The organism is Streptomyces sp. CG 926 (genome assembly GCF_003148825.1).
In the GTDB taxonomy this organism is placed as follows: Bacteria; Actinomycetota; Actinomycetes; order Streptomycetales; family Streptomycetaceae; genus Streptomyces.
In genome coordinates this window covers 287,640-344,329 of record NZ_QGGZ01000006.1, presented here as the reverse complement: position 1 = coordinate 344,329, position 56,690 = coordinate 287,640, and the positions used below count along the sequence as shown (strand labels likewise).

At 72.6% G+C, this 56,690-nt stretch carries 51 protein-coding genes and 1 pseudogene (2 of these 52 cut by a window edge); 36 read left to right on the top strand and 16 right to left on the bottom strand.

From position 1 onward, the window contains the following. Window positions 1–539, top strand: partial view of an FAD-dependent oxidoreductase gene (locus BCL76_RS18495; protein ID WP_375137938.1) — the end only. It extends 1,195 nt beyond the left edge of the window; the window shows 539 of its 1,734 coding nt (coding positions 1,196–1,734); the start codon falls outside the window, past its left edge; the stop codon is at window positions 537–539. A 106-nt stretch (window positions 540–645) separates the two neighbouring features. Here the strand turns inward: BCL76_RS18495 and BCL76_RS18490 are convergent, their stop codons facing one another. The 5 genes from BCL76_RS18490 to BCL76_RS18470 all read right to left on the bottom strand — a co-directional run bounded on the left by BCL76_RS18490 (window position 646) and on the right by BCL76_RS18470 (window position 6,243). After that, window positions 646–1,188, bottom strand: coding sequence for a hypothetical protein (locus BCL76_RS18490; RefSeq protein ID WP_109780585.1), 543 nt, complete (start codon window positions 1,186–1,188; stop codon window positions 646–648). After that, window positions 1,185–1,715, bottom strand: a complete 531-nt coding sequence (locus BCL76_RS18485; RefSeq protein ID WP_109780584.1) for a hypothetical protein — start codon at window positions 1,713–1,715, stop codon at window positions 1,185–1,187. Before BCL76_RS18485 ends, BCL76_RS18490 begins: the two co-directional genes overlap by 4 nt. Before the next feature lie 253 nt (window positions 1,716–1,968). Next, window positions 1,969–2,580, bottom strand: a complete 612-nt coding sequence (locus tag BCL76_RS18480; RefSeq protein ID WP_109780583.1) for a TetR/AcrR family transcriptional regulator — start codon at window positions 2,578–2,580, stop codon at window positions 1,969–1,971. A 141-nt stretch (window positions 2,581–2,721) separates the two neighbouring features. Beyond that, entirely contained in the window at window positions 2,722–4,788 is a 2,067-nt protein-coding gene (locus tag BCL76_RS18475; protein WP_109780582.1) for a galactose-binding domain-containing protein, read from the bottom strand. Between the two features lie 255 nt (window positions 4,789–5,043). Continuing rightward, the gene (locus BCL76_RS18470; RefSeq protein WP_109780581.1) at window positions 5,044–6,243 is read right to left on the bottom strand and encodes a serine hydrolase domain-containing protein; all 1,200 of its coding nucleotides are present in this window, start codon (window positions 6,241–6,243) and stop codon (window positions 5,044–5,046) included. A gap of 251 nt (window positions 6,244–6,494) precedes the next feature. Here BCL76_RS18470 and BCL76_RS18465 point away from each other — a divergent pair, with 251 nt between their 5' ends. After that, entirely contained in the window at window positions 6,495–7,331 is an 837-nt protein-coding gene (locus tag BCL76_RS18465; protein ID WP_109780580.1) for a helix-turn-helix transcriptional regulator, read from the top strand. A gap of 59 nt (window positions 7,332–7,390) precedes the next feature. On the opposite strand, the gene BCL76_RS18460 is transcribed toward BCL76_RS18465, so the two are convergent. Further along, on the bottom strand, window positions 7,391–8,932 hold the full coding sequence (locus BCL76_RS18460) for a monooxygenase (protein ID WP_109780579.1): 1,542 nt from the start codon (window positions 8,930–8,932) through the stop codon (window positions 7,391–7,393). Between the two features lie 62 nt (window positions 8,933–8,994). Here BCL76_RS18460 and BCL76_RS18455 point away from each other — a divergent pair, with 62 nt between their 5' ends. The 3 genes from BCL76_RS18455 (at window position 8,995) to BCL76_RS18445 (ending at window position 10,876) form a co-directional block, all read left to right on the top strand. Further along, a complete protein-coding gene (locus tag BCL76_RS18455) occupies window positions 8,995–9,660 on the top strand; it encodes a TetR/AcrR family transcriptional regulator (protein ID WP_109780578.1) in 666 nt (221 codons plus the stop codon). 75 nt (window positions 9,661–9,735) lie between these two features. Next, window positions 9,736–10,485 (top strand): alpha/beta fold hydrolase, encoded by a 750-nt coding sequence (locus tag BCL76_RS18450; protein ID WP_109780577.1) that lies wholly within the window; start codon window positions 9,736–9,738, stop codon window positions 10,483–10,485. 34 nt (window positions 10,486–10,519) lie between these two features. Next, a complete protein-coding gene (locus BCL76_RS18445) occupies window positions 10,520–10,876 on the top strand; it encodes a zinc ribbon domain-containing protein YjdM (RefSeq protein WP_109780576.1) in 357 nt (118 codons plus the stop codon). 172 nt (window positions 10,877–11,048) lie between these two features. Here the strand turns inward: BCL76_RS18445 and BCL76_RS18440 are convergent, their stop codons facing one another. Beyond that, a complete protein-coding gene (locus BCL76_RS18440) occupies window positions 11,049–12,023 on the bottom strand; it encodes a ScbA/BarX family gamma-butyrolactone biosynthesis protein (protein ID WP_181382605.1) in 975 nt (324 codons plus the stop codon). Between the two features lie 101 nt (window positions 12,024–12,124). Between BCL76_RS18440 and BCL76_RS18435 the strand changes: the two genes are divergently transcribed. From BCL76_RS18435 to BCL76_RS18425, 3 genes are all read left to right on the top strand, one after another. Next, window positions 12,125–12,862, top strand: coding sequence for a ScbR family autoregulator-binding transcription factor (locus tag BCL76_RS18435; RefSeq protein ID WP_109780574.1), 738 nt, complete (start codon window positions 12,125–12,127; stop codon window positions 12,860–12,862). Beyond that, on the top strand, window positions 12,859–13,824 hold the full coding sequence (locus tag BCL76_RS18430; protein ID WP_181382604.1) for an NAD-dependent epimerase/dehydratase family protein: 966 nt from the start codon (window positions 12,859–12,861) through the stop codon (window positions 13,822–13,824). The genes BCL76_RS18435 and BCL76_RS18430 overlap by 4 nt, the downstream gene beginning before the upstream one ends. Before the next feature lie 106 nt (window positions 13,825–13,930). Further along, window positions 13,931–15,298, top strand: coding sequence for a phosphomannomutase/phosphoglucomutase (locus BCL76_RS18425; protein ID WP_109780572.1), 1,368 nt, complete (start codon window positions 13,931–13,933; stop codon window positions 15,296–15,298). Between the two features lie 182 nt (window positions 15,299–15,480). Here BCL76_RS18425 and BCL76_RS18420 read toward each other — a convergent pair whose 3' ends face one another. Further along, window positions 15,481–16,725 (bottom strand): IS701 family transposase, encoded by a 1,245-nt coding sequence (locus BCL76_RS18420; RefSeq protein WP_109780571.1) that lies wholly within the window; start codon window positions 16,723–16,725, stop codon window positions 15,481–15,483. A 305-nt stretch (window positions 16,726–17,030) separates the two neighbouring features. Here BCL76_RS18420 and BCL76_RS18415 point away from each other — a divergent pair, with 305 nt between their 5' ends. The 7 genes from BCL76_RS18415 to BCL76_RS18385 all read left to right on the top strand — a co-directional run bounded on the left by BCL76_RS18415 (window position 17,031) and on the right by BCL76_RS18385 (window position 23,873). Continuing rightward, a complete protein-coding gene (locus BCL76_RS18415) occupies window positions 17,031–17,633 on the top strand; it encodes a TetR/AcrR family transcriptional regulator (protein ID WP_258309783.1) in 603 nt (200 codons plus the stop codon). Between the two features lie 57 nt (window positions 17,634–17,690). After that, window positions 17,691–18,596: a UTP--glucose-1-phosphate uridylyltransferase GalU gene (gene galU / locus BCL76_RS18410; protein ID WP_109780569.1), complete on the top strand. Its 906-nt coding sequence runs from the start codon at window positions 17,691–17,693 to the stop codon at window positions 18,594–18,596. Window positions 18,597–18,796: 200 nt separating this feature from the next. After that, complete coding sequence (locus BCL76_RS18405) at window positions 18,797–19,768, top strand: ParB/RepB/Spo0J family partition protein (protein WP_109780568.1); 972 nt, start codon at window positions 18,797–18,799, stop codon at window positions 19,766–19,768. A 70-nt stretch (window positions 19,769–19,838) separates the two neighbouring features. Then, window positions 19,839–21,266, top strand: coding sequence for an MFS transporter (locus BCL76_RS18400; protein WP_109780567.1), 1,428 nt, complete (start codon window positions 19,839–19,841; stop codon window positions 21,264–21,266). A 145-nt stretch (window positions 21,267–21,411) separates the two neighbouring features. Next, on the top strand, window positions 21,412–22,314 hold the full coding sequence (locus BCL76_RS18395) for an alpha/beta hydrolase (protein ID WP_109780566.1): 903 nt from the start codon (window positions 21,412–21,414) through the stop codon (window positions 22,312–22,314). Between the two features lies 1 nt (window position 22,315). Continuing rightward, the gene (locus tag BCL76_RS18390) at window positions 22,316–22,837 is read left to right on the top strand and encodes a hypothetical protein (protein WP_109780565.1); all 522 of its coding nucleotides are present in this window, start codon (window positions 22,316–22,318) and stop codon (window positions 22,835–22,837) included. A gap of 13 nt (window positions 22,838–22,850) precedes the next feature. Continuing rightward, a complete protein-coding gene (locus BCL76_RS18385) occupies window positions 22,851–23,873 on the top strand; it encodes an LLM class flavin-dependent oxidoreductase (protein WP_109780564.1) in 1,023 nt (340 codons plus the stop codon). Here the strand turns inward: BCL76_RS18385 and BCL76_RS18380 are convergent. The 3 genes from BCL76_RS18380 to BCL76_RS18370 all read right to left on the bottom strand — a co-directional run bounded on the left by BCL76_RS18380 (window position 23,837) and on the right by BCL76_RS18370 (window position 26,692). After that, on the bottom strand, window positions 23,837–24,379 hold the full coding sequence (locus BCL76_RS18380) for a GNAT family N-acetyltransferase (protein WP_109780563.1): 543 nt from the start codon (window positions 24,377–24,379) through the stop codon (window positions 23,837–23,839). The two genes, BCL76_RS18385 and BCL76_RS18380, sit on opposite strands and share 37 nt — an antisense overlap. Before the next feature lie 130 nt (window positions 24,380–24,509). Continuing rightward, window positions 24,510–25,505 (bottom strand): SDR family NAD(P)-dependent oxidoreductase, encoded by a 996-nt coding sequence (locus tag BCL76_RS18375; RefSeq protein WP_109780562.1) that lies wholly within the window; start codon window positions 25,503–25,505, stop codon window positions 24,510–24,512. After that, a complete protein-coding gene (locus BCL76_RS18370) occupies window positions 25,502–26,692 on the bottom strand; it encodes a UDP-N-acetylglucosamine--N-acetylmuramyl-(pentapeptide) pyrophosphoryl-undecaprenol N-acetylglucosamine transferase (protein WP_109780561.1) in 1,191 nt (396 codons plus the stop codon). The genes BCL76_RS18375 and BCL76_RS18370 overlap by 4 nt, the downstream gene beginning before the upstream one ends. Before the next feature lie 232 nt (window positions 26,693–26,924). Between BCL76_RS18370 and BCL76_RS18365 the strand changes: the two genes are divergently transcribed. From BCL76_RS18365 to BCL76_RS18325, 9 genes are all read left to right on the top strand, one after another. Further along, the gene (locus BCL76_RS18365) at window positions 26,925–28,463 is read left to right on the top strand and encodes an MFS transporter (protein WP_109780560.1); all 1,539 of its coding nucleotides are present in this window, start codon (window positions 26,925–26,927) and stop codon (window positions 28,461–28,463) included. Beyond that, complete coding sequence (locus BCL76_RS18360; protein ID WP_181382626.1) at window positions 28,408–29,016, top strand: TetR/AcrR family transcriptional regulator; 609 nt, start codon at window positions 28,408–28,410, stop codon at window positions 29,014–29,016. The genes BCL76_RS18365 and BCL76_RS18360 overlap by 56 nt, the downstream gene beginning before the upstream one ends. Window positions 29,017–29,118: 102 nt before the next feature. Beyond that, complete coding sequence (locus BCL76_RS18355) at window positions 29,119–29,409, top strand: DUF1330 domain-containing protein (protein WP_109780558.1); 291 nt, start codon at window positions 29,119–29,121, stop codon at window positions 29,407–29,409. 128 nt (window positions 29,410–29,537) lie between these two features. Beyond that, window positions 29,538–30,290, top strand: a complete 753-nt coding sequence (locus tag BCL76_RS18350) for a response regulator transcription factor (protein ID WP_258309782.1) — start codon at window positions 29,538–29,540, stop codon at window positions 30,288–30,290. Further along, window positions 30,287–31,675 carry a sensor histidine kinase gene (locus BCL76_RS18345; protein WP_109780557.1) on the top strand — a complete coding sequence of 463 codons (1,389 nt, stop codon included), beginning with the start codon at window positions 30,287–30,289 and terminating at the stop codon, window positions 31,673–31,675. Before BCL76_RS18350 ends, BCL76_RS18345 begins: the two co-directional genes overlap by 4 nt. 202 nt (window positions 31,676–31,877) lie before the next feature. Then, window positions 31,878–32,609, top strand: coding sequence for a tyrosine-protein phosphatase (locus BCL76_RS18340; protein ID WP_109780556.1), 732 nt, complete (start codon window positions 31,878–31,880; stop codon window positions 32,607–32,609). Window positions 32,610–32,696: 87 nt separating this feature from the next. Further along, window positions 32,697–33,641: a hypothetical protein gene (locus BCL76_RS18335; RefSeq protein ID WP_030767479.1), complete on the top strand. Its 945-nt coding sequence runs from the start codon at window positions 32,697–32,699 to the stop codon at window positions 33,639–33,641. A gap of 19 nt (window positions 33,642–33,660) precedes the next feature. Next, the gene (locus tag BCL76_RS18330; protein WP_109780555.1) at window positions 33,661–34,284 is read left to right on the top strand and encodes a hypothetical protein; all 624 of its coding nucleotides are present in this window, start codon (window positions 33,661–33,663) and stop codon (window positions 34,282–34,284) included. Then, window positions 34,265–35,098, top strand: coding sequence for an inositol monophosphatase family protein (locus tag BCL76_RS18325; RefSeq protein WP_109780554.1), 834 nt, complete (start codon window positions 34,265–34,267; stop codon window positions 35,096–35,098). Before BCL76_RS18330 ends, BCL76_RS18325 begins: the two co-directional genes overlap by 20 nt. Window positions 35,099–35,216: 118 nt before the next feature. Here the strand turns inward: BCL76_RS18325 and BCL76_RS18320 are convergent, their stop codons facing one another. Then, window positions 35,217–36,407 carry an SLC13 family permease gene (locus BCL76_RS18320; protein WP_258309781.1) on the bottom strand — a complete coding sequence of 397 codons (1,191 nt, stop codon included), beginning with the start codon at window positions 36,405–36,407 and terminating at the stop codon, window positions 35,217–35,219. Between the two features lie 159 nt (window positions 36,408–36,566). Between BCL76_RS18320 and BCL76_RS18315 the strand changes: the two genes are divergently transcribed. Both BCL76_RS18315 and BCL76_RS18310 read left to right on the top strand, forming a co-directional pair. After that, complete coding sequence (locus tag BCL76_RS18315) at window positions 36,567–42,404, top strand: TIR domain-containing protein (protein WP_375137940.1); 5,838 nt, start codon at window positions 36,567–36,569, stop codon at window positions 42,402–42,404. Between the two features lie 45 nt (window positions 42,405–42,449). Then, complete coding sequence (locus BCL76_RS18310) at window positions 42,450–43,367, top strand: aminoglycoside phosphotransferase family protein (protein WP_109780552.1); 918 nt, start codon at window positions 42,450–42,452, stop codon at window positions 43,365–43,367. A 16-nt stretch (window positions 43,368–43,383) separates the two neighbouring features. Here BCL76_RS18310 and BCL76_RS18305 read toward each other — a convergent pair whose 3' ends face one another. Next, window positions 43,384–43,974, bottom strand: a complete 591-nt coding sequence (locus BCL76_RS18305) for an isochorismatase family protein (RefSeq protein WP_109780551.1) — start codon at window positions 43,972–43,974, stop codon at window positions 43,384–43,386. A 166-nt stretch (window positions 43,975–44,140) separates the two neighbouring features. On the opposite strand from BCL76_RS18305, the gene BCL76_RS18300 reads away from it, so the two are divergent. Beyond that, a complete protein-coding gene (locus BCL76_RS18300) occupies window positions 44,141–45,136 on the top strand; it encodes a GlxA family transcriptional regulator (protein ID WP_109780550.1) in 996 nt (331 codons plus the stop codon). Window positions 45,137–45,161: 25 nt separating this feature from the next. On the opposite strand, the gene BCL76_RS18295 is transcribed toward BCL76_RS18300, so the two are convergent. Continuing rightward, window positions 45,162–45,920 carry an anti-sigma factor gene (locus tag BCL76_RS18295; RefSeq protein ID WP_109780549.1) on the bottom strand — a complete coding sequence of 253 codons (759 nt, stop codon included), beginning with the start codon at window positions 45,918–45,920 and terminating at the stop codon, window positions 45,162–45,164. Continuing rightward, window positions 45,917–46,441 carry an ECF RNA polymerase sigma factor SigK gene (sigK, locus tag BCL76_RS18290; RefSeq protein WP_375137939.1) on the bottom strand — a complete coding sequence of 175 codons (525 nt, stop codon included), beginning with the start codon at window positions 46,439–46,441 and terminating at the stop codon, window positions 45,917–45,919. Before sigK ends, BCL76_RS18295 begins: the two co-directional genes overlap by 4 nt. A 295-nt stretch (window positions 46,442–46,736) precedes the next feature. Here sigK and BCL76_RS18285 point away from each other — a divergent pair, with 295 nt between their 5' ends. The 3 genes from BCL76_RS18285 to BCL76_RS18275 all read left to right on the top strand — a co-directional run bounded on the left by BCL76_RS18285 (window position 46,737) and on the right by BCL76_RS18275 (window position 50,535). Next, window positions 46,737–47,375: a fasciclin domain-containing protein gene (locus tag BCL76_RS18285; RefSeq protein ID WP_109780547.1), complete on the top strand. Its 639-nt coding sequence runs from the start codon at window positions 46,737–46,739 to the stop codon at window positions 47,373–47,375. A gap of 114 nt (window positions 47,376–47,489) precedes the next feature. Then, complete coding sequence (locus BCL76_RS18280) at window positions 47,490–49,079, top strand: SDR family oxidoreductase (protein WP_109780546.1); 1,590 nt, start codon at window positions 47,490–47,492, stop codon at window positions 49,077–49,079. Window positions 49,080–49,155: 76 nt separating this feature from the next. Further along, complete coding sequence (locus BCL76_RS18275; RefSeq protein WP_109780545.1) at window positions 49,156–50,535, top strand: cryptochrome/photolyase family protein; 1,380 nt, start codon at window positions 49,156–49,158, stop codon at window positions 50,533–50,535. 80 nt (window positions 50,536–50,615) lie between these two features. Here the strand turns inward: BCL76_RS18275 and BCL76_RS18270 are convergent, their stop codons facing one another. Beyond that, complete coding sequence (locus tag BCL76_RS18270) at window positions 50,616–51,635, bottom strand: MerR family transcriptional regulator (protein WP_109780544.1); 1,020 nt, start codon at window positions 51,633–51,635, stop codon at window positions 50,616–50,618. A gap of 99 nt (window positions 51,636–51,734) precedes the next feature. Here BCL76_RS18270 and BCL76_RS18265 point away from each other — a divergent pair. The 6 genes and pseudogenes from BCL76_RS18265 to BCL76_RS18240 form a co-directional block, all read left to right on the top strand. Continuing rightward, window positions 51,735–52,313: pseudogene (locus BCL76_RS18265) on the top strand (sigma-70 family RNA polymerase sigma factor); the annotation flags it as partial. A gap of 209 nt (window positions 52,314–52,522) precedes the next feature. Next, the gene (locus tag BCL76_RS18260; protein ID WP_109780708.1) at window positions 52,523–53,785 is read left to right on the top strand and encodes an NAD(P)/FAD-dependent oxidoreductase; all 1,263 of its coding nucleotides are present in this window, start codon (window positions 52,523–52,525) and stop codon (window positions 53,783–53,785) included. Further along, on the top strand, window positions 53,782–54,555 hold the full coding sequence (locus BCL76_RS39860) for a DUF1365 domain-containing protein (RefSeq protein ID WP_258309780.1): 774 nt from the start codon (window positions 53,782–53,784) through the stop codon (window positions 54,553–54,555). Before BCL76_RS18260 ends, BCL76_RS39860 begins: the two co-directional genes overlap by 4 nt. Continuing rightward, window positions 54,552–55,850 carry an SAM-dependent methyltransferase gene (locus BCL76_RS18250; protein WP_109780543.1) on the top strand — a complete coding sequence of 433 codons (1,299 nt, stop codon included), beginning with the start codon at window positions 54,552–54,554 and terminating at the stop codon, window positions 55,848–55,850. The genes BCL76_RS39860 and BCL76_RS18250 overlap by 4 nt, the downstream gene beginning before the upstream one ends. After that, window positions 55,847–56,662 (top strand): DUF1295 domain-containing protein, encoded by an 816-nt coding sequence (locus tag BCL76_RS18245; RefSeq protein ID WP_109780542.1) that lies wholly within the window; start codon window positions 55,847–55,849, stop codon window positions 56,660–56,662. The genes BCL76_RS18250 and BCL76_RS18245 overlap by 4 nt, the downstream gene beginning before the upstream one ends. Continuing rightward, window positions 56,659–56,690, top strand: the 5' end (the start) of a protein-coding gene (locus tag BCL76_RS18240; RefSeq protein ID WP_109780541.1) for an alpha/beta fold hydrolase. The gene runs 628 nt beyond the window's last position; the window shows 32 of its 660 coding nt (coding positions 1–32); the start codon lies at window positions 56,659–56,661; the stop codon falls past the right edge of the window. The genes BCL76_RS18245 and BCL76_RS18240 overlap by 4 nt, the downstream gene beginning before the upstream one ends.

Sequence of the window (56,690 nt, the reverse complement as noted above, 5' to 3'; positions counted from 1 at the left end):
CGTCCCCCGCCGGGTCCGCGCCCGCGGCCCTGCCGGACGCGGTGCCGGGCGCGGGCGGACGGCAGGGCGGGGTCCTCTCCGTGGCCATGGGTTACCGCTACAACCGGGGTGCGGTGCTCGGAGCCGACCCGGACCGGCCGGTCGTGCCCGAACGGATGCGGCTCTGCGGCGATCCGGGCAGCCGCGCACCGCACATGTGGCTCTGCGGTCCGGGGGATCCGGAGCCCAAGTCCACGGTGGACCTCTACGAGCGTTCCTTCGTCCTGCTGTGCTCGCAGGACGCGCCCTGGCGGGCCGCGGGGCGCTCGGTCTCCGAGGAGCTCGGGCTGCCCCTGGACGTGTACGCGATCGGCACCGGGCCGGAGGCCGACCTGATCCCGGCGAACGGCGGCGACTGGGCCGAGGTGCACGGCACGACCCCGGAGGGTGCGATCCTCGTCCGCCCGGACGGGTTCGTGGCCTGGCGCTCGGCGCAGGCGGTGGCCGATCCGGCGGCCGTCCTGCACGAGGTGCTGACCACGCTGCTGGACCGGTCCTGATCGACCGCTCCCGCTCGCGTTCCGGCGGGCACCGAGGGCGCCGTCCGGTGGAGTGATCCACCGGACGGCGCCTTTCACATGGCGATGGCGATGACGCCGGATCCGCTCATCGCGGCGTCTTCGAACCGAGGGCCCCGGGCGCACGCGGAACCCAGTCGGGCGTCGCCGAGGCCTGCTTGGGATCCGGCTCGCGCATGGTCACGCGCCAGCCGTCCTCTCCGGCCCTGCCGGTGAGGCGCACCGTGAACGACTTGGTCTGGCCCGTGTCGTGGAAGTACACGACGACGAGCTGCCGCACGGACCCCTCGTCGTAGAACTCCGCGGTCACCTTCCCCTTGGCCCCCTCATGGAAGGACCGGATCCAGTTCCGGGCGGTCCGCTCGACGTCCCCGCGCGCGTCGTCGGGGTCGGCGGCGAGCGCCTCCACCTCCTCGGCCTTGCCGTCGGCGAGCCGCCAGACCAACCGCTGGGTGATCCGGAGGGACTCGGAGGTGGGATACCCGACCACGCCCAGCGGTTCGTGGCGCGCGTAGTCGGTCGCGTCCCGCAGCCCCTCCTCGTCGGCGGCGCACCCGGTGAGAGCGCCCCAGGCCAGCACGGACACCAGGCCGGCGCGCACGAGGAGGGCGGCCCTCGGGCGGGCGCTCATCGCACGACCTTCGAACCGAGCTCGCCCGGCGTCCTCGGGATCCAGGGCGCCACGGTGGTGGCCTCGGCGGGACCCGGCTCGGCCATCCCGACCCGCCAGACCTCCTTGCCGTCCAGCAGCACGGCCCGGACGTAGATCTCCTTGATCTGGCCGGTGTCGCGCAGGTAGAGCACGACGGTCTGCCGGTACGAGCCCTCGTCGTAGAACTCCGCGGTGACCTGCCCGCCGGCGCCCTTACGGAACGCGGTGACCCAGTTCTCGGCGGTCTTCTCGGGGATGTCCTCGCCCTGCTTGTCGGACACGAGCGACGCCAGGCCGTCGACGTCGCCGTCGGCGATCCGCCACACCACTTGTTGGGTGATCCCCAGCGATCCCGTGGAGGGATATCCGAGGACGGCGAGCGGCTGATGTCGGCCGTAGTCCCGGACGTAGTCGTTGTGCTCGGTGTCGGTCTCCGCCGAGCAGGCGGTCAGCACGCCGAGTGCCAGGGCGCAGACGAGTGCGGCGCGCGGGACCGGTCCAGCCATTCTTCCTCGGTCTTCAGGTGGTCATCGAGCCATCTCGATGGAGTGAGCTGCAACGTACTGCGCTGACCGGGCAGTTCGATCCGGTAAACGGACAAGAGGGACACAACGCGCGCCTCAGTGATGCAATTCACTCAATGGCCGGATTTCGACCCTCGTGGGTCTCGCCTGGTCGTCCGGATACCGGACACCTCCGCGCACCTTCGGGGACCGAGGGAACCCGGTGGGAGGCGGCCCGCCGGGTCCGCGCCGAGCTCTAGTTCCCGGGTTCCCGGTCGTCGCCGACGAGGCCCGCGACGTGGTCGGTGATCATGTCGAGGATGTCCGCCGCGATCCTGTCGTCGCCGAGGACCAGGTGGTGCAGGGTCAGTCCGTCGGTCATGGCGGCCAGATAGCGGGCCAGCACGCTCACGGGCACACGGAGTTCGAAGGCCATGTGGTGCCGCAGCTGCTCGATCAGTTCGGTGTAGGTGTCGCAGTACCGCTCGTACTGCCGCCGTGCCAGGTGCTCGAAGTCCGGTCGGCGCAAGGCGTACTGGGTGAGTTCGTAGGTGAGCATGTGTTCGCCCGGGTGGGCGGACACATGCTCCCAGTACGCCTGGAAGCCCGCCCGGACCGTCTCCCGGAGGGTCGCCTTCGGCTGGATCGCCTGCTTCACCAGGGTGACGCTGTGGTCGGTGATCGCCGCGATGACGGATTCGAGCAGGGCCTGCTTGGAGTCGAAGCAGTAGTGGAAGACGCTCAGGGACACGCCCGCCTCGGCGGCGATCGACCTGGTCGTCGTCGCGGCGACGCCGTCGCGGGTCATCGCGCGGATGGCGGCCTCGGTCAGCTGCCGGCGCCGCTCGGCCGAGGGCATCCGTGCCATGGGCGTTCCTTTCGGTTCGTGCCGCGGTGCGTGGTGCGTGGTGCGTGGTCGTGCGTGGTGCGTCGTGGTGCGAGGGAGGCCGGGGCCGGCCGGATCGGCTGATCCGGCCGGCCCCGGCCCCTGGAGTCCCGCTCGGCGGGATCAGCTGCTGTAGACGCCGACCTCGTGGAGCGAGTACCCCCACTTCGTCGCGCGTTGGAGTCCCTGGACGCGGATGTAGCGGGCCGGCACCCCGGAGAAGCGGGCCGTGTCCAGGCCGCCGTCACTCGCGTTCGTGGACCAGACGGTCTGCCAGTTGGTGTCGTCCGTGGAGACCTCGATGCGGTACGCCTTCCCGTAGGCGGCCTCCCAGTCGAGGGTGACGCGTCCTACCCGGTTCGCGGACCCGAGGTCGATGCGCAGCCACTGGTTGTCGTTCCACTCGCTCGCCCAGCGGGTGCCCGAGTCACCGTCCACGGCCCGGCCGGGGGAGAAGTTCACGAAGGGGTTCCACCACTCCGCGCTCGACGCCGAGGCCGGCGAGCCCGTGGCCAGGTTCACCCCGGACTTGTGCTTCTCGGAGTTCCCCCAGGTGGTCAGGTAGGACTCGGCGCCCTTGAACAGGTCGTCCACCACACCCTGGCCGCCGACGAGGCGGATGTCCTCGATCCAGTCGGGGACCAGACCGTAGTGCGCGGCGCCGTCGGTGTTGAGGTCCCACGTGCGCGAACCGGTGGTCTGCTTGTCGATGACGGAGCCGCCGTCGGTGCTGCGGAAGGGGTAGCGCACCGGGTTCGGGGTGTCGGCCCCGCGCGGGCCGGGCCAGCCGCCGACACCGTTCATGTCGGTGCCGTACCCGTAGCCGACGTTGTACTTCTCGCGCAGCGCGTCCGTCCGCTTCGCCTCGGAGCTGAACCCCTCGGCGCCGCTCATGTACGAGGCGATGAAGCCACCGAGCTTGTAGACCCGCTCGGTCCAGTCCATGTCCATCCAGCTGTGCGAGGAGATCACACCCGGGTACGACTCGGACTCCAGGATGTCGAAGGACCGGCCCGCGGCCTTCACGCTCATGTGGTCGACTTCGAGCATCATCTTGCGCTTCATCATGCCGCGCACCGCGTACTCGCCGAGTTCGGTGAGTCCGCGGGTGTTGCACTGGGCGTCGGCGGCGTACGAGGGAACCGACACGCCCGCGGGCAGTTCCTTCTGGGCCGAGGGCGCGGCCGCCAGTCCGATGGGGTTGTCGTGCTGCGGGCCGGTGCACTTCTCCGTCTTCCAGAAGGTCCCGGTCGACAGGAACTGGCCCACGTTGATGGCCGTACCGAGGGCGCCTTCGTCGAAGCGGACCCCGCACAGGGCGTTGTCGAACTTGTGGCACAGGAACATGCTGCGCACCCCGAGGCGGTACAGCTCGTCCAGGCCGCGGTCGATGTCCGCCTTGCTGCACTGCGCGACGTCCAGGATCTGCTTGCAGCCGAAGGGCTCGGAGGTCTCCACCCCGAGGACCACGGCCAGCTTGCCCTGCTGGACGACGTCGCGGGCCTGCGCGGAGTCGGTGACGATCCGGAACCAGCCCTTGCCCGGGCCGCCGTACATCTTGTCGATGTAGGCCTGCATGTCGTAGGTCTTCTGCGCTTCGAGCCGGATGGCCGTCATCTCGTCGCAGCCGCGGTCCTTGAAGAAGTAGACCGAGCAGATGACACCGTTGGTGACGAGGTCGTTCACGAGCACGCGCTGACCGCCGCGCCAGGCCCGTTCGACCCAGGCGTAGTAGTTCTGCTGGTGGGTCAGCGAGTCGTGGGCGGGCCAGTCCTTGAAGGTCGGCCAGCCGTTCGGGTCGTGCTTGCCGTCACCGCCCTTGGTGATGAAGTCGAAGATCGCGAGCGTGCCGTCGGGGTAGTGCTCGGGGCAGTCCTTGAGCGCGTCGGCCACCCCCGCCTCGGAGAACGGCTTGCCGCAGATGAGCCGGCCGCCGAAGCCCTCGTTGGACATCAGGTGGTCGTGCGCGTCCACGAAGCCCCGGACCCGCCCCTGGGAGTCGGTGCCCTTGAAGGGCTCGCCCGTGACGTTGATGTCGGAGTCGGGTGCGGGCCGGGCGACCGGGTTCCACCAGCCGGGATCGGCGGCGGAGGCGGGCACGGGGCCGAGCACCATGGCCACCACGGCGAGGAGCAACGACAGGACCGCCAGGGGCCTACGCCTGTGGTGCGTGTGTCGAGGAAGGGTCATCACTCACGTCTCAAGGTCAGCCGGATGGCGCGGTCGAGGAGCCGGATCCGTTCGGAGGTACGACGCGTCGCGAGCACGGGCCTGACTTGTCATGGACCTCGCAAATGGTGGGACGAGAATCGCCACTGCCGTCGACGGAGTCAATAGTCCGGGACAGGTGACCTGATGATTCATCAGATGCGCTCATTCTTCACAAGATCCACGCACCGCCCGCGGGGCCCGCGGATACGGCGACGGGACGAAGACGCCGCGGCGTCAGCGCGCGTTGTGCTCCGGCAGGTCCACCTCCGCCGGGGCGAACCCGAATCCACGCGCGGTGGTCTTCGGGGCGGGCTTACCGCAGAACGCCGCTTCGAGGGTTCCGCCGAGGGCCGTGTTCGCGTCCCCCTTGTTCGAGGTGTTCGCCATCGCGGAGAGGGAGCGGCGCCCGTCGCGGGTGGAGAAGGCGTAGGTGTAGAAGCCCTGCACGGTACCCGTGTGCCCGTAGACCGAGGTGCCGCACGACAGGTCGTAGCGGCGCAGCCCGAGCCCGTAGAACCGGGTGTTCGTCGCGTCGGTCGGCGTCACGGTGAGCATGGCGTCCAGCATCCGTGCGGGCAGCAGACGACCGCCGAGGAGCGCGGAGGTGAAGGTGTTCAGGTCGGCGGGGTCGGAGATCACCGCGCCGGCCGACTGGGCCCACGACACCGTCTGCTCGGTGGAGTCGACCAGCGGCGCGCCGGCCTCGTCGGGGTGGAGGTAGCCGCGGGTGTGCAGCCCCTTGATCTGCGTGCCGGGGTGGACGTAGGAGGTGTTGCGCAGCTTCAGCGGCTTGATGATGCGCCGCTCGTACTCCTTGGCCACGCCGTTGCCGGTGACCTTCTCGATGAGCATGCCGACGACCACGAAGTTGGTGTTCGAGTACTTGTACGCGACGCCGGGCTCGGTCGTCCGCGGTTCGCGGAGCGAGAGGTCCACCAGCTCTTGGTAGCCGAACACCTTGTTGCGCACGGCCTCGAAGCCCGGCACGGTGTGCTCGAACATCGCGTCCGTGTAGTCCGCCAGCCCGCTGCGGTGGGTCAGCAGATGGCGCACCGTGATCCGGTCGTCGGGCAGCAGCCCGGGTAGGTACCGGTTGACGGCGGTGTCCGGATCGATCCGACCCTCGTCCACCAGTTGCAGCAGGACGACGGAGGTGAAGGTCTTGCTGACGCTCCCGATCCGGAAGCGGGCCCGCGGGTCCATCGCCGAGCCCGTGGCCCGGTCGCGTACCCCCACCGTCCGGACCCTGACCCCGCCGGGGCCGCTGAAACGGGCCAACGCACCCGGCGCGCCTGCGGCGGTCGTGTTCCGCAACGCCTGGGTCAGCGCTTCGAGATCGGGGGAGGCGGTCGGGGCGGCCTGGACGGTGGTCGCCGGAGCGAGGGCGGCCGTCACCGCAAGCAGGGCCGTACCGAGGGCCAGACGTCGGTTCATGGGCAGGGGCACGATGCTCCTCCGGTGGGGATGTACAGGTCGGGCGAAATGAGCCTATGCAAGATCATCGGTTCGATCGGCCGCCGCCATGAGGAGGAACGCGCCATTGACGCAAGGCAGTTCCGCCGCACGGGGGAGCCATCTCGTGGCGCGGGCGCGGGCGCGGGCGCGACGCGACGCGGTGCGGTGCGGTGCGTGCCTGGGTGCGCCGCACCCAGGCACGCACACGGGGCACGTCCTACCCTGAAGCCGTGACCAGCAGCGAACTCGGAGATTTCCTGCGCGCCCGGCGCGCGCGTCTGCGGCCGGACGACGTCGGACTCGTCTCCTACGGACGACGCCGCGTGGCAGGGCTGCGCCGCGAGGAGGTCGCGGTGCTGGCCGGGATGAACAGCGACTACTACGCCCGACTGGAACAGGGGCGCGAACGCGGCCCGTCCGCGCAGATCCTTGACGCGATCGGCGACGCCCTGCGCCTGGACGAAACGGCACGGGAGCACCTCTTCCGGCTGGCGGGTACCGTGCCGGACGGTGACCGGCGCGGTACCCGCGGGCCGAAGGAGTCGATCGGCGCCCCGCTGCGCCAACTGCTGGACGGGTACACCGGTACCCCGGCCTTCGTGCTGAATCCCGCCACCGACGTACTGACGACCAACGCCTTGGCCGACGCGTTGTTCTCCCCGTTCGCGCAGCGGGACAACCTCGCGCGCATGACCTTCCTCGACCCCGCGGCCCGGTCCTTCTTCGTCCGCTGGGACCGCGCGGCCGAGGCGGTGGTGGCCGGCCTGCGCCACGCGACCGGCCTGGACCCCGACTACCCGCGCCTCAGCGGCCTGGTACGTGAACTCGGGCGTTCCAGCCCGGAGTTCGCGGAGCTCTGGGCCGCGCACTCCGTTCGCGGCAAGACCCACGACACCAAGGAACTAGACCACCCCGACATCGGGCGGCTCTCGCTCGCCTTCCAGTCGTTCGCCGTGCTGGGGGCGCCGGGCCAGCAGCTGGTGATCTACCACGCCGAACCGGGAAGCCCGAGCGCCCGCGGCCTCGCCCTGCTCGGCAGCCTGCACGCGACCCGCCGGACGACCTGACCGTCCGGCGTCCGGCGTCCGGGCCTGGCCGGGCAGGGCAGGGCCGCCCGCACCCGCGCTCACGCGGTGGTGGCCGGCGCCGTCCATGCCGTGAGCGCGCTCTCGCGCCCGGTGCGGCGCAGGTCGGCGTCGGCGCTCCGGGTGGCCCAGGCGACGTGCCCGTCGGGGCGGATCAGGACCTCGCGGACCCCGTCGAGCTCCGGGTGTTCCTCGGCCGCGCGGGCGGTGACGGCGCTGATGCGTGGCCCCCGTCCGGCGGCCGGGGCCTCGTACGCCGGCGGGTGCGGGTCCCGCGCGTGCGTGAGGTGGAGCAGGACGAAGCCGCCCTGGTGCAGGAGCTCGTACACCCGTGTCGCGGCCGAACCGGCCGGATCGCTCACGCTCAGGCCGATGTCGGGCATCCGGCGGCCGACCAGTGGATCGGCGTCGGGGCAGGCTGCCGGGTAGGCGGTGCCGAGCGCCGAGACCTGGTCGGCGAGGCGACGGTTGACCTCCGGCATTCCCAACAGCTCCTCGAAGAGCCCGCGCAGCGCGGCGGCGGGCCGCCGGTACCCGGGCACCAGCGGCAGCTCCGCCAGCAGCGTCTGCACCTCGGTGTTCTCGGTGACGGCCCGGCCGACGGGGTGACGCTCGGCGTGATAGGTGTCGAGGAGCCCGGGCGGGGCCCAGCCGCGCACCTCCGCCGCCAGTTTCCAGCCGAGGTTCATGGCGTCCTGGAGCCCGGTGTTGAGGCCTTGGCCCGCGGCCGGGAAGTGGATGTGGGCGGCGTCGCCGGCCAGCAGCACGCGGCCGGAGCGGTAGGTGGCGGCCAGCCGGGTGGCATTGCCGAAGCGCGAGAGCCAGCGGGGCCCATCGACCCCGAAGTCGGTTCCGCAGATCCGCAGGAGCCCCGTACGGAACTCCTCCAGGGTCACCGGCACCCGCGCCGGCGTCCGCATCCGCTCCGGATCGATGTACACGAAGCGGGTCAGCCCGCCGTCCAGCGGGACGGCGAGTACGCCCGCGTCCCGCGCGGCGGCGAGGGCCGCGGGGCCGGCCCCGACGGTGGCGAAGTCCCCGAGCACCCCGGTCAGGGTCTCGTCCGTGCCGGGGAAATCGATTCCGGCCGCCTGCCGGACGAGACTGCGCCCGCCGTCGCATCCCACCAGGTACGCGGCGCGAACGGGCCGCGGGCCGTCGGCCGGCCCGCGCACCTGCGCCTCGACCCCGGCCTCGTTCTGCCGTAGGCCGACGAGGGTGTGCCCGCGGTGTATTCGCACCCCCAACTCGTGGGCCCGTTCGGCCAGCAGGGCCTCGGTGCGCGCCTGAGCCAGGAACAGCGTGTGCGGGTGGCGGCTGTCGAGGGCGGCGAAGTCCAGCGGGGTGTCGAGGGCGGCGAAGTGCCAGCCCGGCACGGTGCGGCCGAGACCGAGGAAGCGGGGTGCGAGCCCGCGCAGGTCCATCAGCTCCATGCTGCGCGGATGCAGGGTCAGCGCCCGGGAATCCTGCTGCGGCTCGGTGCGCCGCTCGACCACGTGGGTCCGTACGCCGGCCAGTGCCAGCTCGCAGGCGAGCAGCAGCCCGGTCGGTCCCGCGCCCACGACGATCACATCGGTATCCATCGGTGCGGCCTCCTATTTAGTGAACAATGTTCACGTGAACGATGTTCACTATAGTGAGGCCCATGAGCATTCCGTCAACCCCCGCCAGGGGCCGTCCGGCCCGCCTCGACCGCGACCGGACGGTCGACACGGCCCTGGACCTCCTGGACGAAGTCGGCCTCGACGCGCTGACGATGCGCCGCCTGGCGGATGCGATGGACGTGCGGGCCGGCGCGCTGTACCGGTACTTCGCCACCAAGGACGAGCTGCTGACCGCGATGGCGGAACGGATGCTGGCCGGCCTCGCGGCGACCAGGACCGACGGCGACTGGAGCGAGCGGCTGGCCACCCTCGCCCGAGCCATGCGGACGGCGCTGCTCGCCCGCCGCGACGGCGCGCGCGTCTACGCGGGCACGCACGCGACCGGACCCCACACCCTCGGCTTCGCCGAGGCGCTCCTCGGGGTGCTGCGCACGGCCGGCTTCGGTGAGCAGGACGCGGCGCGCTCGCTGATGGCGGTGGTCCACTTCGTCATCGGCCACACGCTGGAGGAGCAGGCCGCGCTGTGGCAGCCGGCGGAGGGCGGCGGGGCGGCGGACCCCGAGCGCCTGCGCCTGGCGGCCGAGCCCGAGCGGTATCCGCAGCTCGCCGCCGTGCTGCCCACGCTCACGAGCGGTGACTTCGCGGGGCACTTCGACTTCGGACTGTCCCTGCTTCTGCGGGGGCTACGCGCCCTGGAGCACGCGTAGGACCTGGCCGCACCCAGGGCGTGTATCGAAAATATCTTCCAGAGGCTTGTCGGGCTGCCCGGCTACGGTGCGGGCATGGTGAATTTCGTACTGGTTGCAGGTGCACGGCTCGGCGCGTGGGCGTGGGGCGAGGTGGCGCCGTATCTGCGCGCGGCCGGCCACGGCGTCCATCCGTTGACGCTGTCGGGTCTTGCCGACAAGCAGGGTGTACCGGCGGGGCAAGCGACTCACGTCCAGGACATCGTTGCCGAGGTGGAACGCCAGGGTCTACGTGACGTGGTCCTGGTGGGTCACAGCTACTCGGGCATCCCGGTAGGTCAGGCCGCGGAGCGGATCGGTGACCGACTGGCCCGCGTGGTGTTCGTCGACTCGAGTGTTCCGACGGACGGCGCGTCGTTCGTCTCCGCCTGGCCGGACGGCGGGGCGGCGGTGGAGGCGTCGATCGCCGAGAACGGAGGGTTCTGGCCGCTCGCGCCCGCCGCTCATTACGACGGCGAAGGTCTCACCGATGAGCAGATCGCACGCCTCGTGCGTGGCTCGACGCCTCACCCGGGTGCCACGCTGACCGAGCCCGCCGTACTGGCGGGGCCGCTCGGTGAACTTCCGGCGACATACATCCTGTGCGTGATGCCGGGGGCCGAGCCCGACGACGCCGAGCCCGACGCGGAGGTGGCCGAGCTGCTGAAGAGCGAGTGCTGGCGGTTGGTCACGATGGACACCGGCCATTGGCCGATGTTCTCCCGGCCGCGCGAGCTGGCGCAGATCCTCCTCGACGCTGCCGTGGAGTGTGGCAGCCACGGTTCCGACCCCGCCCACCTCCGCTGACCTGCGGCGATGGGTACTGAAATATACTGACCGGGTGACTGAGACCCCCCTGCCTCCTTGCCCCGAATGCGCGGGCGCCTACACCTACGAGATGGGCGCGCTCCTGGTCTGCCCCGAGTGCGGCCACGAGTGGCCCCTCGCTTCCGGCGAGCCCGGCGGTGCCTCCGAGGAGCGGGTGATCAAGGACTCGGTCGGCAACGTCCTGGCCGACGGGGACACCGTGACGGTGGTCAAGGGGCTGAAGGTCAAGGGCAGCGCGTCGGGCATCAAGGCGGGCACGAAGGTGCGCAACATCCGCCTGGTGGAAGGCGTCGACGGCCATGACATCGACTGCAGGATCGAGGGGTTCGGCGCGATGCAGCTGAAGTCGAGCGTGGTCAGGAAGGTCTGACCGGCGGCGTCGGCCGTGAACGGAGGAAGGCGCCTGTCGGGCGCGGTCCCGATCAGGCGCCTTCGTCGTTCGTCCGCCGGGGGTGGGGCCGGTGCGGCGGTCGGTTCATGAGCCGGCGCGCTCATGGACCGACGGAGCGCCGACGGCCCTTCCCCCGGCGGAGCTGGGCCGGTCAGCCCGCGAAGTGCAAGCGGAGGGGGACGGACGTCGCGGTGGCGACGGTCGCCGTCGCGGCGAAGACGACCTCGCCGTTCTGGTGGGCGACGACGTTCACGGGATGACGGTCCGGCGTGGTGGTCGGCGCCCCGGCGTTCGGGAGCGTCTCGATCCAGCAGGCAGAGGTCAGCTCCGCATAGCGGGAGAAGCGGATCTCCATGTCGGTCAGGACTCCCCGCCGGGGGAAGGCGGATCGGTACGCGGCCTGGCGAACGGCTTCCAGGAGCAGCATGCCCGGGGCGTGGTCGACGGGGTGGTCGAAGAGGATCGGGTGGTTGACGTCGGCCCGGAGCTGGGCGCGCCGCGTGGAGCTGGTGGGGGAGAGGACAACGTCGTGGAAGCGGTCGCGGCCCACCCGGCGCGGGGTCAGCGGGGGCGGGAGCGGGATGGTGCGGGCGGCCACTTCGGCGAGGTCCGCGTTCCGGCCGCGCAGGCGCTGGTAGACGGCCTCGGACTGGTTGGTGAATCCGGCCTCCGCGGTGCCGAGGAACTCTCCGTCGCGGCTCGCGGTCACGTGCATGGTGAGACCCGCGAGTCTGCGACCGCGGCGTGAGATGCCGGAGCAACGGATGTGCAGGGAGATGTCGGCCGGCGCCGAACCGACGACGAGGGCGTCGGGGTCGGTCGAGTAGCTGAAGGTGTCCCAGATCTGGCGGTGACCGAAGGGGACCTCGTACGCGACGTGGCTGAGGAGCGGGATGGCCTGGCGGACCGATTCGGCGAGGAGCAGGGGATCGTGGTGACCCTCGTCCGGTGTGTAGAAGCTGTGGGTACGGGGCCATTGGGCGGTGACGACGTACTCGTCGGGCGCGACGACGCGCCATCCGGTGAGCAGGACTTCGGAGTGCGCGCTCTTGTGCACGTACTCCCGAGGTAAGGCGCTGCTGAGCGCGGCGATGGGCGAGACGGAGCGATCGGTGGACACGGTCATGGTTGAGCCCCCCTGGACGTCGGACATGAGCTGGTGCTTGTTCGGCGCAGGTCCTAAAATAAAGGATGTTCGTTTTTTTTGTCGAGGTTAGTTAGGTGCTCATGTCAGAACGAAAGCAGCAACGCGCCCCTCAACTAAGGGCAGTTCAGACCAAAGCGGCCATCCTGCGTGCCGCGGCCGAGGTCTTCGACGAGTTCGGCTTCAGTGGAGCCAGCATCAGCAAGATCATGAAGCGGGCGGACGTCACCCAGGGCGGGATGTACTTCCACTTCAGCTCGAAGGAGGAGCTCGCCTACGCCGTCATGGTCGGCCAGGGCGACGGCCTGGAGTTCCCCGCCGGGGAGGACGGCCTGCAGCACCTGGTGGACATCACGCTCTACCTCGCCGAGCAGCTCCGGCACAATCCGGTGCTTCGCGCCGGCGTCCGACTGGCCGTGGAGCAGGGCGAGTTCGGCCTGCGTGACGACGTGGCCTACCAGGCCTGGGTGCTGGAGTTCCGCCAGCAGCTGCGCTTCGCCCGCGCCAAGGGCGAACTCCAGCCGGACGTCGACGACCACGAACTGGCCTGGGTGCTGGTCAGCTCCTTCACCGGGGCCCAGCTCTTCTCCCAGGCGTCCACCGGCCGGGTGGACCTGCCGCAGCGGATCGCCTCCCTGTGGCGCTACCTGCTGCCCGCGGTGGCCGCCGACGACATCCGCGGCGGACTGCGCCTGACCCTGCCGCCGAGCGAGCCGACGCCGGTGCCGACGCCCGAGCCGGCGGCGGACCCGAAGGCGGAGCCGGAGCCGGCGGCGGTGCCGAAGCGCCGGTCCAGGGCGGCCTCGGAGAAGCGGGCTTGAGTACCCGTCATGTGGTCGTCACCGGCGCGACCGGCTTCGTGGGGTCGGCGGTGCTGCGCCGACTGGCCGAACGGGGCCGGGGCGACCAAGGGGTCGCGGTGCGTGCGGTGTCCCGTACGCAGACCCCCGCGGGCTTGTCCGGAGCTCGGCGGGTGGGCGCGGACCTGGCCGACACAGCGTCCCTGCGCGGGGTGTGCGACGGTGCGGACGTCCTGTTGTCCCTGGCCTCCTACGTCGGACCGGACGCGGAGCGCTGCACCGCGGTCAACGCCGAGGGGACCGCGGCCCTGATGGCCGAGGCCCGGCGGGCCGCAGTGGGGCGGATCATCCACCTGTCCACCTGCGCGGTGTACGGTCCGGGGCCCCATCGGGGGCAGGACGTGGGCGAGTTGACACCTGCCCCGGTATCGGCCGCCAGCGGCAGCCGGCTGGTGGGGGAGGGGGCCGTGCTCGACGCCGGGGGACTGGTCCTGCGCGCGGGGCTCGTGCTGGGCAGGGGCGACCGGTGGGCCGTACCGGCTCTCGTCGACGCCTTCCGGCGCGTACCGGCGGGGTGGGACGGAGGGGCGGGACGTGCCTCCTTCGTCGACGTCGACGACCTGGCACGACTCATCGTGGCGCTCGCGCTCACGGGTGGCGACGAGGCGGATGCCCCGGGCGTCCTGCACGCGCACCACCCGGAGCCGGTGCGCAACCGGGACCTCATGGACGCCCTCGCCGAGCACCGGGTGCTGCCGGCGCGTCCCGACGCCGACTGGTCGTGGCGCAGATGCCTGGACGCCCTGGCCGCGACCCCCGGATGGGTGAGCGAGCGTCAGTTCACGCTGCTGGCCGCTGACCACTGGTACCGCGCCGACGCGGCATGGGAACGCGCCGGGATCGCACCGGGGCCCGGCCCGCTGAGCCGGCTCGACCGGGCGGCGCGGTGGTACCGGGAGAGGGGCGGGGTGACCCCGGGCTGACGGCGATCTGCCAAAGCCTCGGCGGGATGGGGCGTGGACGGGCTGTGTCGAGCCGGGCGGCGGGTAGCGTCCGAAGCACAGCCGGTCACCCCCTGAAGGAGTGGAAATGCCCGACCTTTCGAACATCGTCAAGGCGTACGACGTGCGTGGTGTCGTGCCGGACGAGTGGGACGAGTCCTTGGCCGAGCTGTTCGGTGCGGCGTTCGTGGAGGTCGTGGGCGCGTCGGCGATCGTGATCGGTCATGACATGCGTCCGTCGTCGCCGGGTCTGTCGGCCGCGTTCGCGCGGGGTGCGGCGGCGCGCGGGGTGGACGTCACGCTGATCGGTCTGTGCTCGACGGACCAGCTGTACTACGCGTCGGGTTCGCTGGACCTGCCGGGCGCCATGTTCACGGCCTCGCACAATCCGGCCAAGTACAACGGCATCAAGCTGTGCCGTGCGGGCGCGGCCCCGGTGGGTCAGGACACGGGCCTGTCGCAGATCCGCGAGCTCGTGGAGAAGTGGTCCGACGAGGGCGCGCCGGCGGTTCCGGCGGGGACGGTGGCGGGGACGGTCACGGAGCTGGACAGCCGCCCGGGTTACGCCGCGCACCTGAAGGGCCTGGTCGATCTGGCGTCGATCCGTCCGTTGAAGGTCGTCGTGGACGCGGGCAACGGTATGGGTGGTCACACCGTGCCGACGGTGTTCGCGGGTCTGCCGCTGGACGTGACGGAGATGTACTTCGAGCTGGACGGCACGTTCCCCAACCACGAGGCGAACCCGCTGGACCCGAAGAACGTCGTGGACCTCCAGGCGCGTGTCCTGGCGGAAGGCGCCGACCTCGGTATCGCGTTCGACGGTGACGCGGACCGGTGTTTCATCGTGGACGAGCGGGGTGTCGGGGTGTCGCCGTCGGCGATCACGGCGTTGGTCGCGGCGCGGGAGCTGGCGCGCAACGGTGGGTCGGGCACGGTGATCCACAACCTGATCACCTCGTGGTCGGTGCCGGAGGTGGTGCGCGAGAACGGTGGCACGCCGGTGCGTACGCGGGTGGGTCATTCCTTCATCAAGGAGGAGATGGCGCGGACGGGTGCGATCTTCGGTGGTGAGCACTCGGCGCACTACTACTTCAAGGATTTCTGGAACGCGGACACGGGCATGCTGGCCGCGCTCCATGTGCTGGCGGCGCTGGGGGGTCAGGAGGGTCCGTTGTCGGAGCTGGTGGCCTCCTATGACCGTTACGCGGGTTCGGGGGAGATCAACTCGACGGTCGACGACCAGGCGGCCCGTCTGGCGGCGGTGAAGGCGGCCTACGGTGACGCCGAGGGTGTCACGATCGACGAGCTGGACGGTCTGACGGCCACGGCCGAGGACTGGTGGTTCAACGTCCGCGCCTCCAACACCGAGCCCCTCCTGCGTCTGAACGTGGAGGCCCGTGACGAGGCCACCCTGGCCAAGGTCCGCGACGAGGTCCTCACCCTCATCCGCGCCTGACCCGTCCGGCACCCGGCGCCCGGGCTCCGCCCGTTCCGGCCTCGCCGGTTGCCCGAAGGCGTCGGCGGGGCGACCCCCGAGGTCCGGGCTCGGCCCTCATCCAGCCTCGCCGGCGTTTGAGGCGCCGGTCCGGGCGGAGCCCGGTGCCCGGCGGAGCCGGGTTCCCCCGGAGCCGCGCCCGCTCAGGCGGAGCGCCGCCCGAGCTCCGCCCGCTCCCGCACCGCGTACGCGTACGCGTACGCCGCCGACATCAGCGTCATGTGATGGTGCCAGCCAGGAAAGGATCGACCCTCGAAGTCGAGGAGCCCGAACTCGTCGGCCAGCGACCCCAGCACCGCTGTGGACCGCGCCGACCGCCGCACCAGGTGCAGCAGGTCGTCCATCCGGTGGCGGTTCATATTGGTGAGCCAGACGGGCCCCGCGCCCTGCCCGCCCTGCCCACCCTGTGCGCCCTGCCGCCCCGGCCGCCGTTCGCCGAACAGCCGGTAGATCTGCTGCGCCCCCCGCCCGGCCGCTTCCCCTTCCGGCAGCCGGACCAGCGCCGAGTGGATGCGCTGCCGCTGCGGGCCCCCGGCGGGGCCGGCGGGGCCGGCGAGCGGCGCGGAGTAAGGATGGCTGGTGTTGCCGAGGCGGGCGAAGTCGCCCGCGGTGGTCCCGCCGCGCCCGGGCGTACCCGTACGCGCGGCCGCGCCGCCCTGCGTCAGCGCGGCGGCGGCGCGTACCGGGAGGGTCGGCGGTACGGACACCAGGAAGTCGTGCCCGCGGCGGCCGAGTACGCCGATCAGTGCGGCGGCGCTGCCGAGGCGGCTGAGATCGGCGACCACGGGCGGGTGCGCCGACGAGGTACGGGCGGCGATCGAGTCGACGAGCTCCAGGACGAGAGCTTCCGGGGCCTGGTGGACGGCCTCGGGGGAGATGCGCGCCCGGCGGCGCAGGACGGGATCCGTCACCCAGGCCTGGGGGAGCGCCAGCCGCCAGTCCACCGGCACGCTCATACCGTCGAGTGACAGGAAGAGGCAGAACCCCAACTGGCAGTTGACGATGCGTCCGGCGACGGGATCGAAGCGGCGGTGCACGCCGACCGAGTGCTCGCCACGTTTGGGGAAGCACACCTGCCCGATCGTCCAGGCCCGTACGGGGTGCCGTTCCTCCACCCAGCGGAGCAGTTCGGTGCGGGCCGGATTCCAGTCCCACGGACTCGCGTTGATGAACTGCTGCAGGGACTGGGAGGCCGTGGGCGACTCGGTGACGGACGCCGCGAGTCTGCGTACGGACTTCTTCCCCGGGGTGCTGAGCAGTCCCTGCAGGTAGACCCGGGCCCAGCGTCGCTGGTCGGCTCTCGGTAAGTGACCGAAGAGGCGTTCCGTGAAGTCGGCCAGGGTGGTGTCACCGGCAGTCAGGGCTCGGGTCCTCGTCCGTGTCGTCATCTGTCTCCCCCTCCACTGCGGACGTCGGCGTGCGCCGTCGGTAGTAGTCATAGAATACAGAACGTTCGTTTTTTTTCTAGCGAACCCATGGCGTCCTGCCCCCGACTTCGGCACGTTGGACGCGCAGGCCCTTCGGCGCCCGTGCCGGGGCCGCGCCACGCCCCCCTACGGGTCGGGGCACGGGCGCTTCTTCGTCAAGTCCGCGTTGTCGGCGGTCGGCGCCCGGGTGAGGCTGGAGATCGCCGGCTCCGTGCGGGGCGCGACGGCGAGTGAGGAACGACCTGGATGGCAGTGATAGCGCAGTGGTGAAGCAAGAGCGTGGCGTACGCACCCGTAATCATCTGATCTCGGTGGCCGCCGCTGAATTCGACCGCAATGGGTACGACGGGACCTCGCTTTCCCGGCTGAGTCGCTCCGCCGGAATTTCGATAGGGGCCCTCACCTTTCACTTCGCGGCGAAAGGGGAGTTGGCCTCCGCCGTCGAGGATTCGGGGCGGGCCGCCACCCGCAGAGTGGTCGAGGGGGTGACGGCCCGCGGCGGCCCGGCGCTGGACACCGTTTCCGCGCTCGTCCTCGCCCTCGGCCGGCTGATCGAGGCGGACCCGGCCGTACGCGCCGCGGCGCGGCTGACCCAGGAGCGGGTGGGTGCCGGACCCGACTGGTGCGGTTGCTGGCTCCCGGACGTCAAGGAGCTGCTGAAGCAGGCCGCCGCGCAGGGTCAGCTGCACCCCGAGGTCGACCCGTGCCCGGTCGCCCTGCTGATGGCACATCTGGTGGGCGGCGTCGTCACCCGGGTGCGTCGAGGTCGGGGCAGAGGTCCCGAGGCCGTGACCGGCGAGCTCAGGGAGGTGTGGCGGCTCGTTCGCCGCGGCATCGCCGCCCGGACGGATCCAGAATTGCCCAAGTAGGAGGAAAGACAGGGCAATTCGAGCGGATGGAGTGCGCCGCGCCCTAGCGTCGGTGACATGAATTCCACACCTCACCGGATAACCAAAGCAGTGATCCCCGCCGCGGGACTCGGCACACGATTCCTCCCGCTGACCAAGGCCACCCCGAAGGAAATGCTGCCGGTGGTCGACAAGCCGGCCATCCAGTACGTGGTGGAGGAGGCCGTGGCGGCGGGGATGTCCGACATCCTCATGGTCACCGGACGCAACAAGCGACCGCTGGAGGACCACTTCGACCGCAACTACGAGCTGGAGGAGGCTCTCCAGCGGCGGGGTGATCAGGACAAACTCCGGAGTGTCTGCGCCTCCACCGAACTCGCCGACATCCACTACGTGCGCCAGCGGGACCCGAAGGGCCTCGGGCACGCCGTCCTGTGTGCCGCGCCCCACGTCGGCCGGGAGCCCTTCGCCGTCCTCCTGGCCGACGACCTCATCGACCCCCGCGACCCGCTGCTCGCCCGGATGGCCGAGGTGCGGGAGCGGCTCGGCGGGAGCGTCGTGGCCCTCATGGAGGTGGATCCGCAGGCCATCCACCTGTACGGATGCGCCGCGGTGGATGCATCGGCGGGCGGCGACGGCGTGCGCATCACCGAGTTGGTGGAGAAACCGGAGCCCGGGACGGCCCCCAGCAATCTGGCCGTCATCGGCCGCTACCTCCTCGACCCCGAGATCTTCGAGGTCCTACGGAACACCGACCCCGGGCGCGGCGGCGAGATCCAACTCACCGACGCGCTGAGCACGCTGGTCCGAGCCGGGCGCCCCGTGCACGGCGTCGTCTTCTCCGGCCGGCGCTACGACACCGGGGACCGCGCCGAGTACCTGCGCGCCACGGTCAGGCTCGCCTGCGAACGAGCCGACCTGGGCCCCGAATTCCTGGCCTGGCTCAGGGAGTTCGTGCGAGCGGAAGAGCTCGTCGGGGTCTGAGCGGTCGCCCGGTGGGCGACCGGGGAACTTCCGCGGTCGCCCACCCCACCTGGCACTCCTTCGTCAACTTGCCCAGATCTCAACGGGGTTCGGCTTCGAGATTGGTTACCGAACGGTAATTACGTAATTTCTTCCCCGGGGCCGCCCCGCCGAACGGAGCGGCCCCCGAACCACCGAGTGCGGACAAGGAGGTGAACCCCATGGACAAGCCGAACCCGCGGCGCGCGACGCAGACCCCCGACGTCGTCACCGAGGTGCCGGTCGACGCACTGCTCGCTGCGGATTCCCCGCGCACCGTCCAGGTGGACGAGGGTCACGCACAGGCTCTCGCGCAATCCGACCGGACGCTGCCGCCGCTGCTCGTGCACCGCCCCACCATGCGGATCATCGACGGCACGCACCGGTTGCGGGCCGCCGTACTGCGCGGGCAGGACACGGTGGGGGTGACGTACTTCGACGGCAGCGCCGAGGACGCGTTCGTGCTCTCGGTCGAGGCCAACATCAGTCACGGGCTCCCGCTCACCCCGGCGGAACGGACCGCCGCGGCGCTACGGATCCTGCGGTCCCACCCGGACTGGTCCGACCGCGGTATCGCGCGGCGGACCGGGCTGGTGGGCAAGACCGTCGGGGCGCTACGACGCCGCGAGGTGCCGGGGCCCGCCCCACCGGGCCGCGTCGGCCAGGACGGCCGCGTCCGGCCGGCCGATCCGGTCCGCGGCCGGGAGACCGCGGCCCGGTTGCTGGCCGGTCGACCCACCGCGTCGCTGCGGCAGATCGCACGGGAGGCGGGCATCGCGCCCTCGACCGTGCGGGACGTACGGCGCCGGATCGGCGCGGGCGCGGACCCCGTACCGGCCACCCAGCGGCGCTCCGACAGCAGCCCGGCCCCCGCACCACCCCCGGTGTCGGCCCGGGTCCGGGGGCAGCCACTGCCCGCCCTCGTCAGCAGCCTGTGCAAGGACCCCCTGCTCAGGCTGAGCGATGCGGGCCGGCTCCTGCTCCGCATGCTCGACCTCCAGGTGAGCGGACTGCGTCAGTGGGAGCGGATCGTCGCCGCGATACCCCCGTACCGCGTGGAGACGGCGGCCGCCGCGGCCGCCCAGTGCGCACGGGACTGGCAGGAACTGTCCGAAGAACTCCGGCGCCGTGCCTCGGCGCAAACCCCTGCCTGAGCCGGCTTCCCCGGCGAGTACCGGCCTTCGAGTCGGAAGGCCTCAGTTGTGATCGAAAGGATGTATGGCGATGTCGGTTGTCGAGGGAGCGCGTGTTGACGCGGGTGCAGGGGAGGGGGGAGGAGCCGAGGGGCCCGTTCGGTTGGACGGGCGTCTGAAGTTGGTTCTTGTGGTGCTGCTGGTGGCGCAGTTCATGCTGGCGGTCGATTTCTCGATTCTGAATGTGGCGTTGCCGGTGATCGGTGACGGGCTCGGTTTCTCGTTGTCGAATCTGCAGTGGATCGCGACGTCGTTCGCGCTGTGCGCCGCCGGTTTCACCTTGTTGTTCGGGCGGGTGGCGGATCTGTTCGGTCGGCGCCGGCTGTTCCTGGTGGGGCTGGCGGTGTTGGGTCTGTCCTCGTTGGCGGGTGGTCTGGCGACGTCGCCGGAGATGCTGATCGCGGCGCGTGTGTTCCAGGGTCTCGCGACGGCCGCGGTGACTCCGGCCGGTCTGTCCCTGCTGACCACCTCGTTCCCCGAAGGGCCGCTGCGGCAGAAGGCTCTCGGGCTGAACGGCGCCCTGATGTCGGCCGGTTTCACGACGGGCGCGATCCTGGGTGGTGTCCTGACCGATCTGCTGTCGTGGCGGTGGGCGTTCTTCATCAACGTGCCGGTGGCGCTCGCGGTGTTGTTCATCGCTCCGACCGTGATCAAGGAATCCCGTCCGCAGTCGCGTCCGAAGCTGGATGTTCCCGGCGCGACGGCCGTGACGCTGGGTCTGCTGGCGCTGATCTACGGGCTGACGCAGGCGGGTGAGCACGGTTGGGGCTCGGGCAGCGCGCTGGGCTGGCTGGCCGCCGGTGTGGTGCTGCTGATCGCCTTCTACGCGATCGAGTCGAAGAGCGCGGCTCCTCTCGTCCCCGTGTCGGTGTTGAAGAAGAAGACGGTGGCGTGGGGCAACATCGCGGGTCTGATCGCGTTCCTGACGGAGACGAGTCTGGTCTTCCTGATGACGCTCTACCTGCAGGAAGTGCTGGACTTCTCGCCGCTGACGGCGGGTCTGTCCTTCGGTGTGCTGGGTGTCGGCACGGTGATCGGTGGTTCGATCGCGCCGCGGGTGATCGCGGCGACGAACACCCGCAGCACGCTGATCATCGGTGGTGTGTTGCAGGCGGTGGCCACGCTGAGTCTGATCGCGCTCGGTGAGAGCTCGGCGAGCATGTGGCTGCTGCTCATCGCCACCTTCGCCGGCGGCATCGGCAACATGCTGGTGATCGTCGGCTTCATGGTGACGGCGACGACGGGACTGCCGGATCACGAGCAGGGCATGGCGACGGGTCTGGCGACGATGACCCAGCAGGTCGGTATCACCATGGGCACCCCGATCATGTCGGCGGTGGTCGCGGCGAACACCGACATCCACGCCGGCATCACGACCGCGGTGATCGTGAACACCGCCGTCGTCGTGGTCGGCATCCTCACCACCGTCCTCTTCCTCCGCACCGAGCGGTCCAGCTGACGAAGTGCGCGCCTCCACTAAGGCAACTCCGCCTTGTGACAGCCCTGTCCCGGCCGCGAACGTTGGCCCCGGCCGTGCACGTCGGCCCCGGGCCTCGGGCCCCGGGCCCCGCGCGAGCGCCGGCCACCGATGGAAAGGAACCCCGATGGCCACACCCACCGTCGTCAGCTGGGAGCAGGTGTCCGTGCCCACCCCGTCCGGGCCGCTGACCGCCCGGGTGTACCGGCCCGGTGCGCCCGCACCGCAAGGCTGGTTGGTGTGGGCCCACGGAGGCAGCTGGCGTGCCGGATCGGCGCGGGACTGGCACGGCGCCACCGCCGAACTCGCCCGCCACTCCCGCTTCGGCGTGGTGAGCGTGGACTACCGGCTGGCCCCCGAGGTACGCCACCCGGCCATGGTCGAGGACATCCTGTCCGCCCTGACCTGGGCGGCCGGGGAACACCAGGACCGGCCCACCGGGGACCCGTCCCACGCGCCCCTCCTGGCCGTCGGCGGGGACAGCGCCGGCGGCACCCTCGCCGCCTCGGCCGCCCTCGTCTGCCGCGACCGCGGGATCCCGCTGGCCGCGCAGGTCCTCGCGTACCCGCCGCTCGACCCCGCCTGCGCGGCGGCCTCCTACCAGCGCTTCCCCGACCTGTTCCCCACGGCCTCCTACCTGAGGGCGGCCTGGCAGGACTACCGGGCTCCCGGGCTGCCCGTGGCCGCGGACGGCACACGGCTCCACAGCACCCCCTTCGAGGCCGCCGACCTGCGCGGACTCGCACCTGCCGTTCTGGCCACCGGCGACCTCGACCCCGTCGGTGACGACGTGCACCGCTACGGGCGTCTGCTCCGGGCTGCGGGGGTGGAGGTCGCCCTCCGGGAGTTCCGGCAGACGGGCCACGGGGCGTTCCTGCAGCCGAGCCCCGGCCCCGGCCCCGGCCCGGGCGGCCCCGGCGGACATCCGGCGTCGTCGATGCGCGGCTGGCTCGGGCTGGCCCTGCACCGGCTCACGCTCACCTCACCGAACGACGCCGACAACCTCCCCTCCTCCCCTTCCTGGAGCTGACATGACCACCTCGGACGTCCCCAACCTCGACGCCCTGCTGCGCCACTTCGCCGATCTGCGCGACGGCATCCACGGCGGCGCCGTCTCCCGCCCGGACAAGGAGCAACACTTCCGAACCGCCGCCCGCCTGTTGGACCCGTACGCCCGCCAGGCGCTCGGCGAGCTCAACGACGAACTGCTCCTCGGGCAGGGCGTGATCGACGCGAGCGGTGTCCAACGAGCGGAGGACCGCAGCCTTTTCCACGCCTGGACCCTGTGGTGGGACGAGCAGTCGGCCGCCGACATCCCGCCCGTGACGCTCTACGCGCACTACGGAGCCTCCTTCCACCACCCGCACCTGCGCGGCGCGACCGTCTCCGAGTGGCCGCTGAACGTCTTCGACGACGCGCAGGCCGCCGCCGAACTGCCCACCCTGCGCGCGATCGCCGCCGCGGACCTCCACAACCTGGTCTTCGAACGGGACTTCAGGATCGTGCCCGCGACCATGGCGGGCGCCACCGGTCTCCCCGCCCACCAGCACTGAAAGGCCGCTCGTCATGACGAAGCTGCGACTGTCCGTACTCGACCAGACCCCGGTCGGCGAGGACCACACCCCGGACCAGGCGCTCCGCGCTTCCGTGGACCTCGCCCGCTCCGCCGAGGGACTCGGCTACACCCGCTACTGGGTCGCCGAACACCACGACTCGCCGGGCTTCGCGAGCAGCGCGCCGGAGATCCTCGCGGGCACCCTGCTCGCCCACACCTCGCGGATGCGGATCGGGACCGGCGGAGTGCTCCTGCCCCGCTACGACCCGGCGAAGGTGGCCGAGGTGTTCGGCGTACTGGCCTCCCTCCACCCGGGCCGCGTCGACCTCGGCATCGGCCGGGCCGGCGGTCCCGCCCGCGACTTCCCGCAACGGCTGGCCGGGCTGCGCGCCCTGCTGGGCGAGGGCGGGGTCGTGCCGCACGCACCGGTCCCGCCACAGATGTGGCTCCTGGGCGCGGGACGTGAGTCGGCGCGGCTGGCCGGGCTGCTGGGTACGGAGTTCGCGTTCGGGCACTTCTTCTCCCCGACGGGCGGTCAGGAGGCCTTCGAGGACTACCGCGCCCAGTTCCGCACCTCCACCGGCGCCCGGCCGGGCGGCGCGCTCGCGGTACGCGTGGTGACGGCGGACAGCGCCGCCCGCGCCGAGGAACTGGCCCAGAGCCTGCTGCTGTGGCGCGCCCGCAAGGACCTCGGCGAGGACGGCCCGCTGCCGTCGTACGAGACCACGCGCCGCCACCGCTGGACGGGCGCGGAACTGGAACGGGCCAAGGTGCACCGCACGGCCCTCGTCTCCGGCGCGCCGGAGCAGGTGGCCGCGGTACTGACGGCCCTCGCCGGGAGCCACGGCGTGGACGAGCTGATCATCAACACCCTGACCTGCGACCCGGCGGACCGCCGACGCTCGTACGAGCTGCTGTCCGAGGCCTTCGCCCTCCAGGCCTCGGAGCCCCACTCCGCGGCCCCGGTGGCCGCCGCCTCCGGTCCGGCCCTCCAGGGTCAGGAGCGGTCGAGGCCCCAGGTCTGGAGCGCGTAGGGGCGGCCCTTCTCCTCGCCCGTGATCAACGGCACGTCGAGGAGGCGGAAGCCGGCCCGGGTGGCCACGCCGACGCTGGAGGCGTTCTCGGCCTCCAGCTCCAGGATCACCCGGTCCACACCCAGCTCCTCGAAGGCGTACGCGGCCATCACCCGCACCGCTCGGGCGGCCAGGCCCTGGCCCCGGTGCGCCGGACCGAGGGCGTATCCGAGCTCCGTACCCTCGGGCGCGCGCTTGAGCATCACCTCGCCGAGCGGGGCGCCGCCGTCGACGGTGATGGCCAGCAGAAGGGCCGTACCCTCCTCGCGCAGCTGCCGCGCCCGCGCCAGACGGTTACGGGCGGCCTCGCCGTCGAAGGGGGAGACGATCGGCGTCCAGTAGGCGATGTCGGGGTGGTCGAAGAGCTCGGGCATCGCCGCCAGGTCCGCCGCCGTCCAGTCGCGCAGGACCAGCCCCTCGCCCGTCAGCTCCATACGGTCGGGAAAGGACGGCGTCGTGCTGCTCATGCTGGAGGACCTCCGGTGTCGGTGCGGGACGAGCCAAGATATCCGGCGACCGGTGATCGGTTCACCGGGATATCCGTCCGACGGCGCCCCGGGTCGGACCGGACCCGATCAGGCCCGATCGAGCCGGCCCTCAGACCGCGTACCGGTCCGGCGCGAAGAGGGAAGGATTCGCCGCGATCCAGTCCGAGGTGCGGCGCAGGCCCTCCTCCAGGCCGACCTCGGGCCGCCAGCCGGCCCAGTCGCGGGCCCGGGAGTTGTCCGACAGCAGTCGCTGGACCTCGCTGCCCGACGGGCGCAGCCGGGTCGGGTCCACCACCACCTCCGCGTCCCGGCCGGAAGCCGTGATCAGGGCCTGGGCCAGGGCGCCGACCGAGATCTCCGCACCGGTGCCGAGGTTGACCACCTCACCCAGCGCCCGGTCGCACTCCGCCACCGCCAGGAAGCCCTCCGCCGTGTCCGTCACGTAGGTGAAGTCCCGGGTCGGGGTGAGCGAGCCGAGGCGGATCTCCCGGGCCCCCGCGTGCAGTTGCGCCAGGATCGTCGGGATGACCGCGCGGGCCGACTGGCGCGGGCCGAAGGTGTTGAACGGGCGCACCACCGTCACCGGGAGTTCGAAGGCGTGGTGGAAGGAGAGCGCCATCATGTCCGCGCCGATCTTCGACGCGGAGTACGGGGACTGCGGCTGCAGCGGGTGGCTCTCGGAGATCGGGGCGGTCAGCGCCGTCCCGTAGACCTCACTGGTCGAGGTGTGCACGAGACGCCGTACGCCGTGCCGCCGGCAGGCCTCCGCCACGTTCTGCGTGCCCGTGACGTTCGTCTGCACGTACGCGCCCGGCGAGGCGTAGCTGTACGGAATCCCGATCAGCGCCGCCAGGTGGAAGACGGTGTCGCAGCCGGCCACCGCGTCGCTGACCCGGCCCGCGTCACGGACATCGCCCGCCCACATCTCCACCGGACCGTCCGGGTCGGCGAGGTAGCGCGCCAGGTGGCCCTTCTCGGCGTACGGCTTGTAGTGCACGAAGGCACGCACCCGCGCGCCCCGCGACACCAGCAGGTCCACCAACGTCGAGCCGATGAAGCCCTCCGCGCCGGTGACGAGGACGGTCCGGTCGGTCCAGCTGTTCATATGCGCTCCAGGTGAGGTGTGGGGACGAGGCCGGCGACGCGGAGGACTTCCGCGGCCAGCAGTTGCGCGGCCCGCGCGTGCGGGCCGGGGTCGGCGGCGCCGGACATCGCCGACAGCCGCGCCGGGTCGGCCAACAGCGGCCCGATGAGGCCGGCGAGACGTTCGGCGGTGGTCTCGGCGTCGGGCAGGAGCAGTCCCGCACCCGCGTCCGACAGCACCCGCGCGTTGTGGGTCTGGTGGTCGCCGGGCGCGTACGGGTAGGGCACCAGGACCGACGGGACCCCGGTGGCCGCGAGTTCGGCGACGGTCGCGGAGCCCGCACGGCACACCACCAGATCGGCGGCCGCGTAGACGAGGTCCATCCGGTCCAGGTACGGCACGGCCCGAGCGATCCGCTCGCCGCCGGACGACACCAGCTCGGCCACCGCGTCCGGCAGCGCGTCCGGACCGGTCTTGATCAGCAGCTGTACGTCGTCGCGGTACTGCCAGAGGTCGGCGAGCACGGCCGCCGCCCGGGTGAGACGGATCGCGCCCAGGCTGCCGCCGTTGAAGACGATCAGTCGGCGCCCCGCGGGCACCCCGAGCGCGCGCCGGGCCTCGGCGCGCAGCGCCACCCGATCCGGTCCGGGCAGCTCCGCGAGGCCGGACAGGGCGGCCGCGATCGGCATCCCGGTGGTCAGCGCCCGGTCACCGCCCGCGAGGTGGCTCCGGCTGCGGTCGAAGGCCACGGCGACGTGCGGGGTGAGCCGGGCCGCGAACTGGTTGGCACGGCCGGGCACCGCGTTGGACTCGTGGATCACGGCCGGCAGCCCCGCCAGCCGGGCACCGAGCACGGCCGGGGCGCTCGGATATCCGCCCATGCCCACGACGACGTGGGCGCCTTGGGCCCGGATCACCGAGCGTGCCTGGTGCGCCGAGCGCAGCAGCGCCGCGGGGAGCAGGTACCGCTTCGCGCCCAGCGCGGGATCGAAGGGGATCATGTCGACGGTGTGCAGGCGGTACCCGGCGCGGGGGATCAGCTCGGTCTCCAGGCCCCGCTCGGTCCCGATGAACGAGACCACGGCTCCGGGCACGGCTCCGCGCAGCGCCTCCGCGAGGGCGAGACCGGGGTAGATGTGCCCGCCGGTGCCGCCCGCGCCGATCACGACGGAGAGTGCCGTGGACGTGTGGGGTGTGGTGGTGGTCATGTGCGCACACTCCCGGCCGGCCCTAAGAACGTTCTAAGAGCCCCTTCACCGCACCGCGCCCGCCCCGAGGGAGCTGCATTGCGAGGTGAATGGCGTTCACCTACAGTGGTGAACGCCATTCACCTTCGAGGGGGGTTTCACGGTGCCCACCGATTCGCCGTCCCCGTCACCGGCCCTGTCCGCATCACCAGCCCCAGCCCCGCCCCCGTCTCCGTCCGCCGATCGCCGCGTCATGGCGGTGCTGGCGGCCGGGGGTATCGTCACCACGCTCGTGCAGACCGCCGTCGTGCCGTTGCTGCCGCAGTTGCCTCGGCTGACCGGCGCGGCCCCGGTCGATGTCGGGTGGGTGGTCACCCTCACGTTGCTGACCGGGGCGGTCGCGACGCCGTTGCTGGGGCGGGCCGGGGACATGTACGGCAAGCGGCGGATGTTGTTGGTCGCGCTCGGGGCGCTCGCCGTCGGGTCGCTGGTGTGCTCGTTCGCCTCCACCCTCCCTTGGCTTCTGGCCGGCCGTGGGCTGCAGGGGGTGGGGGCCGCGGTGGTGCCGCTGTCGATCAGTTTCCTGCGGGGCGTGCTGCCGCCGCATCGGACGGGCTCGTCGGTGGCGCTGATGAGTTCGACGGTGGGGATCGGTGCCGCTCTCGGTCTGCCACTGGCCGCGCTGCTGGTGCAGTTCGCGGACTGGCACGCGATGTTCTGGGCGATGACCGTGCTCTCGGCGGCGGTGCTCGTGCCGGCGTGGTGGGTCCTGAGGGAGGAGCCGGTTCGGTCACCGGGGCGGTTCGACCTGGTCGGGGCGTGCGGGCTGAGTGCGGGGCTGGTGCTGCTGCTGTTGGCGTTGTCCAAGGCGGGTGAGTGGGGGTGGGGCAGTCGGCGGGTCCTGGGTCTCTCGGGCGCGGCGCTGCTGATCCTGGCGGGGTGGACCGTCCAGCAGCGCCGGGTGTCGCGGCCGCTGGTGGACGTGCGGCTCGCGATGCGTCCGGCGGTTCTGCTGCCGCACGTGGCCGCGTTGTTGGCCGGGTTCGCGTTCTACGCCAACTCCCTCGTCACCGCGCAGCTGATCCAGATGCCTCGGGTCACCGGGTACGGCCTGGGTCTCTCGGTGGTGGCGGCAGGCGCGTGCCTGCTGCCCAGCGGTGTGATCATGGTGCTGTGCGCTTCCTTGTCCGCCCGACTGTCCGCCGCCCGTGGGGCCAAGGCCACGCTGACCCTGGGCACGACGGTCATCGCGGCCGGGTACGGGCTGCGCCTCGCCGACAGCCGGCAGTTGTGGGCGGTCATCGCCGGTGCGGCCGTGGTGTCGGTCGGCACGGCGCTCGCCTACTCCGCGCTGCCCATGCTGATCATGCGGGCGGTGCCGCTGGAGCAGACCGCCGCGGCGAACGGCCTCAACGTCCTCATGCGCACCATCGGGCAGGCCCTGTGCAGCGCGGTGGTCGCCACCGTACTGGCGCAGCACACCCGCGTGTTCGCCGACGTCTCGGGCGTGCCCGTGGCGGCGCCTACCCTGGACGGGTACCGCGTGGCCTTCGCCGCGGCGGGGGTGGTCGCGTTGCTGGCCTGTGCGGCCGCCCGCCTCATCCCGCGCCGACCGCGACCCGCGCCGTCCCCCCTCCAGGAGGCTGAACACGATGCCCGGCCCGAGCTCCGCCTCCCCCCGCGGCGGCCGCCCGCGAACGACGTCCAGGAATCCGCCGGCACCGGCACCGGCACCGGTGCCTGCGTCGCCGACGCCCGGCCCGGCACCGGACCGGGCGGTACGACCGCGTGACGCCGACGCGCGGCGCGCGGAGATCCTCGCCGCCGCCCGGCGTGCGTTCGCGCGCCATGCCTACGCCGACACGACCATCGGCGCCATCGCCGACGACGCGGGGGTCAGCCCGGCGCTCGTGATGAAGTACTACGGCTCCAAGGAGCACCTGTTCAACCAGGTCTTCACCTTCGACGCCGACGCCACCGCCCTGTTCGACGCCCCTTTGGACGGCCTCGCCCGGCACATGGTCCTGCACCTGCTCGCCACCCAGCGCGGCCAGACCCGCGACCCGATCCTGCGCATCGCCTTCTCCCGTCACCACCTGGAGCTCGGCGGACAGGCCCGGGCCAACTTCCGCACGCAGGTCATCGACGCCCTCGCCGCCCGACTCCCCGGGCCGGACGCCGCGCTGCGAGCGGAACTGGCCGTCGGCGTGCTGCTCGGTCTCGGAGCCCTGTACGCGACCGTCCAGGCCGACCGGCTGACGAGCCTGGCCCCCGACGAAGTCGCCGATCTGTACATCCCGCTCCTGCAACCCCTGCTCAGCGGCGAGGCTCCGACGGGTCGCTGAGCGTACGTTTCCTGCACCACCCCGGTGATCTTCCGCCGGTACGCTCGCTCACAGCAGTGAACCGGGCGTCGGACACGCACTTTGCGAACACTGGAGGTTCTCGTGGCCAAGGGCTACTGGGTCAGCGTCTACCGCACCATTTCCGACCCCGAGAAGCTGGCTGCCTACAACGAGCTGGCCGCCGCGGCCGTCGAGGCCGGAGGCGGACGGACGCTCGCCCGCGGCGGGCGGGTCGACGCCCACGAGGACGGTGTCGCGGAGCGCGTCATCCTGGTCGAGTTCGACAGCTTCGAACAGGCCGTCGCCGCTCGCGCCAGTGAGGCCTACCAGCAGGCGCTGCACGTCCTGTCCGACGCCGTCGAGCGCGACTTCCGCATCATCGAAGGCGTATGAGCCCCTTGCGGGCATCCGGTGTCCCCGACGGTGTCCCCGACGGGCGGCCGGAAAGGCGAGCCGACTCCTGGCCTGCCCTGAGAGGGTTCTAAGAGGTTCTCTCAGAAGCCTTTGGCAGGCTTTGCCCCATGAGCTCCACGGACGGCACAGGCGGCACAGGCGGCACAGGCGGCACGGGTGGTACGGGCGGCACGGGCAGGCAGCGCATCCTCGTCGTCGACGACGAGCCCGAGGTGCGGGCCGCCGTCGAGGACGGACTCGCGGTCGAGGGGTACGAGGTCCGGGGCGCCCCGGACGGCCTCGCGGCCCTCTCGCAGGTGGCGGCCTGGGAGCCCGACGCGGTCGTCCTCGACGTGATGATGCCCGTACTCGACGGCCTCGGCGTCTGCCGGCAGCTGCGGGCGATGGGCGACCGTACCCCCGTCCTCGTCCTCACCGCGCTCGACTCCGTCAGCGAACGCGTCGACGGACTGGAGGCGGGCGCCGACGACTACCTCGTCAAACCCTTCGCCCTGGACGAGCTGATCGCCCGGGTCCGCGCGCTCCTGCGGCGGGCCGCACCCGGACCCGCCGGCACGGCCGCCCCGCTCGCCTTCGCCGACCTCGTCCTCGACCCCGTGACCCGGACCGGCCGCAGGGGAAGCCGTCCGCTGGAATTCAGCCGTACCGAAGCGGCCCTGCTCGAACTGTTCCTGCGCCACCCCGGCCAGGTACTCCCGCGCGAGCTGATCCTCGAGCTGGTGTGGGGGCGCGACTTCGGACCGGACTCCAATTCCCTCGCCGTCTACGTCGGCTACCTGCGCCGGAAACTGGAGGCCGCGGGCGAGCCCCGGCTGGTGCACACCGTCCACGGGGTCGGCTACCGCCTGGACGCGGCATGAGCCGCGGCCGCCGGCGGCTCGGCCGGATCTGGCGCAGGCGCGGACCGCTGCGCACCCGGCTGGCACTGTCGGTCACCGCCGCCGTGGCCCTCGTGGCCGTCGGGGTGTGCGCGGCGGCGTTCCTGGTGGTCCGCTCGGCACTCTACGAGCAGCTCGACCTCAGCCTCACCCAGTCCGCGCGGCTCGCCGCCCAGCGCGACCAGGGGGCCGCGCCGGGCACCCTGGCCGGGGAGTGCCGGTTCCTGGCCGCTCCCGCCTGCGCGGAGGTGGTGGCCGCCGACCCGGCCAAGGACCCCGCGACGCCGGGACAGCTGCCCGTGGACCCGGCCGCGCGGGAGGTCGCCGCGGGCCGCAAGGCCCCCTACTACACGAACATCACGGTGGCCGGGTATCCCGCCCGGATGCTCACCACCGACTACGCCAAGGGGCGCGCCCTCCAGGTGGCCCTGCGGGCCGACACCGTCGAGGACGGCATCGAGGAGGCCGCCTGGTGGCTGCTGCTCACCGCGGCGGCCGGCGTGCTGCTGGCCGCCCTCCTCGGGTACTGGGTCTCACGCACCGGCCTGGCCCCGGTCGCCCGCCTCACCGCGACGGCCGAGCGGATCGCCGCCACCCGCGACGCGCGGCACCGGATCGAACTGCCGCCACCGGGGCGGGAGGACGAGATCACCCGGCTGGCGACGAGCTTCAACACCATGCTGGGGGAGCTCGAACAGTCGATCGCCGCACAGCGCCAACTGGTCGCGGACGCCTCTCACGAACTGCGCACCCCGCTGACCGCCCTGCGGACCAACGCCGAACTGCTGGCCCGGTCCGATCGGCTCACCCCCGACCAGCGCGAACGCGCCTCGGCCGCGCTGGGGCGGCAGCTGCGGGAGGTGACGGGACTCGTCAACGACCTGATCGAGCTGGCACGAGACGAGGAGCCGCAACCGCTGGTGGAACAGGTCGGGCTGGGCGCGCTGGTGGAACACTGCGCGCAGGCGGCGCGGACGCACTGGCCGGCCGTGCCCTTCCACGTACACGTGCCGGCCGAACCCGTCGTCGTGCCCGGGGTGCCCGCGCGACTCAGCCGACTGCTGGGGAACCTGCTCGACAACGCGGCCAAGTTCGGCCGGGACGGGCTGCCCGTCGAGGTGGAGCTGGTGGCCGGCGTCCCGGGCGGCCGGGGCCCGGAGCTGACGGTCCGCGACCACGGTCCCGGGATCTCGCCGCAGGACCTGCCGCACGTCTTCGACCGGTTCTACCGGGCCGGTGCGGCCCGCGCCCTACCGGGTTCGGGCCTCGGCCTGGCCATGGCCCGGCAGATCGCACGGGCGCACTCCGCCGAGCTGACCGCGGAGGCCGCCCCGGGCGGGGGCGCACTGTTCCGCCTGGCGTTCTGAACGCCCCGGCAGCGGCTCCGCGCGCGTACCGACGCCCGCGACCTCCCTGTGGCCAGGAGGCCGGTTTCCACGTGCCCCGGCGCCGGGGAGGCGACGACGCTCCGTTGTGATCTTCGACCCAGTGTCCCGGAGACACCTCGGTCGGGCGGCCCGCCTGCGGCAGGGTGTGCGCCGAGGAGTCCGAACACGGGGGAGAGAACAGATGGAGCGGCACGTCGAGTTCGAGCGTCTGCACAACTTCCGGGACCTGGGCGGCTACCGGTCCGCCGACGGTCGGGCCGTGCGGTGGGGGACGGTGTACCGGGCCGACTCGCTCGGCAAGCTGGCGGGCGGCGACTGGGAGCGGTTCCTGGAGCTCGGCATCGGGACCGTGATCGACCTGCGGTATCCGTGGGAGATCGAGGCCAAGGGGCGGGTGCCCGAGGCGGAACGGTTCCGCTACGTCAACCTGAGCATCGAGCACCGGCCCTACGACCAGGCCGAGATCGATCCGGACATCGACCCCTGGCGCTACCTCGCCGACCGGTTCGCCGAGGTCACCGAGGACGGGGCCGACGAGATACGCCAGGTACTGGAGGAGCTGGCACAGGCATCCGGTCCCGCGGTCTTCCACTGCACCTCCGGCAAGGACCGGACCGGTCTGATCGGAGTCTTCCTCCTGACCCTGCTCGGGGTGGAACGGGCCGACGTCCTCGCCGACTTCGCGCTCACCGAGCTGGCCACCGAGCGGCTCGCCGCCGACTGGCGGGCCGCCCACCCGGACCGGGTCATGAAGTGGCCGAGCTACGGCCGCGCCCCCGCCGTGATCATGGAGTTGGTGCTCGCGGACCTGGAGGCCCGGTACGGATCCGTGCGCGGCTACCTCACCGACCGGGTCGGGTTGCGGGAGCGGACCGTGGAGCAGCTGCGCGACCGCCTGCTGACCACCCCCTGACAGGTCCGCGCGACGAGAAGTCGCTCTGGTGGCGCCACCGGCGCATCTCCTACCATCGGAACACGGGTGGGGGAGGGGGGTGCGCTCATGGCAGCGCATGTGGGGCGGCTGGAACGCTTCGTTGCCTGGGTGCTGCGCAACGCCGACGTCGTGGTCGCCCTGGGCATCGCGATGGCGGTGGGACTCCTCGACATCTTCGGCGACGTCATCAGTGACGACGTCTCCTCCGGCGCCACCCTCGTCGTCCTCGGCCTGCTCGCGACCGGGTCGATCGTGGAGCGGGTGCGCCGTCCCGCGAGCATCCAGGAGGCGATGAGCGGGACCCGGCAGGCCCTGGAGGACCTGGCCATGGTGCGTTCGATCTCGGGCAACGAGGTCGGCGAGGCACTGCGCAAGGCCCGCCAGCACACCAACCTCTGGTACTTCAAGGGCGGTACGGGCACCTACCTGCGGGCGGTCACGCTGCCCCTGTGCGTGGCCGCCGCGAAGGAACAGCGCTCGCAGCTCAACGTGAAGATCGACATCGTCAACCCGGCCGACGAGCGGGCCTGCGCCGCGTACGCCCGGTTCCGGCAGATGTTCGGCGCGCAGCGTCGCGGGGACGATCTGTGGACCACCGACCGGGTCCGCCGGGAGTCGTACGCGACCGTCCTCGCCGCCTGCTGGTACCAGCGGCAGCTGACCACCCTGGAGATCAGCGTGCACCTGTCGGCCGCCGTGCCGACCCTGCGCTTCGACCTGTCCGAGACCTGCCTCATCATCACCCAGGACGACCAGTCCCGGGTGAACCTGCTGGTGGAGCGCGGTCAGCCGCTCTACGACTACTACGTGACCGAGTTGCACCAGAGCCGCGAGCAGGCGACCGTGCTCGACCTGCGCGTCGCCTCCCCGCTCGGCCAGGAACCCACCGTCGACGAAGTGCGGACGCTCTTCGACGACCTGCGGCTGCCCCTGCCGCGCGTCTTCACCGACAGCGACATCGGCAAGATCATCGAGAAGGCCCTGCACGCGGAGGACCCCTACAGGAGGTGATGCGCTCCGGCGCGTGCCCATGGACCGCGAGCTCGAAAGCACCTTGCTCACCCTGGAGGAGATAGCCTCCGGGACCCGGGAGTTACATGCCGTCCGTCATCCGCTCGGATTCCTCTGCCTGCCGCTGCTGAGAGAGGGGCCGCGCGGCATCTGCGTCCATCTCTTCGAGAGCGACAACCGCGCCGATCCGGACGCCTCACCGATGCACGCCCACAGTTGGGAACTGCGCAGCCGCGTGCTGTACGGGCGGGTGGCCAACCTGCCCGTACGGACGAGTGCGGTGCGCGGCGGCGAGGCGGGCGCCACCCACCGGATCTTCGAGGTGTTCAGCGGGAGCGACGGCGTGGACGAGATCCGGCCGACCTCCCTCCTGGTACGCAGCGAGCCCGGCCCCGCCCACATCAGCGCGGGCGGGGAGACATACACCCTGGCGGCGGGCGAGTTCCACGCCACCGCGCTGGAGGGGGTGGAACCGGCGGCCACCCTGGTGCACGGCATGTCGATCCACGGGCAGCTCGACCTCTCGCTCGGCCCGCTCGACGGCCGACCGCGCCGCACGACCCGCCGACTGTGCGACACCGCGCAGACGGTGCGCAGCGTCCACACCGTCCTCAGGAGGATCGATGCCCAACAGCGGGCCTGACTTCGACCACGAGAGGCGGGTCGCCGTCGCCGCGGCGCAGGAGGCGGGCGGCCTGCTGCGCAGGGGCTTCGGCACCGCGCGATGCGTGCGCACGAAGGGCGGGTCCGGAGACGTGCAGATGGACCTCGACCTCGCGGCCGAGAAGCTGGTACTGAGCCGGATACAGCGCCACTTCCCGCACGACCGGATCCTGTCCGAGGAGGCCGGGCTCCTGGGTGCGGCGGGCGAACGCACCTGGCTGGTGGACCCGTTGGACGGCAGCAACAACGTCGCGATCGGGCTGCCCACCTACGCGGTGGGGATCGGGCTGTGCCTGGCGGGCGCCCCGGTGATGGGAGTGGTGCACGAGCCGGTCACCGGGGAGACCTGGCACGCGGTCAAGGGGTACGGAGCCCACGGACCGTCCGGCCCGCTGCCCGGCCCCGACCGCACCTTGCCGCGGCCCGGGCCCGTCGTCGCCTGGACCCAGGGGTACGCCGTGGAACGCGGTGACCCGACGGCCGTGGCCCTGCGCGCGGTACTGGAGCTGCGCTGTCGGCGGGTCCTGCAGCTGTGGGCGCCGCTGCTCGGCTGGAGCCTGCTGGCACGCGGCACGATCGACGCCTTCGTCGGCTACCGCGCCGAGGGCGTGGACCTGCCGACCGGGGCGCTGCTCGCGGCCGAGGCGGGCGTGGAGCTGCGCACGCTGTCCGGGGCGGAGTTCAGACCCGGCTTCGCCGGGGCCGACACCGGGCGCAGCTTCGTCGCGGCCCGCGGCGAGACCCTCGCGCACCTGCTGGGGGAGGTGCGGGCCATCACCCCGGACACCCTCTAGGCCGCCTCTTCCGGATCTTGTCGGGCCCGCCCGTGGATCAGGGCCGGCCACCGCCCGGGTCCGCCCCTTCGGGATCCTGCCGGGCGGCGCGGGCCCGGCCCGATCCGGAAGGGACCGCCTAGCTGGTGGCCGCCAGGGCCAGGGTCGCCGCCAGCGTGCCCGCCACCGCCAGTACGGCCCCCGTACCGAAGAAGCGGCCCAGGTCGATCCGGGTCCCGTGCCAGCGGCACCGTTCGAACCACAGCAGGGTGGCCAGCGAGGCCCACGGCGTGATGACCGGGCCGACGTTGACGCCGATCAGCTGGGCGAGCAGCTGCTCGTGATTGGCCACCGGAATGGCCGCCTCGCCCGCCAGATAGGCCGGGAGGTTGTTCAGCACGTTCGAGAAGCCCGCACCGACCGCCGCCGACCTCAGCATGCCGACGACGTCGTTGTCGGAGCCCATCGCCGCCGCCAGGACGTCGTGCAGTCCATGGGCGTTGACCGTCTCCACGACCAGGAACATCCCCGGGACGAGGACGAGGAGCCGCCAGGGGATCAGGGAGAGGCGCAGCGTCTCGCGGCTACGGAACCAGAAGGCCACGACCACGATCAGCGCGGCCGCCATCGACGCCGACCACAGCGGTACGTCGGCGAGCAGGATCGCCAGCAGGAACCCGGCGCACGCCACCGCGCTCACCCGGAACAGGACCCGGTCCGCGGGGCGCGGCAGGGGAGGCGGCGTGTAGCGGGTCTCGGTACGCCGCCCCGGGCGCCAGTAGAAGCCCCACAGGCAGGCCATGGTGACCGCGATCGCGGCCAACTGCGGCGCCCACATGGTGGCGGCCATCTCCGACGGTGTCAGCGCGATGCGGTCGGCGGCCAGCAGGTTCGTCAGGTTCGACACGGGGAGCAGCAAGCTGGCCGTGTTGGCCAGCCACACCGTGGTCATCGCCAGCGGTACGGGCGCGATACCGACCCGCGTCGCGAGCGCCAGCATCACCGGCGTCAGCAGGACCGCCGTCGTGTCCAGGTTGAGCGTGATGGTGGTGACGGACGCGAACAGCACGCAGAGACAGAAGAGGAGGGGGTACCTGCCGCGTCCCGCCCGGGCCACCCAGGTGGCGACGACGTCGAAGACCTCCGCCTTGCCGGTCAGCTCGGCGAGGACGATCACGGTGGCCAGGAACACCACCAGCGGACCGATGCGCTCCAGCACGTCCGTGGCGGGTCCGGTGGGCAGCAGGCCCGTGGCGACGCACAGCGCACCCAGTGTGAGCAGGCCGCCGGCCAACCAGTCCAGTGGATGCAGACGTCTGAGGAGGGACACGGCGAACAGGTTCGCACATACACACGTCCCGGCATCAGACCGGGCGGAAGGAATCGGACAGGCCCGCCCGGGCCGGGCGCCCGGCCGGCCACGGAGGATCGCCCCGTCCTCGACGGGACCGACCCGCCGCCGGGGGCACGGCCCTACGATGGATTCATGATGACGGACGGGCAATTCGGCGCTCCCGCAAGAGAGTTCGACTTCTTCATCAGTTACTCCCCGGCAGACGAACAGTGGGCCGCCTGGATCGCCTGGACCCTGGAGGAGGCCGGCTACCGCACGGTGGTGCAAGCCTGGGACTTCGTACCGGGAACCAACTTCATCGACTTCATGGACCGGGGCGTCAGCGAGTCCCTGGCGGTCATCGCCGTACTGTCACGCCACTACGAGCGTTCCACCTACGGTCGCATGGAATGGCAGGCCGCGCTCCGGGCCTCGCCCGAGTCGCCCGAACGGAGGCTGCTGACCGTCCGGGTGGACGAGATCCCGATCGAGGGACTCCTCGCCACCATCACCTACGTCGACCTCGTCGGCGTGGCGGACATCGACGCGGCCCGCTCCCTGCTGCTGAACCGGGTCGGCCAGGCCGTCGACGGCCATGCCCGCCCGGGCCGCCGCCCCGGCTATCCGGGGAGCGGACCGGGACCCGTCCGTCACCCCGAGCAGCCCAACCCCGGGCAGCCGCAGCCGAGCGCGCTCGCCGGCCCCGGCTGGTCCGGGCGCCGGCGGCCGGTCAGGGCGCCGCTCTACCCGCAGGCCGCCGCGGCCGGCCACAGCGCCCAGGACACCGTGACCGTCCTGCACCTGGCCGGGCCTGACTTCGGGCGCGGCCGCGAACCCGACTCGCTCAGCCGGCAGATCCGCGGCGACCTCATCATGCTCCGGGACGCGGGAGCACCCGCCCCCGATCTGATGGTCGTCACCGGCGACCTCACCGCGTCCGGCAGCCCCCGCGAATGCGACCAGGCCCTCAGCTTCCTCACCGCCCTGCGCTCCCAGCTCGACCTGTCCCCCCAGCGGGTGATGGTGGTACCGGGCGCGCAGGACGTGAACCAGGCCGCGTCCCAGGCCTACTTCCACACCTGCGAGGCCGACGAAGTGGCGCCGCAGCCCCCGTACTGGCCCAAATGGCGCCACTACACCCGGCTGTTCCGCGGCCTCTACCAGGGCCTGGACACCGTCTTCGACAGCGACCAGCCCTGGACCCTCTTCCCGGTGCCCGAACTGAGCACGGTCGTCGCCGGATTCAACTCCTCCATGGCCTACAGCCATCGCCCCGAGGAGCAGTACGGCTTCATCGGCCGCGACCAGGCCGCCTGGTTCGCCGAGGCCATGCGCCGGTACGAGGAGGAGGGCTGGCTGCGCATCGGCGCGCTCCGCCACCCGCTGACCGACGGCCGCCGCCCCGGCGACGCGGTCGGCGGCCCCGGTGGACTGCGGGACGCCGACACCCTCGCCCGGCTCGCCGCCCCGCGGCTGCACCTGCTGCTGCACGGGCCGACCGGCGGCCCGCGCAGCACCACCTCGGCCCCCAGCCGCACCCAGCTCGCCGGGGCCGCCGGTGAGCTGCCGCTGTTCGGCTCCGCCGCCCCCGCCAGGTTCCAGCTGCTCCAGGTCGGCGCCCAAGGCGTGACCCGCTGGGACGACCGGATCACCTCCGCGTCCGAGGCCTTCCCCGCCGCATGGCGGCAGACCCGCCGGGTCTTCCCCGTACCGGAACTGCCCGCCGTCATCGACGTCGAGCCGCCCGGCGGACGCGCTCCCCTGGACGACCCGGCCGCCTCGCTCGCCGAGCGCGTCAAGGAGATCTGCCGGGTGCGGCGGGAGGGCGTACGGCTGCGCGACGTCCCGCGCCGCGAGCCGGCCGACATGGTGCAGATCATGGCCACCTGGCGGGAGCAGGAGGACGGCGTCGTCCAGCAGCAGCGCATAGCCGTCCACCCGGGGAGCCCCACCGAGGAGGAACTGGACCGCTTCATCGCCCAGGTGCACGCCACCGACACCGGCTCCGAGGCCGTCCTGGTGTACGCGGGCGACGCCCCGGCCGGCGGGCTGCGCCGCCGGGCCGCCGCCCACGGCGTCCGGGTGCGGGTCCGCAGCTTCATCGAGTTCCAGGGCCTGCTCGACCTCCGGGCCTACGTCGCCGCGCAGACGGCCCGGCTCAGCGGCAGCGAGCAGTACGCCCCCGGCCTCTACCTGCCCCAGCGCTACCGCGACGCCGACCGCCCCGACGGCCAGGGCCGGCCCGACCAGGAACGGGACGGACTCGTCGAGGAGCTGCTGGAACTCCTGGAGTCCGACCAGGGCCGGTTCGTCCTGCTCCTCGGCGACTTCGGACACGGCAAGACCTTCGCGCTGCGCGAGCTCGCCCGGCGCATCCCCGAACAGCTCCCGCACCTCACACCGCTGCTCATCCCGCTCAATTCCCTCGACCGGGCGCACAGCCTCGAAGGCCTGGTCGCCGCGCACCTGGCCGGCCACGACGTCGACACCATCGACCTGCGGGCCCTGCGCTACATGCTCGCCCAGGGCCGTGTCGTCCTGCTCTTCGACGGCTTCGACGAACTGGTCAACCGGGTCAGTTACGACCGGGCCGCCGACCACCTCCAGGTCCTTCTCGACGCCGCCGTCGACCACGCCAAGATCGTCGTCAGCAGCCGTACCCAGCACTTCAAGTCGCACGCCCAGGTCCTCACCGCGCTCGGCGAGCGCGTCGGCCTGCTCCCGCAACGCAGGATCCTGGCCGTCGAGGGCTTCACCCCGGCCCAGATCCGCTCCTACCTCGTCCGCAGCTACGGCGACGAGCAGGCCGCCGATCGCCGCTACCAACTCCTGCGCAACATCCCCGACCTCCTGATGCTCTGCCGCAATCCCCGGCTGCTGTCCTTCGTCGCCGACCTGAGCCAGGACCAGCTGCGCGCGGTCGCCGGAGCGGGCCGCGCGCTCAGCCCCGCCCGGCTGTACGAGGACGTGTTCACCTCCTGGCTCGGCCACGAGGAACGGCGCGGGCAGGGCGGGCCCGGCGCGCCGCCCGGGCTCACCCTCGACCAGCTGTGGGCGGCGGTGACCGCGTTGGCCTGGCGGCTGTGGGAGAGCGGCCGCAGTGCCCTGCGGCTCGACGAACTCACCGAAACCGTGGCCGGCACCCTCAGCGAACTCACCGAGTCCCCGCTCACCGCGTCCGAGCGCGCCCAGGCGGTCGGCGCGGGCAGCCTGCTGGTCCGTAGCGACGACGGGGTCTTCCAGTTCATCCACGGCTCCGTCGTCGAATGGCTGGTGGCCCGGGAGGCCGCCCGCCAGCTCGCCCGCGGGCAGCACACCGTGCTCCTCGCGCGCCCGCTCAGCCAGCTCGCCGTCGAGTTCTTCTGCGACCTCGCCGACCACGAGCAGTGCGCCCGCTGGGTGCGCGAGGTTCTCGACTCCCCGGGGCGCACGGCCGGCGAGGCCGCCCGAGCCAACGCCGTACGGATCTCCGACCGGCTCCGGGTACCGGCCAACGCCGACCTGCGCGGCGCCCGGCTGGCCGGCGAGGACCTCTCGCACCGCGACTTCTCCGGCGTCGACCTCAGCGACGCGGACCTCACGGACGCCCGGCTGATCGGCGCCAATCTCTCCGGCGCCCGGCTGCGGGGCACCCATCTGATCGGCGCCCGCCTCGACCGGGCCGACCTGAGCGGGGCCGACCTGTCCGGCGCGAACCTCAGCCGGGCCCGGCTGACCCGGACCGATCTGCGCGGCGCCCTGCTGACCGGCAGCCGCTGGCACCGGGCCGCGCTCATCGACGTGACCATGGACGACGAGGTACGGGCGGCCCCCGAGCTGGGGACCGCCGCGATCGCCCCCGGGATGCCCGTGGACGCCGGGTTCCGACCCTCCGCCGTCGGTGTCCCGTACGGATTCGGCATGCGCACGAGCCGGCTTCCCGAACCCATCGCGTACAGCAGCGACGGTGAACTCCTCGCCGTCGGCAGCGAGGACGGCTCGGTCCTGGTCTGCGGCGCCGACGACGGCCGGGCCGTGCGCACCCTCCAAGGGCACGAAGGACGCGTGTACGCCGTGAAGTTCCGGCCGGGCGTCATCGCCACCGGCGGCTCCGACGGCGCGGTGCGACTCTGGGACCCGGTGACCGGGGCCTGCCGGCACCACCTGCGGGTCCACCCCGACGGGGTGTGGCCGGTCTCCTTCGACGCGGCCGGCACGCTGCTCGCCACGGGCGACCGCGAGGGCCTGGTCACGGTCTGGGACGTGGTCACCGGCGAGCCCCTGCACCGGATGCCGGGTCACACCGCGCCCGTCTACACGGCGGTCTACGGACCGGACGGGCTGCTGCTCACCGGGGACGCGAGCGCGAAGGTACGACTGTGGGACCTGGCCACCGGGCACTGCGTCCGGGAGATCGAGGGCCACCAAGGGGCCGTCTACCGCGCCCGGTTCAGCCCCGACGGGTCCCTCTTCGCCACCGCCGACCGGGGCGGTCCCGGACAGGGCGGCACGGTGCGGATCCGGCGGACGGCCGACGCGCGGCTGCTGCACGAGTTCACCGGACACACCGGCCGCGTGTACGTCCTCGACTTCCACCCCGAGGGCAACCTTCTGGCCAGCGGCGACACGGACGGCCAGGTGCGGCTCTGGGATCCGGTGGTCGGCACCCCCGCCGGGGTCCTCGAACGGGGCACCGGCGCCGTCTACCAGGTGCTCTTCGGCGACGACGGGAAACTCCTCACCGCCTGCGACAGCAACGGCGCCGTCCGGCTGTGGACGGTCACCGGACGCCCCCACGGGTACACGGTCGCCCTCCACCCCCAGCAGCCGACCGAGCACCGCGGCACCGCCTGGGCGTGCGCCTTCCGGCCCGGCGACAGCCAACTCCTCACCGTCGGCAACGACGGCGGCGCCCAGATCTGGGACTCGGCCACCGGCCAGGGCAAGCGCATCCTGCGCGGCCACGGCCGCCGGATCAACGGTGTCGCCTTCAGCGCCGACGGTACGCAGCTGGCGGCGACGGGCAACGACGGGGTCGTACGGCTGTGGGAGACGCGCACGGGCCGCCGTACGGACGAACTCACCGGGCGCGGCGACCGACTGGTCTCGGCGGCCTTCAGCCCTGTCGCGCCCATCCTGGCCACGGCCAGCAACGACGGCGACGTGTACCTCTGGAACCCGGTGGGCGGCGAGTACCTGAGGGAGCTCGACGCCGAGACCGAGCACGTCTGGGCGGAGGCCTTCAACGCCGACGGGACCCTGCTCGCCACCGCCAACGACGACGACTCCGTCCGCGTCTGGTTCCGCCCCACGGGTTCCCCTGTGTCGACGCTGACCGAGCACCGGGGCCGGGTCCGCTCGATCGCCTTCCGCTCGGACGCCGATGTACTGGCCACCGGCTGCGACGACAGCTTCGTACGCGTGTGGGACGCCAGGAACGGCGCCCTCCTGCATCAACTCGGCGGGCATGCCGACCGCGTGTACGGGGTCGCGTACGGCCCCGGGGGCGACTGGCTCGCCAGCGCGAGCTGGGACGGCACGGCCGTCGTCTGGCGGGACGGGCAGGCCGGTCCGCGGCTGCGCGGACGCGGCGGCAGGCTGTGGGCGGTGGCCGCCCACCCGAGCCGCCCGCTGCTGGCCACCGGCGGCGACGACCGGGCCGTCGCCCTGTGGGACGCCGCGACGGGCGAGCGCCTGAGCGACCTCGTCGGGCACACCGGACGGGTGCTCTCGCTCGCCTTCTCCCCGGACGGCACGACCCTGGCGAGCGGCGCCGAGGACGGCACCGTACGGCTGTGGAACGTCCCGGCGGACGGGCAGGAGCCGTCCCCGCGCGCGACGCTGATGGGCATGGCGGGCGGCTGGGCGGCGCTGACTCCGGCCGGCGGGTACAAGTACGAGGGCGATGTGGCCGGTGAGTTCTGGCACGTCGTGGGCATGTCCCGGTTCACCCCGGGGGAGCTCGACGAGTACCTGCCGGGCATCCACCGGCTGCCGCTCGGCGAGGAACTCTGAGTCCCGCCGGCCGTACGGAGCCGGCCCCGGCTACGGTTCGTGTGTATGACACACACCCGAACAGAGGTCACCGCGGAACTGGTCCGGGACCTGTTACGCGATCAGCACCCCGACCTGGCGGATCGCCCCGTGCGGTTCGGAGCCCGTGGCTGGGACAACCAGCTGTGGCGGCTGGGGGAGGACCTCGCCGTCCGGCTGCCCTGGGCGACGCCGTCCGCGGACGCGCTGCTGCGCAAGGAGCACGCCTGGCTGCCCGGCCTCGCCGCGGGCCTGCCGCTGCCGGTTCCCGTCCCGCAGCGCATCGGCGAGCCCTCCGAGCGGTTCCCGCGCCCCTGGATCGTCACCACCTGGGTGCCCGGTGAGCCGGCCGACCGCGCCCCCGCCACGCACGCCACGGACGCGGCCGACGCCTTGGCCGCCTTCCTGACGGCTCTTCACCGACCGGCTCCCGAAGGGGCGCCCGTCGGCAATTACGGCCGTGGCGGGCCCTTGGCCGACCATGCCGACGCGTTCGTCGACGGGCTCGCCGACGCCACCGACATGGGGCTGATCCCCGACCCGGACGCGGTCCGCGCGGTCTGGGAGGACGCCGTCGCCGCCCCCGTCTGGGCGGGCCCGGAGATATGGCTGCACGGCGACCTCCACCCGGCCAACGTCCTCACCGCGGGCGGCACCTTCTGCGGCGTGATCGACTTCGGGGATCTCTGCGCGGGCGATCCGGCCTGCGACCTCGCCGCCCCCTGGAGCCTGCTGCCGGACGGCGCCGTCGACCGCTTCCACGCCGCCTACCGGCCGGTCGCGGACGCCGCGACCCTACGCCGCGCCCGTGGTTGGGCGGCGCAGCGAGCCCTCGGCGGCATCCTCATCGGCGAGGCCGGTGTCCGCGGCCGCCCGGGCGGCAAGCCCACCTGGGGGCCACCCGCCCAGGCCGCACTGCGACGCCTCGTGGCGACGGCCGGCTGACGGACCGGCCGCCGCCTCAGCCGAGGGAGGAGACGGACGGGACGACGACCCCGTAGAGATCGGCGATCGTCGCGAGCGCGGCGTGGTGGAGCTGTTCGGCGGACACCTCGGCCACCGCCGTCCCCAGCGGCCGAGTCGCGCAGGCGTCCGCGACCACGGTGGGCCGGTCGCCCCGTAGGAACGCGCCTTCCGCGGTGAAGGTCACGCACATGTGGGTCATGAAACCGGCGAGGACGACGTCCTTGTGGCCGGCGGCGTCGACGTGGTCGCCCAGCTCGGTTTCGACGAACCCGTTGGGGACCGTTTTGACGACCACGGCCTCGCCGTCGACCGGAGCCACCCGGGGGTGGATCCGGCCGATCTCGGCCCGGATGTCGTACGGGCTCCCCTCGCCGCCGTCGTTGATCACATGGATGACCTTCGCGCCGGCGGTACGGGCCCGGGCCAGCAGCGCGGCGCCGGCGTCGAGGGCGGCCTCCCACCCCGTCAGCTCCATCACGCCCCGGGTGTAGGTGTTCTGGTAGTCGATCAGGATCAGCGTCGCTTCGGCGAGTGAGGCCGGGCTCCGGTCGAGGCCGCTCAGCTCGCGCAGAGTCGTCTTGGACATGGAAATACCCTCCGGGGGTGTCGGATTGCGGGAGTCGGCCGCAGAGCGGCGGCCGTGCTCTCCACGCTATGACCACCCCTGGATGTCGGCAATGACATCCAACCCGCAGAAACCGACATACGGTGGGTGCTGACAAGACCCTCGTCGTACCGAACGGAGAGCACCCTTGAGCACCGTCGGACGGTTCGTCATCGTGGTCCTCTTCGACGGCGTCGACCTGCTGGACGTCACCGGCCCGCCGGAGGTGTTCGCCCTGTTGCGAAGGGAGTTGGGCGAACCATCGGGCTACCGGGTGGCGCTGGCCGCCGAGACCATGGACCCCGTCACCACCTCCGCCGGGGTCCGGATCCTCCCGGACACCACCTTCCAGGACGTGGCGGGGTGCGGCATCGACACCCTGCTGGTCCCCGGGTCGGTCGAGGTGGACGACGAGGGCCGGGTCCGTGCCCTGGCCGACCCGGCCGTGGTCGATCGGGTGCGGAGCCTCGCCGCCACGGCCCGGCGCGTCGCATCCGTCTGCGTGGGCGCGCACATCCTCGCCGACGCCGGGCTGCTGAACGGCAGACGGGCCACCACCCACTGGTCCACCGCCCGCCAACTAGCCGACGAGCACCCCTCGATCGAGGTCGACGCCGATCCGATCTTCATCCGGGACCGGGACGTGTGGACCGGCGCCGGCATCAGCGCCTGCCTCGACCTCTCGCTCGCCCTCGTCGCCGAGGACTTCGGCGAGGCCGTGGCGCTGCGCGTCGCCCGGCAGCTGGTGATGTACCTGAAACGGCCCGGCGGACAGAGCCAGTTCAGCGTCCCGCTCGAACCGGTGTCGACCACGCGGCGCATCGAGGACCTCCGCCACCACATCACGCGGAACATCGCCGAGCCGCTGACCGTCGCCGACCTCGCCGAACAGGCGCACGTCGGCGAACGGCAGCTCACCCGGATCTTCAAGACGGAACTGGGCATGACCCCGGCCGCCTACATCGAATCCGCCCGCGTCGAAGTGGCCCGCAACCGGCTGGAGTCCACGGACGACACCCTCGAACGCGTCGCGACCGTCTGCGGCTTCCACACCACCGACACCCTCGTCCGTGCCTTCCGTCGCCGGCTCGACACGACGCCGACGGAGTACCGCAACCGCTTCCGGGCGACCGGCACCGGCTGACCGGCCGCCCGGACCGGGACGCCGGTCAGACCTTCGGGAAGGTCAGCAGGGCCACCGGGGCCGAGGTCGGCCGGGCCGAGCCGCCGGCCGGTTCGACGGTGAGGCCCATCCCCGACGCCGTGTCGATCGGACCGTCCAGCAGCGTGGCCGTCGCCGGGGTGCCGGAGCCCATCAGGCCCGCCGGACGCATCTTCCCGCCGCCGTCGTTGTACCAGAGCTGGTACACCTTGCCGCTGGGCGGCGCCGGCAACCCGGAGGCCGCGAAGACCGCCTGGTTACGGGAGTCCGAGACCACCACCGTGCCCACCGCTCCGTCCCGCAGCGGCGCCGTGGCCACCCGGGCGTCGGCGGCCGCCAGGACCGCGCCCACGGCATCGTTCGCGATCCGGGCCTGCTGCGCCTGCTGCCGGGCGTCCTCGGCCTGCTGGTACTGGGCAACGGCGACACCGCCCAGCGCCACGGCCCCCGCGAGGCAGGCCGCCAGGGCCCAGCTCGGCACCGGCCGCCGGCGGGGCCGTACGTGGCCGCCGCGCCCGGACCTGGCCGTCGTGGGCGGATCCTGGCGTACGGTCGCGATCCGGCGCATCACCTCGTCGCGCAGCGCGGCGCTCGGCGGCGCGGCGACGGCGAGCCCGAGGCGCGTGACGGTCTCGGAGAACTCCCGGACCTCCTGGTCACAGGACGAACAGTCGGCGAGGTGCCGCTCGACGGCGGCCCGCTCGGCCGGCTCCAGGGCGTCGAGCACATACGCGCCCGTCAACGTGTGCAGATCCGCGGTGTTCACCCGCCCACCCCCAGGCAGTCACGAAGCCGGATGAGCCCGTCGCGCAGCCGTGTCTTCACGGTACCCAAGGGCAGGGCCAACAACTCCGCGACCTCCCGGTGGGTCAGGCCGCGGTAGTACGCCAGAGTGACCGCCTGGCGCTGCATCTCGCTGAGTCCGTGCAGACAGCGCCGTACCTGCTCGCGCTCCAGCCGGCTCTCCACCTGCTCCACCACCTCGTCGTAGGCGGTGGTGTGGTCCAGCAGCGCCGCCCGCTTCTCGCGGTTGGTCGACGCCTGCGCGGAACGCACCCGGTCGACGGCCCGGCGGTGGGCCAGCGTCAGCACCCAGTTCATCACCGAGCCCCGCCCGGGCTGGTAGCGGGCGGCGGTCCGCCAGAGCTCGACCAGTACCTCCTGGGCGACCTCCTCGGACTGGGCCGGGTCCCGCAGCACGGTCCGTACGAGGCCCAGTACCGGGCCCGACACCGCCTCGAACACCGCCGTGAACGCCTGCTGATCACCGCGGGCCACCCGGCCCATCAGTTCCGGCAGGTCGGGAGCGGCCGACGGATGCCGGCCTATGCGCACGTTCTCTCTCACCGGGGAGGTCCTCCAGGAGTACTCGGGTTGCACAGCTCGTTCGGAGCCGAGGGGCAGGCGGATTGGTCACGGCGGCCGGTGCTTTCGGCAGCCCCCGAACCGTCGATCGGCAGCTTGTGCGAGCGGCCGCTCGTTCGGGTGAGGGGGCCATCCGGGTGAGGACCGGTGCCGAACAACCGGCGTGATTCACCGATGGGTGGGTCCCGTGGACGTACCCGTAGCCGCAGGAGAGACCATGAGCATTCACACCTTCCGTCGTGCCGCCCTCGCCGTGACCGCGGCGGTGCTGCTTCCGCTGGCACTGTCCGCCTGTTCGGAGGAGAGTACGAGCAATGAGGGGGCCGCCGCGCCCGACGCGGTCTCTTCACCCGAGCCGATCGGCGACACCGGCGCGGGTGCGGGCGCTCCGTTCGGCCCCGCGTGCGCCTCGGTGCCCAAGAGCGGCGCGGGTTCCTTCGACGGCATGGCGCAGGATCCGGTCGCCACCGCCGCCTCCAACAACCCGGCGCTGTCGACCCTCGTCGCGGCAGTGAAGAAGGCCGGCCTGGTGGACACCTTGAACAACGCCGAGAACATCACGGTGTTCGCGCCGACGAACGACGCGTTCGCGAAGATCCCCAAGGCGGACCTGGACAAGGTCCTGGCCGACAAGGAGGCCCTGACCAAGATCCTCACCTATCACGTGGTGGGCGAGAAGCTCACCCCGATGCAGCTGGCGAGCGGGTCGTTCCAGACCCTCCAGAAGGGCATGATCACCACCAAGGGCTCGGGCACCGCCTACACGGTGAACAGCTCCTCCAAGGTGGTCTGCGGCGATGTCCCCACCGCCAACGCCACCGTCTACATCGTCGACACGGTCCTCATGCCGAAGTAGGCGCGCTCGCGCTCCGCACGATCAGCTCGTGGGCGGCGGTCCGTGCATCCGGCCGGACCGTACCCCCGGAAGAACTCCGGGGGAGCACCCGCGACACCCGATCGGAGCAACTCGATGACGGACGCACAAGGACCCTCGGCCCCGGGCACACGGTGCCTGGTCACCGGAGCCACCGGCTACATCGGCGGCCGGCTCGTCCCCGAGCTCATCACCGCCGGCCACCGGGTGCGCTGCCTCGCCCGCACCCCGGAGAAGCTGCGCGACCACCCCTGGGCCGGCCAGGCGGAGATCGTCCGCGGCGACGTCACCGACGCCGCCTCGCTCGCCCCCGCCCTGCGGGACGTCGACGTCGCCTACTACCTCGTGCACGCCCTCGGCACCGGGCGCGACTTCGAGCACACCGACCGCCTGGCCGCGCGGAACTTCGCCGAACAGGCCCGCGCCGCCGGCGTCCGCCGCATCGTCTACCTGGGCGGACTCACCCCGAGCGGGGTGCCCGACCGGGACCTCTCGCCCCATCTGCGCTCCCGGGCCGAGGTCGGGCGCATCTTCCTGGACTCCGGGGTGCCCACCACGGTGCTCCGCGCCGCCGTCATCATCGGCTCCGGCTCGGCGTCCTTCGAGATGCTCCGCTACCTGACCGAGCGGCTGCCCGTGATGGTCACCCCCAGCTGGGTGCGCACCCGTATCCAGCCCATCGGTGTCCGTGACGTGCTGCGCTACCTGGTCGGCAGCGCCCGCATGCCCGCCGAGGTCAGCCGCGCCTTCGACATCGGCGGCCCCGACGTCCTCACGTACCTCGACATGATGCAGCGCTACGCCGCCGTCGACGGGCTGCCGCAGCGGCTCATCCTGCCCGTACCGGTCCTCACCCCGCGGCTGTCCAGCCACTGGGTCGGCCTGGTCACCCCGGTGCCCCGCGCCATCGCCCGCCCCCTCGCCGAGTCCCTCAAGTACGAGGTCGTCTGCGACGAGCACGACATCGCCACCTATGTGCCCGACCCGCCCGGCACGCCCCTCGACTTCGACACGGCCCTCACCTACGCCCTCAAGAAGGTCCGCGACGCCCAGGTCCTCACCCGCTGGTCCTCCGCCTCCGTGCCCGGTGCCCCGAGCGACCCGCTGCCCACCGACCCGGACTGGGCCGGCGGCAGCCTCTACTCCGACGTCCGTGAGCGCCCCGTCGACGCCTCGCCGCAGGCCCTGTGGCGGGTCGTGGAGGGGATCGGCGGGGAGAACGGCTGGTACTCCTTCCCGCTCGCCTGGGCCGTGCGCGGCTGGTTCGACCGGCTCGTCGGGGGCGTCGGACTGCGTCGGGGCCGCCGCGACGCCGCCCACCTGAGGGTCGGCGACTCCCTGGACTTCTGGCGGGTCGAGGAGATCGAACGCGGCCGGTTGCTCAGGCTGCGCGCCGAGATGCGGCTGCCGGGCCTGGCCTGGCTGGAGATGTACGCCGAGCAGGACGAGGACGGGCGCACCCGGTACCGGCAGCGGGCGCTCTTCCACCCGCGCGGCCTGGCCGGCCACCTGTACTGGTGGAGCGTCTCGCCGTTCCACGCCGTGGTCTTCGGGGGCATGGCCCGCAACATCGCGCGCACGGCGGAGGCCGGTGAGGACCGCGGACCGGCCGCGTCCCCGGAGCCCGCCGCCTCCGGGGCGTCAGGTGCGTCGGGTGCATCCGCCGCGCCCGCCCGCGCCGAATGACGGGCAAGGCCAGCCCAGCGACCACCGCGCGGCACCCTGTCGGTCCGCCCGGTGGCCCGATGCCAGGAGCAGCACCATGAACGTCTCGGTCGTCCTGTTCACCTCGGACCTCCGCGTCCACGACCATCCGCCGCTGCGCGCCGCGTTGGGGTCGGGGAACGAGACCGTCCCGCTCTTCGTCCGGGACCCGGCGGTGGACCGGGCCGGTTTCGCGGCGCCCAACCGGCTCGCCTTCCTCGCGGACTGCCTGGCCGGACTCGACGCCGAGCTGCGCGAACGCGGCGGCCGGCTCGTGGTGCGCTCGGGGGACCCGGTCGAGGAGGTGTGCGCCGTCGTCCGGCAGGCCGACGCCGACGAGGTGCACATGGCGGCCGGGTGCAGCGCCTTCGCCCTGCACCGCGAGCAGCGGCTGCGCAGCGCTCTGGAGGCCGACGGACGGCGGCTCTACGTCCACGACGCCGTCGTCACCGCCCTGCCCGCCGGCGCCGTGACCCCGAGCGGATCCGATCACTTCGCCGTCTTCACCCCGTACTTCAGACGCTGGTCGGGCGAGCGGCTGCGCGAGCCGCTCGCCGCGCCGCAGCAGGTGCGGGTGCCCGGCGCGATCCGCTCCGAGCCGCTCCCGTCCCGCGCCGAGGTCGCGTCGGTCTCGGCGGGCCTGGCCACCGGAGGCGAGCGGGAGGGCCGGCAGCGGCTCACGGACTGGCTGGGGAAGTACGCCGACGGGTACGAGGAAGGCCACGACGACCTCCCCGGCGACGCCACCTCCCGCCTCTCCCCGTACATCCACTTCGGCGCGGTCTCGGCGGCCGAGGCCGTGCACCGGGCGCGATCCCGGGGCGGGGCGGGCGCCGAGGCCTTCGTACGGCAGCTCTGCTGGCGCGACTTCCAGTACCAGCTCCTGGCCGCCCGCCCCGGCGTGGCCGCCCGGGACTACCGCTCCCGGGCCGACCGCTGGCGGCGCGGCAAGGCGGCCGAGGCCGACCTGCAGGCCTGGAAGGAGGGCCGCACCGGCTACCCCGTGGTCGACGCCGCCATGCGGCAACTCGCCCACGAGGGCTGGATGCCGGGCCGGGGCCGGCTGCTCGCCGCGTCCTTCCTGACCAAGACGCTCTACATCGACTGGCGGGCCGGGGCCCGTCACTTCCTCGACCTGCTGGTCGACGGCGACGTGGCCAACAACCAGCTCAACTGGCAGTGGGTGGCCGGTACCGGCACCGACAGCCGCCCCAACCGGGTGCTCAACCCGGTGATCCAGGGCAAGCGGTACGACCCCGACGGCGCGTACGTCCGGCGCTGGGTGCCCGAACTCGCCGAGCTCCCGGGCCCTTCGGTGCACGAGCCCTGGCAGCTGGCCGGCCTGGAACGGGCCCGGTTCGACTACCCCGACCCGCTGGTCGGCCTCCCCGAGGGCCTGGCCCGCTTCCGCCGGGCCCGCGGCAAGGACGGCCCCTGACCCGCCCGGGCGATCCGCGACGTGGTCGAGCGCGCCCGCGCCGGTCAGGAGCGCCGAGGGGCCGCTGTGCCGCCCGCTCCTCAGGTCGCGGGCGTCACCGCCTCGCACAGTCCGCGCAGCAGGCCCAGGGCCTCCCGTAGCCCACCGGGGCGCAGCATGCCCGGGGCGGGTGCCGGGCCCGCCCAGCCGGGGCCCGCCAGCAGGACCGTGGTCCGGGCCCGGGCGCCCTTGACGCCCCAGGCGGTGTCGGCGACATGCCGGGCCAGGGCATGGTGCGCGGTGGATCGGGCCTGGGCCCACAGCACCACCGCGCCGGGTCCCGTCCGGCGTACGGCCTGGACGAGCGCCTCCGGCGGCACCGCCGCCCCGAACATCCGCGCGGGCAGGCCCAGTTCGGCGAGACCGGCGGCGAGCGCCTCCAGCGGGAGGGTGTGCTGCTCGCCCGGTACGCACGCCAGCAGGATCGGGGGAGCGCTCGCCCGGGGCCCGGACAACGCCCCGATGCTCACGCGGCGCAGCGCCGTCGAGACGTGCCAGGAGAGCAGGTGCTCCACCTCGACGTACTGGTCGCCCGAGGTCTCCCACTTGCGCCCCACGGCGTGCAGGGTCGGCACCATCACCTCCTCCCAGGTGGTGACCAGGCCGTACTCGCCGATCAGGGAGCCGAGCATCTCGTCCATGGTCGGCGAATCGAGCCGGACGGCGGCCCGGCCCAGCCCCCGGCACTCCTGGCGCACATCGCCGAGCGGCAGGCCGTTGCCCGACCCCGGCTGACGGGCCGGTGCGGGGGAGGCTGTCGCGGGCGCCGCTGGCGCCGTGGGCGAACCGGCCCGGGCGGCGCGCGCGGCCTCCGCGGGCGGCACCCCCGACGCGGTCAGGCGGCACATCTCCTGCAGGACGGCGATGTCCCCCGCGGTCCACCGCCGGTGCCTGCCGTCCTCGCGGGCGGCCGGTCCGATGCCGTACCGCCGGTCCCAGGAGCGCAGCGTCGTAGGGGCGACACCCAGCCGGCGCGCCACGGCCCCGGTGGTGACGCCGTGCGCGGCCTCGGCGCCCTCGGGAGGCCCGCCGGTCTCGCCGGGCTGTGCGAACTCGTTCATACCTCCATCATGCGACGCACAACCGATGCGAGTGGAATCGATGCGCGGGTGGGTCGGAATCTGGACGGGAACCGGTACCGGCCCCGAGGAGCAGTCGCCATGACCGCACAGAGCGTCACCACCCGGCCGTCCCCCGTGTCCGCCGCCCGGGATCAGCTCCTCGACCACGAGGTCGCCGAGGGTTTCGTACGCGGCGACGAGCGGTGCCTGAGCGCCGCCTACCGCCGCTGGGGCGGCCTCGTCCTCGCCCTGGCGGCCCGCACCCTCGGTGATTCCAGAGAGGCCGAGGACGTCAGCCAGCAGGTCTTCCTCGCCGCCTGGCAGGGGCGAGCCAACTACCGGCCGGAGCGCGGGCCGTTCCCCGGCTGGCTCGTCGGGATCACCCGACGGAAGATCGCCGACGCCCTCACGGCCCGTACCCGGCGGCTCGACCTGGTCGCCGCCGCAGGCGCCGCCCTGCCGCCCACGGACGAGCCGCCGGCGGGCCCGGAGACCGTCCTGGACCGGCTGCTCCTCACCGACGAACTGGCGAAACTGCCCCGCGCGCAACGAGAGGTGTTGGCCATGGCCTTCTACGCGGACCTCACCCAGGCCCAGATCGCCGAGCGCACCGGACTGCCGCTGGGCACCGTCAAGAGCCACGCCCGGCGGGGGCTGCACCGGATGCGTCACTGCCTCGGGGGCGGCGAGACACGGGGCAGTGGCAGTGGCACCGGTGGTGTCGGCAGTGGTGGTGTCGGCACCGGCGTCGGCGGTGGTGGGGCGGCGGTCCCGGCCGGCCCGCGGCGCCCGCCGGAACAAGATTCCCATCCGCGGGCCGTCCGGCGCCGAAGTACCCGAGAAACGCCCGGCACCGGCCGTGCCGGGCAGGCGAGCGCGAGGGGTTGATCGACGTGGACCGGCGGAGAATCGCTGTGGTGGGCGGGGGCGTGGCCGGACTCACGGCCGCCCACATCCTGCAACGCGCGTACGACGTGGTGCTCTACGAGGCGGACGACCGCCTCGGCGGCCACGCCCACACCCATGAACTGACCACCGAGGACGCGGGAACGGTCCACGTGGACAGCGGATTCATCGTGCACAACGAGCGCACCTACCCGCACCTGCTGCGGCTCTTCCGGGAACTGGGCGTCACCACGCAGGAATCCGAGATGAGCATGTCCGTACGGTGCGACGGCTGCGGCCTGGAGTACGCGGGCGCCCGGGGCGCGGCCGGACTGCTCGGCGGCGGCAACCTGCTGCGCGGGCGCCACCTGCGCATGCTCGCCGAGGTACCGCGCTTCCACCGCGCCGCCCGGCGGCTGCTCGACTCCCCCGACAGCGGGCAGACCCTGGGGGAGTTCCTCGACGCGCACGGCTTCTCCCGTTACTTCGTCGGCCACTTCGCCATCCCGCTCGTCGCGGCCGTCTGGTCGTGCGCGCCGGACACCGCCCTCCAGTACCCCGCCCGATACCTCTTCCGTTTCCTGGCCCACCACGGACTGCTGTCCGTCAAGGGATCACCGCAGTGGCGTACGGTCACGGGCGGTTCGGCCGACTACGTGGCCAAGGCCGCCAAGCACCTCACCTCCGTCCGCACCTCGACCCCGGTCCGGGCCGTCGTGCGCGCCGCCGACCACGCGCGCGTGCTCACACCGGACGGCGACTCGACCCCGTACGCCGCCGTGGTCGTCGCCGTCCACCCCGACCAGGCCCTGCGCCTGCTGGCCGATCCGACCGAGGACGAGGTCCGGATCCTCGGCGCGTTCACCTACTCCCGCAACCCCACCGTGCTCCACCGCGACACCTCCCTGCTGCCCCGCTCCCCGCACGCGCGCGCCTCGTGGAACTACTGGCTCCCCTCCTGCTCCGCGCGACCCGAGAGCGTCCAGGTCAGCTACGACATGAACCGGCTCCAGCAACTGCCCACCGCCGAGCCGCACATCGTCACCCTCAACGCCCGCGGCCGGGTCGACCCCTTCGACGTGATCGCCCGCATGGTGTACGAACACCCCGTCTACACCCCCGGGTCCGTCGCGGCGCAGGAGGAACTGCCCCGGCTGAACACCTCCGTGACCGCCTTCGCCGGCGCCTACCACGGCTGGGGCTTCCACGAGGACGGCTGCCGCTCCGGCGTCGCCGCCGCCGAGGCGCTGGGGGTGCGGTGGTGAACGGCGTCTTTGCCGGGGAGGCCGCCCCGGCCCACGTACCGGCCCTCTACACGTGCACGGTGGCCCACACCCGCACCACCCCCGTCCGGCACGCCTTCCGGCAGCGCACCTACCTATGGCTCATCGACATCGACGATCCACCCCGCATACCTCGGGCGCTCCGCCCGCTGGCCCGGTTCGACGCCCGCGACCACTTCGGCGGGGAGGCCCCCACCCTGCGGGCCGGACTGCGCGCCGAACTCGCCGCCCACGGCGTGACGGACGCCGACGGCCGCGTCCTGATGCTCGCGCACGCCCGCGTCCTCGGCCACGTCTTCAACCCGCTCACCCTCTACTGGTGCCACGACCGCGCCGGCACCCCGGTCTGCGTCGTCGCCGAGGTCCACAACACCTACGGCGAACGCCACTGCTACCTGCTGCGCCCCGGCGCCGACGGGCTGGCCGAGGTCCCCAAGGACTTCTACGTCTCGCCGTTCTTCGCGGTGGAGGGCTACTACCGGATGCGGCTGCCCGTCCCCGGCGAGGCCCTCGACCTGACCGTCCAACTGCGCCACGGCGACGGCACCTGCCCCTTCACCGCGACCGTACGGGGCAGCCACCGCCCGGCGGGCGTCCGCACCCTGCTGGGCGCCGCCCTGCGCCACCCGTGGTCCACCGCCCGGGTCTCCCTCGGTATCCGCTTCCACGGCATCCGCCTCTTCCTCCGCGGCCTCCCGGTCCGCCCCCGTCCCGTCTCTCCCGTCCGTCCCCCGCAGGAAGGCACCCTGTGACCGTCTCGTACATCCCGGCCCACGAGAGCGCGCTCGCACCCGTCGACCCGGCGCGCTGGCCCGACGTGGCCCGGCCGCCCCGTACCTCGGCCCTGCGTACCGCCGTCGCCGAGCGGATCCTCGGCCGCGCCCTCGCCCGACTCCCGCTGCGGGTCCGGCACGGGCACCGGGAACCGGCCGCGTACGAGGTTCCCCGGCAGGCCGGAGCGCTACCCACGCTCACCCTCCACGACCCCGAGGCCTTCCACCGCCGGATCGGCGCGGACGGCCTGATCGGCTTCGGCGAGTCGTACATGGCCGGGGAATGGGACAGCGACGACCTGGTCGGCGCCCTCACCGTGCTCGCCACCCACGTCGACGACCTGGTGCCGGCCCCGCTGCGCCGGCTGCGCGAAGCCTGGGTACGTCGACGCCCGGAGCAGCAGCGCAACACCCCCGAGGGGGCGCGGGAGAACATCCACCGCCACTACGACCTGTCCAACGAACTGTTCACCCTGTTCCTCGACCGGAGCATGAGCTACTCCTCGGCGATCTTCGCCGCCTTCCCCGCGCAGCCCGCCACCTTTGCCGCCGCCCAGTACCGCAAGATCGACCGGCTCCTCGACCTCGCGGACGTCGGACCGGGCACCCGGGTGCTGGAGATCGGCACCGGCTGGGGCGAACTGGCCATCCGGGCCGCCTCCCGGGGCGCCGAGGTACTGACCGTGACGCTCTCCGCCGAGCAGCGCGACCTGGCCCGCGAGCGCATCGCCGCGGCCGGCCTCGGCGACCGGGTCACCGTCGAACTACGCGACTACCGCCACGTCGAGGGCTCCTTCGACGCCGTCGTCAGCGTGGAGATGATCGAAGCGGTCGGCGCCGAGTACTGGGCCACCTACTTCGCCGCCCTGCGCCGGCTCCTCGCCCCCGGCGGCCGCGTCGCCCTCCAGGCCATCACCATGCCGCACGAGCGCATGCTCCTCACCGCCCGCACACACACCTGGATCAGCAAGTACATCTTCCCCGGCGGGCTCATCCCCTCCCGTGAGGCGATCGCCCGCACGAGCGCGGCGGCCGGACTGAGCACCGTCGCGGACGACGGCTTCGGCGACCACTACGCCGAGACGCTGCGGCTGTGGCGCGAGGAGTTCGACCGACAGGCCGACTCCGTCACGGCCCTCGGCTTCGACCGCACCTTCCACCGCATGTGGGAGCTCTACCTCGCCTACTCCGAGGCCGGTTTCCGCTCGCGCTACCTGGACGTACGCCAACTGCTGCTCACCGCCGACCACGACGGGCCGTCGGAGCCCCGATGACCCCCGACTGGGGCGCGCTGTCCCTCAACCTCGCCGCCGCGGCCGGAGCCGCGTTCGCCGTCATGCTGATCACCTTCGCCGTGGCCACGGTCAAGGGCCTGCACCGGATCGTGGACGTCGCCTGGGGGGTCGCCTTCGCCGCGGTGGCGCTCACCAGCTGGCTGCTGTCGGCGGGGTACGGCGACGACGGCCGGCGTCTCGCGGTCGCCGCGGCGACCGTCGTGTGGGGGCTGCGGCTGGCCCTGCACATCGCCCGGCGTGGCTGGGGACACGGCGAGGACCCGCGCTACGCCCGCATGCTCGCCCGGGCTCCCGGCAGCACCCGGCTCTACGCCCTGCGCAAGGTCTATCTGCTCCAGGGCGCGCTGGTCTGGCTCGTCTCGCTGCCCGTGCAGGCCGCGTCGTACGTGCCCGTACCGCTCGGGCCGCTCGCCGCCGTCGGCCTGCTGCTCTGGGCGGCCGGTCTGCTCTTCGAGGCGGTCGGTGACCTCCAGCTGGCCCGCTTCAAGCAGCGCCCCGAACACCGGGGCGCGATCATGGACAGGGGTCTGTGGAGCTGGACCCGGCACCCCAACTACTTCGGTGACTTCCTCGTCTGGTGGGGCCTTTATCTGCTCGCCTGCGCGACCTGGCAGACTGCGGCACTCACCCTGGTCTCACCGCTGGTGATGAGCGCGCTGTTGATCTGGGGCAGCGGCAAGCGACTGTTGGAGGAGCACATGGCGGACCGGCCCGGGTATGCCGACTACGCGGCCCGCACCAGCGGGTTCTTCCCGCGCCCGCCGCGCCGCATACGCCCGGAGGCACGGTGACGGCCGGGACCGAGCGGGACACGGAGTC

Coding starts and splice junctions, on each gene's coding strand:
- BCL76_RS18490 (WP_109780585.1), bottom strand. CDS start 1,188: ATGAGCGCCCGCCCGAGGGCCGCCCTCCTCGTGCGCGCCGGCCTGGTG.
- BCL76_RS18485 (WP_109780584.1), bottom strand. CDS start 1,715: ATGGCTGGACCGGTCCCGCGCGCCGCACTCGTCTGCGCCCTGGCACTC.
- BCL76_RS18480 (WP_109780583.1), bottom strand. CDS start 2,580: ATGGCACGGATGCCCTCGGCCGAGCGGCGCCGGCAGCTGACCGAGGCC.
- BCL76_RS18475 (WP_109780582.1), bottom strand. CDS start 4,788: ATGACCCTTCCTCGACACACGCACCACAGGCGTAGGCCCCTGGCGGTC.
- BCL76_RS18470 (WP_109780581.1), bottom strand. CDS start 6,243: ATGAACCGACGTCTGGCCCTCGGTACGGCCCTGCTTGCGGTGACGGCC.
- BCL76_RS18460 (WP_109780579.1), bottom strand. CDS start 8,932: ATGGATACCGATGTGATCGTCGTGGGCGCGGGACCGACCGGGCTGCTG.
- BCL76_RS18455 (WP_109780578.1), top strand. CDS start 8,995: ATGAGCATTCCGTCAACCCCCGCCAGGGGCCGTCCGGCCCGCCTCGAC.
- BCL76_RS18450 (WP_109780577.1), top strand. CDS start 9,736: ATGGTGAATTTCGTACTGGTTGCAGGTGCACGGCTCGGCGCGTGGGCG.
- BCL76_RS18440 (WP_181382605.1), bottom strand. CDS start 12,023: ATGACCGTGTCCACCGATCGCTCCGTCTCGCCCATCGCCGCGCTCAGC.
- BCL76_RS18435 (WP_109780574.1), top strand. CDS start 12,125: ATGTCAGAACGAAAGCAGCAACGCGCCCCTCAACTAAGGGCAGTTCAG.
- BCL76_RS18425 (WP_109780572.1), top strand. CDS start 13,931: ATGCCCGACCTTTCGAACATCGTCAAGGCGTACGACGTGCGTGGTGTC.
- BCL76_RS18420 (WP_109780571.1), bottom strand. CDS start 16,725: ATGACGACACGGACGAGGACCCGAGCCCTGACTGCCGGTGACACCACC.
- galU (WP_109780569.1), top strand. CDS start 17,691: ATGAATTCCACACCTCACCGGATAACCAAAGCAGTGATCCCCGCCGCG.
- BCL76_RS18405 (WP_109780568.1), top strand. CDS start 18,797: ATGGACAAGCCGAACCCGCGGCGCGCGACGCAGACCCCCGACGTCGTC.
- BCL76_RS18400 (WP_109780567.1), top strand. CDS start 19,839: ATGTCGGTTGTCGAGGGAGCGCGTGTTGACGCGGGTGCAGGGGAGGGG.
- BCL76_RS18395 (WP_109780566.1), top strand. CDS start 21,412: ATGGCCACACCCACCGTCGTCAGCTGGGAGCAGGTGTCCGTGCCCACC.
- BCL76_RS18390 (WP_109780565.1), top strand. CDS start 22,316: ATGACCACCTCGGACGTCCCCAACCTCGACGCCCTGCTGCGCCACTTC.
- BCL76_RS18385 (WP_109780564.1), top strand. CDS start 22,851: ATGACGAAGCTGCGACTGTCCGTACTCGACCAGACCCCGGTCGGCGAG.
- BCL76_RS18380 (WP_109780563.1), bottom strand. CDS start 24,379: ATGAGCAGCACGACGCCGTCCTTTCCCGACCGTATGGAGCTGACGGGC.
- BCL76_RS18375 (WP_109780562.1), bottom strand. CDS start 25,505: ATGAACAGCTGGACCGACCGGACCGTCCTCGTCACCGGCGCGGAGGGC.
- BCL76_RS18370 (WP_109780561.1), bottom strand. CDS start 26,692: ATGACCACCACCACACCCCACACGTCCACGGCACTCTCCGTCGTGATC.
- BCL76_RS18365 (WP_109780560.1), top strand. CDS start 26,925: ATGGCGGTGCTGGCGGCCGGGGGTATCGTCACCACGCTCGTGCAGACC.
- BCL76_RS18350 (WP_258309782.1), top strand. CDS start 29,538: ATGAGCTCCACGGACGGCACAGGCGGCACAGGCGGCACAGGCGGCACG.
- BCL76_RS18345 (WP_109780557.1), top strand. CDS start 30,287: ATGAGCCGCGGCCGCCGGCGGCTCGGCCGGATCTGGCGCAGGCGCGGA.
- BCL76_RS18340 (WP_109780556.1), top strand. CDS start 31,878: ATGGAGCGGCACGTCGAGTTCGAGCGTCTGCACAACTTCCGGGACCTG.
- BCL76_RS18335 (WP_030767479.1), top strand. CDS start 32,697: ATGGCAGCGCATGTGGGGCGGCTGGAACGCTTCGTTGCCTGGGTGCTG.
- BCL76_RS18330 (WP_109780555.1), top strand. CDS start 33,661: ATGGACCGCGAGCTCGAAAGCACCTTGCTCACCCTGGAGGAGATAGCC.
- BCL76_RS18325 (WP_109780554.1), top strand. CDS start 34,265: ATGCCCAACAGCGGGCCTGACTTCGACCACGAGAGGCGGGTCGCCGTC.
- BCL76_RS18315 (WP_375137940.1), top strand. CDS start 36,567: ATGACGGACGGGCAATTCGGCGCTCCCGCAAGAGAGTTCGACTTCTTC.
- BCL76_RS18310 (WP_109780552.1), top strand. CDS start 42,450: ATGACACACACCCGAACAGAGGTCACCGCGGAACTGGTCCGGGACCTG.
- BCL76_RS18305 (WP_109780551.1), bottom strand. CDS start 43,974: ATGTCCAAGACGACTCTGCGCGAGCTGAGCGGCCTCGACCGGAGCCCG.
- sigK (WP_375137939.1), bottom strand. CDS start 46,441: ATGGGCCGGGTGGCCCGCGGTGATCAGCAGGCGTTCACGGCGGTGTTC.
- BCL76_RS18285 (WP_109780547.1), top strand. CDS start 46,737: ATGAGCATTCACACCTTCCGTCGTGCCGCCCTCGCCGTGACCGCGGCG.
- BCL76_RS18280 (WP_109780546.1), top strand. CDS start 47,490: ATGACGGACGCACAAGGACCCTCGGCCCCGGGCACACGGTGCCTGGTC.
- BCL76_RS18275 (WP_109780545.1), top strand. CDS start 49,156: ATGAACGTCTCGGTCGTCCTGTTCACCTCGGACCTCCGCGTCCACGAC.
- BCL76_RS18270 (WP_109780544.1), bottom strand. CDS start 51,635: ATGAACGAGTTCGCACAGCCCGGCGAGACCGGCGGGCCTCCCGAGGGC.
- BCL76_RS18245 (WP_109780542.1), top strand. CDS start 55,847: ATGACCCCCGACTGGGGCGCGCTGTCCCTCAACCTCGCCGCCGCGGCC.